49 protein-coding genes are annotated in these 57,671 nt (G+C 70.8%); 45 read left to right on the top strand and 4 right to left on the bottom strand.

What is annotated here, in order from left to right; translation table 11 throughout:
• Positions 1-382, bottom strand: a 382-nt coding sequence (locus ABZ842_RS27070; protein WP_361541910.1) for an MvdC/MvdD family ATP grasp protein, incomplete at its 3' end; no start/stop codon positions are given.
• Positions 383-384: 2 nt separating this feature from the next.
• Positions 385-654 carry a putative ATP-grasp-modified RiPP gene (tgmA, locus tag ABZ842_RS27075; protein WP_361541913.1) on the bottom strand — a complete coding sequence of 90 codons (270 nt, stop codon included), beginning with the start codon at positions 652-654 and terminating at the stop codon, positions 385-387.
• A 335-nt stretch (positions 655-989) separates the two neighbouring features.
• Between tgmA and ABZ842_RS27080 the strand changes: the two genes are divergently transcribed.
• The 3 genes from ABZ842_RS27080 (at position 990) to ABZ842_RS27090 (ending at position 4,191) form a co-directional block, all read left to right on the top strand.
• Positions 990-1,976 carry a helix-turn-helix domain-containing protein gene (locus ABZ842_RS27080; RefSeq protein ID WP_361541916.1) on the top strand — a complete coding sequence of 329 codons (987 nt, stop codon included), beginning with the start codon at positions 990-992 and terminating at the stop codon, positions 1,974-1,976.
• On the top strand, positions 1,973-2,656 hold the full coding sequence (locus ABZ842_RS27085) for a hypothetical protein (RefSeq protein WP_361541919.1): 684 nt from the start codon (positions 1,973-1,975) through the stop codon (positions 2,654-2,656). Before ABZ842_RS27080 ends, ABZ842_RS27085 begins: the two co-directional genes overlap by 4 nt.
• 290 nt (positions 2,657-2,946) lie before the next feature.
• Positions 2,947-4,191 carry a helix-turn-helix domain-containing protein gene (locus tag ABZ842_RS27090; RefSeq protein ID WP_361541922.1) on the top strand — a complete coding sequence of 415 codons (1,245 nt, stop codon included), beginning with the start codon at positions 2,947-2,949 and terminating at the stop codon, positions 4,189-4,191.
• Positions 4,192-4,442: 251 nt separating this feature from the next.
• Here the strand turns inward: ABZ842_RS27090 and ABZ842_RS27095 are convergent, their stop codons facing one another.
• On the bottom strand, positions 4,443-5,108 hold the full coding sequence (locus tag ABZ842_RS27095) for a YdcF family protein (protein ID WP_361541925.1): 666 nt from the start codon (positions 5,106-5,108) through the stop codon (positions 4,443-4,445).
• Positions 5,109-5,129: 21 nt separating this feature from the next.
• A complete protein-coding gene (locus tag ABZ842_RS27100) occupies positions 5,130-6,209 on the bottom strand; it encodes a hypothetical protein (RefSeq protein ID WP_361541928.1) in 1,080 nt (359 codons plus the stop codon).
• Positions 6,210-6,365: 156 nt separating this feature from the next.
• On the opposite strand from ABZ842_RS27100, the gene ABZ842_RS27105 reads away from it, so the two are divergent.
• The 42 genes from ABZ842_RS27105 (at position 6,366) to ABZ842_RS27310 (ending at position 57,118) form a co-directional block, all read left to right on the top strand.
• A complete protein-coding gene (locus ABZ842_RS27105; protein ID WP_361541931.1) occupies positions 6,366-7,178 on the top strand; it encodes an ATP-binding protein in 813 nt (270 codons plus the stop codon).
• On the top strand, positions 7,175-7,789 hold the full coding sequence (locus ABZ842_RS27110) for a hypothetical protein (protein ID WP_361541934.1): 615 nt from the start codon (positions 7,175-7,177) through the stop codon (positions 7,787-7,789). Before ABZ842_RS27105 ends, ABZ842_RS27110 begins: the two co-directional genes overlap by 4 nt.
• A gap of 461 nt (positions 7,790-8,250) precedes the next feature.
• Complete coding sequence (locus ABZ842_RS27115) at positions 8,251-8,691, top strand: hypothetical protein (RefSeq protein WP_361541937.1); 441 nt, start codon at positions 8,251-8,253, stop codon at positions 8,689-8,691.
• Positions 8,688-9,506 carry an SAM-dependent methyltransferase gene (locus ABZ842_RS27120; RefSeq protein WP_361541940.1) on the top strand — a complete coding sequence of 273 codons (819 nt, stop codon included), beginning with the start codon at positions 8,688-8,690 and terminating at the stop codon, positions 9,504-9,506. Before ABZ842_RS27115 ends, ABZ842_RS27120 begins: the two co-directional genes overlap by 4 nt.
• Positions 9,507-9,606: 100 nt before the next feature.
• Positions 9,607-10,212 carry a nucleoside monophosphate kinase gene (locus ABZ842_RS27125; protein ID WP_361541942.1) on the top strand — a complete coding sequence of 202 codons (606 nt, stop codon included), beginning with the start codon at positions 9,607-9,609 and terminating at the stop codon, positions 10,210-10,212.
• 48 nt (positions 10,213-10,260) lie between these two features.
• A complete protein-coding gene (locus ABZ842_RS27130) occupies positions 10,261-10,983 on the top strand; it encodes a phosphotransferase (RefSeq protein WP_361542299.1) in 723 nt (240 codons plus the stop codon).
• Positions 10,984-11,086: 103 nt separating this feature from the next.
• Positions 11,087-12,196: a hypothetical protein gene (locus tag ABZ842_RS27135; protein ID WP_361541944.1), complete on the top strand. Its 1,110-nt coding sequence runs from the start codon at positions 11,087-11,089 to the stop codon at positions 12,194-12,196.
• Between the two features lie 217 nt (positions 12,197-12,413).
• Complete coding sequence (locus ABZ842_RS27140; RefSeq protein WP_361541946.1) at positions 12,414-12,761, top strand: hypothetical protein; 348 nt, start codon at positions 12,414-12,416, stop codon at positions 12,759-12,761.
• 148 nt (positions 12,762-12,909) lie between these two features.
• On the top strand, positions 12,910-13,542 hold the full coding sequence (locus ABZ842_RS27145) for a cupin domain-containing protein (RefSeq protein WP_361541949.1): 633 nt from the start codon (positions 12,910-12,912) through the stop codon (positions 13,540-13,542).
• Positions 13,543-13,573: 31 nt separating this feature from the next.
• Positions 13,574-14,473, top strand: coding sequence for an endonuclease/exonuclease/phosphatase family protein (locus ABZ842_RS27150; RefSeq protein ID WP_361541952.1), 900 nt, complete (start codon positions 13,574-13,576; stop codon positions 14,471-14,473).
• Between the two features lie 111 nt (positions 14,474-14,584).
• Entirely contained in the window at positions 14,585-14,881 is a 297-nt protein-coding gene (locus ABZ842_RS27155; RefSeq protein WP_361541955.1) for a hypothetical protein, read from the top strand.
• 93 nt (positions 14,882-14,974) lie between these two features.
• Complete coding sequence (locus ABZ842_RS27160) at positions 14,975-15,412, top strand: hypothetical protein (protein ID WP_361541958.1); 438 nt, start codon at positions 14,975-14,977, stop codon at positions 15,410-15,412.
• Between the two features lie 41 nt (positions 15,413-15,453).
• Positions 15,454-15,840, top strand: a complete 387-nt coding sequence (locus ABZ842_RS27165; RefSeq protein ID WP_361541961.1) for a hypothetical protein — start codon at positions 15,454-15,456, stop codon at positions 15,838-15,840.
• The gene (locus ABZ842_RS27170; RefSeq protein ID WP_361541964.1) at positions 15,840-18,338 is read left to right on the top strand and encodes a phage portal protein; all 2,499 of its coding nucleotides are present in this window, start codon (positions 15,840-15,842) and stop codon (positions 18,336-18,338) included. Before ABZ842_RS27165 ends, ABZ842_RS27170 begins: the two co-directional genes overlap by 1 nt.
• A 6-nt stretch (positions 18,339-18,344) precedes the next feature.
• Entirely contained in the window at positions 18,345-18,557 is a 213-nt protein-coding gene (locus ABZ842_RS27175; protein ID WP_361541967.1) for a hypothetical protein, read from the top strand.
• Positions 18,558-18,662: 105 nt separating this feature from the next.
• Positions 18,663-32,240 (top strand): UvrD-helicase domain-containing protein, encoded by a 13,578-nt coding sequence (locus ABZ842_RS27180; RefSeq protein WP_361541970.1) that lies wholly within the window; start codon positions 18,663-18,665, stop codon positions 32,238-32,240.
• 10 nt (positions 32,241-32,250) lie between these two features.
• Positions 32,251-32,520 carry a hypothetical protein gene (locus ABZ842_RS27185; RefSeq protein WP_361541973.1) on the top strand — a complete coding sequence of 90 codons (270 nt, stop codon included), beginning with the start codon at positions 32,251-32,253 and terminating at the stop codon, positions 32,518-32,520.
• A 96-nt stretch (positions 32,521-32,616) separates the two neighbouring features.
• Complete coding sequence (locus tag ABZ842_RS27190; protein WP_361541975.1) at positions 32,617-33,219, top strand: hypothetical protein; 603 nt, start codon at positions 32,617-32,619, stop codon at positions 33,217-33,219.
• A 10-nt stretch (positions 33,220-33,229) separates the two neighbouring features.
• Entirely contained in the window at positions 33,230-33,439 is a 210-nt protein-coding gene (locus ABZ842_RS27195; RefSeq protein ID WP_361541978.1) for a hypothetical protein, read from the top strand.
• Between the two features lie 134 nt (positions 33,440-33,573).
• The gene (locus tag ABZ842_RS27200) at positions 33,574-35,382 is read left to right on the top strand and encodes an NUDIX domain-containing protein (RefSeq protein WP_361541981.1); all 1,809 of its coding nucleotides are present in this window, start codon (positions 33,574-33,576) and stop codon (positions 35,380-35,382) included.
• Positions 35,383-35,606: 224 nt separating this feature from the next.
• The gene (locus ABZ842_RS27205) at positions 35,607-36,899 is read left to right on the top strand and encodes a phage major capsid protein (protein ID WP_361541984.1); all 1,293 of its coding nucleotides are present in this window, start codon (positions 35,607-35,609) and stop codon (positions 36,897-36,899) included.
• Positions 36,900-36,979: 80 nt separating this feature from the next.
• Positions 36,980-37,252 carry a hypothetical protein gene (locus tag ABZ842_RS27210; protein ID WP_361541987.1) on the top strand — a complete coding sequence of 91 codons (273 nt, stop codon included), beginning with the start codon at positions 36,980-36,982 and terminating at the stop codon, positions 37,250-37,252.
• The gene (locus ABZ842_RS27215; protein WP_361541990.1) at positions 37,249-38,496 is read left to right on the top strand and encodes a hypothetical protein; all 1,248 of its coding nucleotides are present in this window, start codon (positions 37,249-37,251) and stop codon (positions 38,494-38,496) included. The genes ABZ842_RS27210 and ABZ842_RS27215 overlap by 4 nt, the downstream gene beginning before the upstream one ends.
• 38 nt (positions 38,497-38,534) lie before the next feature.
• Positions 38,535-39,272 carry a hypothetical protein gene (locus ABZ842_RS27220; protein ID WP_361541993.1) on the top strand — a complete coding sequence of 246 codons (738 nt, stop codon included), beginning with the start codon at positions 38,535-38,537 and terminating at the stop codon, positions 39,270-39,272.
• Positions 39,273-39,359: 87 nt separating this feature from the next.
• Positions 39,360-39,824, top strand: a complete 465-nt coding sequence (locus ABZ842_RS27225; RefSeq protein WP_361541995.1) for an IPT/TIG domain-containing protein — start codon at positions 39,360-39,362, stop codon at positions 39,822-39,824.
• Positions 39,825-39,950: 126 nt separating this feature from the next.
• Positions 39,951-40,469: a hypothetical protein gene (locus ABZ842_RS27230; protein WP_361541998.1), complete on the top strand. Its 519-nt coding sequence runs from the start codon at positions 39,951-39,953 to the stop codon at positions 40,467-40,469.
• A gap of 9 nt (positions 40,470-40,478) precedes the next feature.
• Positions 40,479-41,336, top strand: a complete 858-nt coding sequence (locus tag ABZ842_RS27235) for a hypothetical protein (protein ID WP_361542001.1) — start codon at positions 40,479-40,481, stop codon at positions 41,334-41,336.
• A gap of 18 nt (positions 41,337-41,354) precedes the next feature.
• Positions 41,355-41,687 carry a hypothetical protein gene (locus ABZ842_RS27240; protein ID WP_361542003.1) on the top strand — a complete coding sequence of 111 codons (333 nt, stop codon included), beginning with the start codon at positions 41,355-41,357 and terminating at the stop codon, positions 41,685-41,687.
• On the top strand, positions 41,688-42,224 hold the full coding sequence (locus ABZ842_RS27245; protein WP_361542006.1) for a hypothetical protein: 537 nt from the start codon (positions 41,688-41,690) through the stop codon (positions 42,222-42,224). It abuts the gene before it with no gap.
• A gap of 40 nt (positions 42,225-42,264) precedes the next feature.
• Positions 42,265-42,525 (top strand): hypothetical protein, encoded by a 261-nt coding sequence (locus tag ABZ842_RS27250; protein ID WP_361542009.1) that lies wholly within the window; start codon positions 42,265-42,267, stop codon positions 42,523-42,525.
• A complete protein-coding gene (locus ABZ842_RS27255) occupies positions 42,525-42,950 on the top strand; it encodes a hypothetical protein (protein ID WP_361542012.1) in 426 nt (141 codons plus the stop codon). Before ABZ842_RS27250 ends, ABZ842_RS27255 begins: the two co-directional genes overlap by 1 nt.
• Positions 42,951-43,023: 73 nt before the next feature.
• Positions 43,024-43,854, top strand: a complete 831-nt coding sequence (locus ABZ842_RS27260) for an IPT/TIG domain-containing protein (RefSeq protein WP_361542015.1) — start codon at positions 43,024-43,026, stop codon at positions 43,852-43,854.
• Positions 43,855-43,975: 121 nt separating this feature from the next.
• Entirely contained in the window at positions 43,976-44,527 is a 552-nt protein-coding gene (locus ABZ842_RS27265; RefSeq protein WP_361542017.1) for a hypothetical protein, read from the top strand.
• 252 nt (positions 44,528-44,779) lie between these two features.
• Positions 44,780-48,844, top strand: coding sequence for a hypothetical protein (locus ABZ842_RS27270; protein ID WP_361542020.1), 4,065 nt, complete (start codon positions 44,780-44,782; stop codon positions 48,842-48,844).
• Positions 48,831-49,769 (top strand): hypothetical protein, encoded by a 939-nt coding sequence (locus tag ABZ842_RS27275; RefSeq protein ID WP_361542023.1) that lies wholly within the window; start codon positions 48,831-48,833, stop codon positions 49,767-49,769. The genes ABZ842_RS27270 and ABZ842_RS27275 overlap by 14 nt, the downstream gene beginning before the upstream one ends.
• Before the next feature lie 78 nt (positions 49,770-49,847).
• Entirely contained in the window at positions 49,848-50,834 is a 987-nt protein-coding gene (locus tag ABZ842_RS27280; protein WP_361542026.1) for a hypothetical protein, read from the top strand.
• Complete coding sequence (locus tag ABZ842_RS27285; protein WP_361542029.1) at positions 50,834-52,036, top strand: hypothetical protein; 1,203 nt, start codon at positions 50,834-50,836, stop codon at positions 52,034-52,036. Before ABZ842_RS27280 ends, ABZ842_RS27285 begins: the two co-directional genes overlap by 1 nt.
• 66 nt (positions 52,037-52,102) lie before the next feature.
• Positions 52,103-54,655, top strand: coding sequence for a hypothetical protein (locus tag ABZ842_RS27290; protein WP_361542032.1), 2,553 nt, complete (start codon positions 52,103-52,105; stop codon positions 54,653-54,655).
• 8 nt (positions 54,656-54,663) lie between these two features.
• A complete protein-coding gene (locus tag ABZ842_RS27295) occupies positions 54,664-55,047 on the top strand; it encodes a hypothetical protein (protein WP_361542035.1) in 384 nt (127 codons plus the stop codon).
• A gap of 116 nt (positions 55,048-55,163) precedes the next feature.
• Positions 55,164-55,571 carry a hypothetical protein gene (locus tag ABZ842_RS27300; RefSeq protein ID WP_361542038.1) on the top strand — a complete coding sequence of 136 codons (408 nt, stop codon included), beginning with the start codon at positions 55,164-55,166 and terminating at the stop codon, positions 55,569-55,571.
• 74 nt (positions 55,572-55,645) lie between these two features.
• Complete coding sequence (locus ABZ842_RS27305) at positions 55,646-55,969, top strand: hypothetical protein (RefSeq protein WP_361542041.1); 324 nt, start codon at positions 55,646-55,648, stop codon at positions 55,967-55,969.
• Positions 55,970-56,296: 327 nt separating this feature from the next.
• Complete coding sequence (locus ABZ842_RS27310; RefSeq protein ID WP_361542044.1) at positions 56,297-57,118, top strand: hypothetical protein; 822 nt, start codon at positions 56,297-56,299, stop codon at positions 57,116-57,118.
• Positions 57,119-57,671 lie beyond the last annotated feature (553 nt).

The raw sequence follows: 57,671 nt of genomic DNA on the forward strand, positions 1-57,671 counted from the left end.
GTTTGAACTCCGCTGCTGCGTTCCGTTGCGGATGGTTCACGTACAGGCAGTCGAGGGCTCCCAGGACGCCGCCGAGCCCGTGCCGGGCGTGCTCGATGACGAAGGCCCGCTCCTGGGCGTCCAGATGGTCCGCTGCGCGGTACGGAGAGGGGCGTCGGTGGTAGACCGCCCGTACGTCGCCGAGGTCAAGGGCGCGGCCGTTGACCGCCAGGCGTCCCCTCCACTCGTGCCCCATTGCTGCACGTGCCGAGAACGTCACGGAATCCGCGCCCGGGTCGAACCGCACGACGGGGACCCGTCGCTCGTTCAACTCGCGGATCACGTAGTCGGAGGTGGGGTCGGCGGGCTCTGTGAGGACCAGGACGGGGTGGAGGGAGATCACGTTCAGTTCTGTGCCTGGTCCGCTTCTGAGCGCTGATCGTGGTCCTGATCCTGCGTGTTCGGGCTGGCGCCATCACCGGGGTTGGTTCGGGTTCCGGTCTCCACGGCCTTGTGGGTGGAGTGCTTCCCCATCTCCACAGGACGCCCCAATGCGTCTTGGTAGATCGCGACCTGAGTTCTCGGGTCGAGACCCACGAACTCCGCCGCCTCCGTGCCCACGTTCGGATAAGGCTCCATACGAGTCAAACCCCATGGAATCATGCGATTAATCATCTATACCCTTCCGTTCTTGGGAGGCACAGTGTCCCGCCTCACCCCGCATACCGGACAGTGAGCAACCAGCCAGATGCGTACGCCCCCCAGCTCGCGAGCTGGGGGGCGTACGCGCGGATGGCGTCGCGCGGTCCGCCGTCGCGGCCGGGCCGGGCGGGCGCCGGGAGCCTCCAGGGAATGCCGGAGGCGAGTCGTATCCCGAGCGCGTGAGGAGGAACCCAACCCGCCGGGCGGGTAACGATGTCTTACCCATGCGGGTAAACGGCTGTTACCTTTCGGTCGTTGGGGGCGACGCCGTCCCCGGACGCCCCTTTCTCCTGCCCAGGGAGCAGCACGTGCCACAGCGCCCCGCCCCGCTCGACCACGCAGCCCGAGTCCTCGCTGAGACCGATCCGGTCCGGCGCTTCCATGCGGCCGAGGCCGCCGCCGAGGCCGCCGCCGCCCCCTACAAGCAAGCGGCGGCCCAGGCGATCGAGGACCTGATCGCCCAGCACGACGGGAACGTCGCCGCCGCCGCTCGCGAACTCGGCTTTGAGAGGCAGACCCTCTACGCGAGGCGCAAGCGCTCCACAGCCCAGGGAGGCGACAGCGCCCGCCCGCGCGTCGCCCAGGCGCAGCCCGCTCTGAACTTCGACAGCCCGGAGGCGGCCCGAAACGCGCTGCTGGACTGGGAGCTGCGCCAGCGGGATGTCACCGACCAACTCGACGTGCTCCTCCTCGGCGCGCTCGCCGCCGGCGTCGAACCCGTCGACATCTCCGCGGACAGCGGTGTCGGGCTCGACACGCTTCGCCGGATCCGGCCCGGCGGAAACATCACCATCTCCAAACTCGACCAGTTCGGGGAGGAGGTGGAGGACTTCGCCCGAGCGATCGCCGCGCGGTCCTTTGCCCTGAACGCTACGGCCACCACGTCCACGGAGCGTGCAGCCGCCAGGATCTGGGGGCTGGCGCGCGAGCACATCGTGACCAACGTCGCTCCCCTGGCCCTCGTACCGGCCCTCGGCATCCGCAGGGAGGACTTCGCCAACGAAGAGGACTACGTCGACGCCGTCTTCAACCGCGAGCCGACCGAGGAGGAGAAGGCCGCAGAGCAACGCGAACCGACCGAACTGGCCGCGATCGCGGGTGCGGACGCCTGGCTCGCCGCCACCTACCTCCTTTACCGCCGCTTCGCTGACGGGCCGCCCCGCACCGGCCAGGACCCCGACGAAGCCGCCGTCGGCGTCGCGGTGCGCGGAGCGTACGGCGAGCTGGCCGACGCGATCCTCCACCTGCGCACCACCGGCCAGGTCCCGCCCACGCTCACCGCGGCGGCATCATGACCTCCACCACCGGCGCGGCCATCGTCACCGGCTCCGACATCAACGCCGTGGCGAAGCTGGATCCCCGCAGGGCCATGTACAGGCTCTTCGAGGCCCCCGACTCCCGCCTGATCGCACACATGAACTCCAGGGACCACGCTGCGGTCTGCGCGGTCCTCACCTGGAGCCGGAACTGGGACTCGGGCGAGGAGCGGCTCCTCCGCGTCCTGCACGCGGTCGGCCGCGGCTCCCTGCGGCTCGGCGCGGTGCACCTCGCCGGCGAGGTGGCCTCCCGCTGTCTGCACCGCCACCTCGTCCGCCAGCACGGCCCCTACGGACTCGAACCGCTCACGGCCGCCATCACCACCCTGTGGCCCCTGCCCGGAGAGCGAAGCCCCCACGTCGACAGGCACCCGGCCGGGGCGCTCCACCGCCTGACGTCCGGCCCGCTCAAGGACCTCCTCAAGCCCTCCGACATCCAGGCCCTGCTGCTCCTCGCCCGTGCCCTGCCCGACGGCGGGGGCGATAAGGAGCGGAAGCTCACGGCCCTCGCCCGGATGTGTGAAGTCCTCGCCCGCACAGGCAGGCTCGACCGCGACGACCTGACCGCCGTACGGGACCAGATCTTGGACGCCCGCACATCCGCCCAGCGCCGCCCCGACGTCGAGCAGGGCCCGCACGACGACCAGTTGCCGCCCTGAGCGCCCGCGAACACCACCGCCGTACAGGGCACATGCGTGCGCCCCCAGCTCTTGAGTTGGGGGCGCACGGCGAGGGCAGTCAAGGGGATGAGGGGGTCGTCCCCACCGCGTGAGGCTCGAACCGTGGCGGTGGGGACCGAACCTCTGGAGGTTCGACGGTATCACCTGAGAGCCGCGTGCTGGGAACCCGCTGCGTGCGCCCCCAGCCGCGGCTGGGGGCGCACTCGCTGTACCGCTCTTCGTAGCGGCAGGTACCGTTCTGAGTGTCGAGGTCAGAACGGAGCCTAAGTATGCCCTTTCCTGCCACTGATCACATTGGTTCTCGGGTAAGGATCGCTCGAAACGCCGCAGGACTGTCCCAGGTCGAACTCGCTGACTTCCTTGACCGCTCGGAATCTTGGATGGCCAGCATCGAGGCTGGTCGTCTGCAACTCGACCGCTACTCGATCATCCACGCCATCGCGGAGCAGTGTGACGTGGATGTCGTCTGGCTGTTGGGCCAGCCCTACCGCCTCCGGCGTGGAGGGGGTGCCCTCGCTCACGCCCATGTTCCCGCCATCCGCACAGGACTGCGCCGCTCCTCGCTCATCCTGTCCGGCCATCCAGGACTGGCTCCGCACAGTGCGCCGCCCAACATGCAGATGATGCGCGGGAACTCGACGGAGGCAAACAGGGAGCGCCAGGCCGCCGACCTCCCCGGGCTAGCCACCCGACTGCCTGCCATGGTGGAGGACCTGAACGCCGCGCTCCTTACCACCGACGGGCCGCAGCGCGACGAGGTGCTTCGGCTGCTGGTCGATGCCACCCGGACAGCCCGAATGTGCCTCAACCAACTCGGATATCCAGACCTCGCATGGGCATCAGCGGAGGTCGCCGCAGGCGCCGCAACGCTGCTCGACGACCCCCTCCTGAAGGCCGAGGTCGCGTGGGATCGCTGCGGCGCGATGCTCCACCAGTCCTCCCTGCTGGACGCCGTCGTGGTCGCTGATGCAGCACTCCGCGACTTGGAGCCGATCGCCGCGTCCCCTCAGGCGCCGGAGAAAGCACTCTCTCTACGGGGCGCACTTCATCTACGGTGTGCAGTCGCCTTCGCCCGCGGCACGCGGAGCGATGACGCGTGGGCTCGTATCGGCGCGGCCTTGGAGGACACAGACCGGCTAGGGCCCGGCTTCTACGACGTGGACTCGCACACAGTCTTCGGACGGGGCACCGTGGCAGTACATGCCGCTGAGGTTGGCGTCGAGGTTGGGCAGCCCGATGCTGGTCTGAACAAGGTGCCGGACGCTGACTGGCGAGACGTCCCGAGCAAGGAACGCCGCGTGCACTACCAGATCGACGAAGCACGTGCGCTTCACCGGATGGGCCAAAGTGGCTCGGCCGTGGTGAAGCTCCGTGCAGCCGCCAGTTCGGCCCCTGCGTACGTCTTTGGCGATCCCATGGCTCGTGCTGCCGTGGCGGACATGGCGGTCAAGGGGGTTCCCTCGCAGGCATCTCAGCTCGCGTTCCTGGTGCGCAACATGGAACTCGTGCACTAAAGCCGCAGGTCATCGCCGTCACTCGAAAGAGCCCCTAGAAAAACTAGGGGTTGCCTCGCCGCTCCTCGGTCACTCTCGATGCGTCACCCTCCGCATCTGATTGATCATCAAGAGGAGCGGCCATGGGGCCGATCGACTTCATCACGCGGGCGAACGCCGCGCGCTCTTACAGCACTCGGCGGCACCGTCGCGGAGCCGTACTCCGCGATACCCCAATCACTCCGTTCCTGGTGTTCCCGCGTGGCGGGCCCTCACGTCATGAGGCGGCTGGTGAAGCCGGCGTCGACGAGGGCTTCGTAGGCGGAGTAGACGTCGTCGGGGACGTCCTGCTCGATGGCGAAGCCGGCCCCTGGGTACTCGATCACGCGCTGGAGATCGCCCACAAGCATGTCCACCACCAGCTTCCCGTCGCCGATCGCTTCGACGTAGTCCTCCAAGGCCAGGGACTCCGAGGCACAGACCGCCTCCACCTCCGGCCACACCTTCCGGACGGTCGCGTACGCGCGGCGCTCCATGTACGGCTTCGTCACCAGCAGCACGGTGGCGGGGTGGATGCCGGCCTGGTCCAGCAGGGCGCGGCTGAAGGCCACGTTCTCCCCCGTGTTCGTCGCGTTCGGTTCGACGAGGACGGCATGGTCGGGGACACCGAGGCTCAGGGCGTGCTCGCGGTAGTGGACGGCTTCCCCGCGTGGGAACCGTTGCGCTGTGGTGGGGCTGTTGCCGCCGGTGAACACCAGGAGCTTGGTGAGGCCCTGGTGGTAGAGGTCGGCGGCGGTGGTGGCAACGCCGAGGTCGTGGGAGCCCAGCCCGATCGCGACGTCCGCGGGGCGGAGCTGGTGGCCTATCTGGTGGTAGTCCCAGATCAGGCGGGCCTGCTTCCGTTGGGCGTCGGTGATCGTCTCGGTGCTGCTGGCCACGGGGGTCCTTCGTCAGGGCGGTTAGGGTCGGGGGCCGCTGAGGGCTCCGATGCGGATGCTATCGATGGCCACGAGTTGGTGCCGCAGCCCGACGCGGGCGGCGGTGTGGGCGGCGGAGTCCAGGACGCGCAGGCCCTCGTCGCGGGTGGCTGGGTCGCTCGTGAGGATGTGTCCGTAGGCGGTGTCGAGCCGGACCTGCGGCAGGGGCGCGTCGGGGCGGGCGGTCGATCGGGCGATGCCGATGCAGTGCAGGGCGGCGGTCAGATCGCCGGCGCCGCGGTGGGCGAGGGCGAGTTTTTGGTGAGCGACCGTCCAGTCCTCCGGCTCGTCCAGGGCGTCGAACGCGCGCGCGGCGTCGCTCATGACGTGGACGGCATGAGCGTTCTCGCCGGCTTTGCTGAGCGCGGTGCCCACCCACAACTGGGCGCGGGCCTGGTCGCGGGGCGAGAGGCGGGCGTCGGCGGCCAGGCCCTCGTACTGGCGGGCTGCCGCGGTGAGCTGGCCGGACATCTCCACGGTGACGGCGAGGGACAGATCGATCTGCGCGACCCGGCGGGGGATGTCGAGTTGCCCGTAGAGGGATCGGGCGGTGGTGTAGTCGGCCGCGGCGGAGAGCGGGCCGAGCACGGCGCCCTGATCGCGCTTCAGGTCGCCCAGCAGGGTGGTGGAGCGGGCCAGCAGGTACAGGCCGCGGTCGTCCAGCGTGCTGGCGGGAAAGCGGTGGGTCCACCGGCGGATCAGGCTGTCGGCGAAGGTGAAGTCCTGCCGGGCCAAGGCGATGGCGGTGCGGTCGAGATCGTCACTCCACGATTCCAGCTCCGCGCCGGATGCCTTGCTCAACGCCACGCGCCCGCCGGCGGGCGTCTCGCGAGCGAGTATCGCTTCGAACAGCTCGTGGGTGGCGGCATCCGCGCGAGCCAGCGCCGTGTCCAGGATCGCCTGCGTGTCAGGGCGGGGCACGACGTCGCCTCGGAGCTTTTCCCACTTGGAGACCGTCCGGGGCGCGACCCCCAGGTAGGGGGCGAAGTCGCGCAGGCTCATACGCAGGGCACGTCGCAGTGCGCGTGCTTCCGCTCCAGTCCACTCGTGCACGGTCGCCATGTCACGCTCTCTCGCCTCGATTCCGGCCATGGAACCACGCGCTCCAGCGCGACGGTCCGCAAAGTACAGCAGGAGTGCAGCAGCAGTTCATTGGCCGCCCGGCCGCCCAAGTCCACGCTGGGTCACCTCTCCTTCAGCCGGCGTGAGGTGGTCACCGTGGAAGCGCTCACCGAACAGCGCATCGTCCCTCGGCCGGTCGTCTACGGATTCCTCCGGCTGCCCGCCGGCGCCCTGCCGCGCGCTGACGCCCTGCGCCACGCCCTGACGGCGTACTGCGCACGTCACGAGCTGGCCCTGAGCGGCGTCTTCACCGAGCACACGACGTCGGACGCCGGCCCTGCGGCATTCACGGCCCTCCTGGACGCTTTGACGGTCCCCGGCGGGTACGGCGTCGTCATCCCCTCGCCCGCGCATCTCGGCCCGCGCCAGCAGGCCAGTGCCCGAGCCGACGAGATCCGTCGGACAGGCGCGGTGGTCATATCCCTGCGCGACAGCGCACAGTCCCCTCCCCCTCCCCTGCCGCGACCCGCCCGGAGGTACGCGATGCCCGCCGTTCAGTCCCCGCCGCTGCACGAACTCCATGCCCAATTCCCCGCCGCCCGCGTCGAAGTCCGGCGGATGCGTGTGATCGCCAAAGAGCGTGCGCGCGAGTGGGGCTTGGACAGCGAAGCCGTCGACGACATCGTGCTCGCCGTGTCCGAGCTGGTGACGAACGCGATCCAGCATGTGGGGCTGCCCGGTCACCTCCACATCACGCACTACGCCGTAAAGGTGCGGGTCGAGGTCGAGGACGGCAGTCCGGCGACGCCCCCGCTCGCGGCCAGGACCGTCAGTACCAGTCAGGAGCGGGGGCGTGGTCTCCCGATCATCGACAAGCTCTCGGAGAAGAACTGGGGCGTCAGGCCCGGCCGAAACGGGAAGACGACCTGGTGCGAGATCGAGCTCCTTGCGGGCGGTGTCACCCGGTGACGGTAATGACCCTCAACGCCGCGTTAGGGCCCGTGGCAGCGGAGAAGAACCTAGCCAGCCGAGCCCTGCCGTACGTGCTCCGACACCACGCCGACAAGGCGCTCCGCTCGGTCTACCTGGAGCTTTGTGAGGACTTGGAGCGCGTCCTCGCCCCCAACGCGGAGTTGGACTCAGAGCAGGTCGAGGCCCTCACCGACCGGTTCCACCGGGTGGACAGGATGCTGCTGTGCGCCGCCTCGCACACCGTCGTCCACGAGGTGGGAACGCTGCTCCTCCTGCGGAGCCAGCGCCCGCGGCCGGAGGAACCCCTCACGCGTCGACTCGGGCACCTACGGCGGCTCGCGCTCGCCGTGCTCGGCGTCCTCGACGGCACTCCGCCGCCGCCCGACACCTGCGTGGTTCCCGAAGCCGGCGGTGAGCAGCCCCACCACGAGTACGAGGTGCCGCAGGAGAACCGTCCTGAGCGCGCCCCTCGCCACGACGATCGCGTCCACGGACACTGCCTGCGTCTACGGGCCGGGCGACCGCGAGGCGACGAGCCGCCGCGCAGCGATCCGGTGCCGCTCCAGCGTGCGCAGCCGCCCGACGTCATCGAGTTGCTGCTCCTCTGACTTTCCCTGACCGGTCACGCCGCGAGTCCCCTAGGGAACTCGCGCCCCTGGGCGTGGCCTTGGGGGATGCCGCGCGCCTTTGCTGAGGGTCGAAGGCGTGCGGCGTCGCTCCCGTTCCCGCACGGGCGGGAGCCCCCGGCCGCCGTGTGCCGCGAAGGCGCGGCGGTCGGGGCGCCCCAGATTTCCGTTGTCGACTGCACGACCTGGAAGGTTTCTCGTTGAACGCCCGATCGCGCCTTTCCCGCCGCCTGCCGCGGCCTACCCGGTTTCCGTGGGTGGCCGCGGGGAGTCAAGAACGGCTGCTGACGCCCCGTCTACGTTTGGCCCCCGGCCGGCGCCCGGGGATCGCGTATGACGTCGAGGCCGCCGGAGATCGGGACGAGTGGGGGGCGCTCCTGCACCCTGGACGCCTCGCTGCGCGGGGGGAGCGCGGGGAACCGCTGTACAGCACGATGAACTTGGTGCGGCAGCGGCGGGCGATGGTGGACGAACTCTGCCAGGTCTGCGGGGGCCCGGCCGGCGCCAACGAGTTGGGGGTGCTGTGGCTGCTGGACGACACGGTCGACGGCCGTAAGCCCGGCTGGCCGGAGGGCGAGGTCACCATGCACCCCCCGGTGTGCTTGCCGTGCGCGCCGGTCGCGGCCCGGGAGTGTCACGGCATGCTCGACGGGTACACCGCGGTCCGCGTGCGTGAGCCCCAGTTGTACGGCTACTACGGGGACCTCCACCGTGCGGGTATGGGCCTGGCGGGGCCGGTGCCGGTGGTCGCGGAACGCGGGGTGGTGGTGGCGTTCACGGATCAGCGGTTGCCGTGGCTGCTGTGCGCGCAGTTGGCGGTCCGGCTGACCGGGTGCACGGTCGTCTCCCTTGACGAGGAACTCGCCGCGGGAGTGGGCCAGTGAACGCCCTCGTTCTTCAACCGTCTGTGCTGGAACTGCGCCCCCGGGTTGCGCGGGTCTACGAGCACCTGCTCGGCGGCACAGAGGCGTACGAGTGTGACCGGGAGGTGGCCCGGGAGCTGCGCGCGGTCGCGCCGTGGGTCCGTGACGCGGCGCGGATCAACCGCGCGCACCTGCCGTTCGCGGTGCGGACGGCGGTCGAACTGGGGGTTCGGCAGGTGCTCGACCTGGGCTGCGGTCTGCCCCACACGGTCGGCAACGTGCACGAGATCACCGGCGACCTCGTCCCCGCGTCCCGGGTGGTGTACGTGGACCACGACCCGGACACCTGGCCGCAGGCCCGCACGCAACTGGACGACGGGCCGCCGCACTACGCCACCCCGCTCCAGGCCGACGTCCTGGCCATGGGCCGGCTCCTGGACCAGGTCGCGGAGCTGGACCAGGTCGACCTGGCCGAGCCGACCGCGGTGATCGCTCACGACGTGCTGCCGTGGAACGGAGACGACGACGCGGTCTGGGCTGCGATGGCGGCGCTGCGGGAGCGACTGCCCGTCGGCAGCGTGCTGTCGATCACCCACGCGTCGTCCGGCCGCTGGCACCCGAGCACCATGCCCCGGGTCGTCGAGGTCTACGAGCGGCACGGCATCGTCTTTCGGCCGCGAGCCCGGCAGGAGATCGCCGACCTGTTCGGGACCTGGATCCACCTCGGGCCCGGGCTGACGGCGACGGCGCGCTGGCACGCCGACCACCCGTGGTCCGCCCGGCACCCGAGGCTGTCGGCCGCATACGCCGGCATCGCCATCAAGGCACGGCCGTAGTCCGTAGTCCCCTGCCCTCCGCTTCTTCCTTCCTCCTCGTTGTCCTGATCTGTTGGGAGTCATTGTGGCCAAACTCTGGTCCCACTCGCGGGCCCCTGTCGTGCCTGACCTCGTGGTGTCGATCCTCGGTCCGCCGGGCATCGGGAAGCGTGCCCTCGCCTCCACCCTGGCCGACCAGTGCCAAGCGCCGGTGTTCCGTCTGGACGAGGCCGCCAGCCGCGATGCGAGGTCATTCCCCACGCTGGCCCGCGAGCTGGACGAGGCGCAGAAGTCGGGAGCTGGTGTTCCCAACCCGCTGGCCTGCGCCTTAGCGGCCAACGCGATCGACGCTGCTCGCGACCGGATGGTGCTCCTGGACGACTACCCCAGGTGCCTGTCGCAGGCGCGCAACCTGCGCCGGAGCGTGAGGCGGGCGAACCGTTCGCTGATGGTCGTCCAGTTGACCGCGACGCCGGCAACGCTCGCCGACCGGAGGCAGCGTCAGCAGGAGAACGCCGGCTCGACAACGGCGACCGGCCGCAGGAGCGCTGGCTGGAGTCGAGCCGATGAGATCCGCGCGGGGCGGTACAAGCAGCACACAACGGAAATGCGCGTGGCCCTCAGCGCCAGCGAGGGAGGCTGGTACGAGGTCGCAACCGATCCCGGAACTCCCAAGCTGGACGCCGTGGTGCTGGCGCTGATCGCGTTCGGGAGCCGCTGCTCATGACCACAGCCCCGCACCACGTCCCCCGAACGAAAGCTGCTGGACGACCTCCTGCTACGGCACCCGGGCCGGGCGGGCGACCTGCTGACGGCCGTCGTCAACGAGCTGGCGGCGCTGAACGATCTACCGGAGGCGAAGCCGCTCATCCGAGAAGCGGGGACGCCCAAGTACCTGGTGACGAACGCCTTCGCCCGCAGCTTCCCGCAGGACGCGATGGAGGGGGCGCCGGCGCCGCTCGGGGATCTCCTCGAGGTAGTCGGCCGGCTGCGCCCTCTCGTGCAGGGGCACACGCCCGCCGGCGACGACGTCGTGGTGTACGGGGATCTGACGCCGGAGCACATCGTCGCCACCGGGAGCGCCGGCCGGCCCACGTTCCTCGACCCCGCGCTGTCGATCGGCCCCGTGGTGCTCGACGTCGCCCGCCTGGTCTCCCGCCTCGCCCTCCAGGTGATGGCGGTGCGGCACCGCCACGCGCGGCGCATCTTCACCAGCGTGCACCAGGCCGCCGTCCTGCTGGCCCGCCGCCACGAGCACCCGACGGACTGGCTGCGCTCCCTCGCCCTGCTGTGGGCCGCGGACACCGTCACCTACCTCCACACCTGCCGCACCACGCCGATGGTGCTGCCGCAGCCGTACCAGGCCGAGGCGATCCTCAGCATCGAGCCAGCCGTCCTGGCGATGCTCGACCGCTCCGTCAGGGCCCTGGCCGTGTCCGACGGCGCCAAGGTCTGGAACCTGACGGTGGACTCCGCCATCCGGGCAGCGGGCCAGTGAGCCCACCGCGGCGCTCGGCGGGCCGATCACTCCCACCGCCTGCGGCCCCGACGAGGAACACCCACTCGCGCCAGGACCCAGCACCACCCCCATGGAGAAACCCGTGAACACCCTCATCCTGTCCCCCGCCGGCCCCATGGCGACCATCACCAGCCGCTCCCCAGCCATCGGCCAGTGGGCGGCGCGGCACGTCAGCCCCTGGTGGACCGTCGCACAGCACCGCGCGATCGACCCCGCCGGCGGGCCGCAGTTGGAGGCCGTCGTCGTCACCCGAGACGCCGTCGCCCCCGTCATAGAGAACGTCCTCAGCCACCCGAACCGCAGCACCGAGTACGCCGGCGACCTCCTTTACTACCGGCGCGACGACCACGAGGGAACGGTCACCGCGGCCCAGCCCAAACGCGGCCTGGTCTACCGCTACGAACAACACGCCCGCTGCATGACCATCGTCGGCTCGGACACGGTCACCGTCGCCAACGCCAGCGCCCGCCTCGCACGCGAACTCGTCCGCGCCCAGCTCCACAGCGCCGGCTGGCACCTCCTCCGCGCCTCCGCCGCGGTCGGCGACAAGGACCAGGCCATCCTCGCCCTCGGCCCCGCGGAAGTCGGCAAGACCACCACCAGCCTGCTGCTCGCCCGCGCCGGAAGGCAGCTCCTCGCCCCCAACCGCGTGTTCGCGCGGGTCCAAGACGGCCTGGTACGGCTGGTCCCGTGGCCGTCGACCGCCGCCATCGGCCTCGGCCTCCTCGCCTCCCTCGGGGCGTACGACACCGTCCGCGAACGCGTCCTGGACGGCGCCCAACTCCCCACCGCCCAGCCCCCCGCCGTCACCGCCGCCCTCACCTCAGGGTCCCGAGCCGCCTTGTGGACCGAGACCGGCACGGAGCTGAAGATGCGGCTCTTCCCCGACCAGATCATCTCCTGGCTCGGGTGCCACTTGGCGCGCGAAGGCTACGCCGCCCAAATCGTCTTCCCCAGCATCTGGCCGAACGCCCAGCAGCCCACGCTCGGCCCCGCCCCCCACGTCGAAGACCGTGACTTCCACACCCCCGGCGCCGACCGGTACCCCGACGTCTTCGGTCTCCTCCACCTCCCGGCCACCGCCGCGGCCGAACGCGAAGACCTCTGCGCCACCCTCAACACCCTGCCGCGCCACTCGGCCATCCTCACCCACGACTCCGCAGCGAACACCGCGGCCCTGGCGCAGCTCTGAGTCGACGACCGGCAACGGCAGGCCCCCGATAGGCCGCCACGATCACCCTCGCGGAACCGCACCAGTACAGAAACGCGCGCCGCCCCTGCCCCCGCCGAGAGCCACCGCGGCGCTCACAACCCACCGGACTCCCATGCCCAGAGCCCCACCGCACGCCTACGCCCCGTCCGGAAGCAGCAACCCCAATCGCAATGACTATCGAGAGGAACACCCGACCATGACCGCTCTCATCGAAACTCCGACGAGCCCTCAGCGACAGGCTGATCTCCTCCGCGACCTCGCCGGAGTTCTCGACCGCCACCCCCTCGGCCGTCACGTGCGCCTGGTCTTCGCCCACGAGGTTCCGTTTCTCGCGGACGACGAGATCCTGGTCCAGCAGGTGAACCCCGAGGCCCGGATCCTGGAACTTCACCCCGTCAAGAAGAGCGACGTCAGCCCTGACGACCACCTCTTCGCCCCCTTGGACCCTGCCGACACCGCCTGGGCCGAGTACGCCCTTGCCCCTCAGGCCACGAAGTACTTCCTCGTGGGCAAGGACCACCTGATGCACCCCGACGCCGCCTGACCGCTGCACCCGTCACCGGCCGACGCGACTACTCGGCCGAGTCCGCATAGAGCGCCGGCCACCTCCATAGGGGTGTAGCGATCTCGCGCGGATTCAACTACCGGGCCGGCCTCCACGATTCGGGGGCCGGCCCATCCAGGGAGACACCGTGAACACCCCCCGCTTGGCGTCCGACGTCGTCGCCCGCCTCGCAGCAGCCTGGATACCGAACGAAGGGACCCAGACGCCCGTCCACATCCCCAACCGTTTCGCCCCGTCGCACCTGGACCGCTTGTCGCTGCCCGTAGGAGCCGATCGCCCCCCGCATCAGCCGGTGGCCTTCATCGACAGCAACGCCCCCCAGGGCTTCCACCGCGAGATCACCCCCGACGCGATCGAGACCGCGGACCAAAACCGCGGGCACACCCGCGTGTACGAGAGCGTGGACGTGAGATCGGACGGGTGGCACAGCCAGGTCTCCACACACCTCGCCCGGATACTAAGGCGCCGAATCGCCGTTGCAGTTTACGAATCCCAAACAGGCGACCAGTCCCTGGGAAAACACCGCGACGCATGGGACGGGATCATCCTCCAACTACGCGGTGCCAAACGCTGGACGCTGTGGCCGGAACTGCAAGGCACCCCGAAGGAACTTTCCACCCACACCGGGGACATCCTCATCATCCCTCAGGGAATGCAGCACGACGTCACGACGCCACCTCACCCTGGCCATTCCCTTCATATCACCTTCGCTGTCACCCCCACCCCTCTCAACACCGCATCACATAACGCAACCCCGTAACCGCGCATGTGACCCGCCATTAGGAGAGTAGATGCCCAAGAAGAGCGATGAATTTACCATTATCACCTTCAACCTCGAACACGACGGCGGCCCCGACCAGGAGAACGGCGACTTCCCTCAGGCGTGGCACGACGCCCACAACGCCATGGCCGCACACAATCCTGACATCCTGCTGCGGCAAGAGACCACCTACAGTCGTGAAAACGATTGCCGGCGACTCAAGGCCGCAGGAGACGCTCTCGACATGAGGGGCTTCCTCGGGCAGAAAGGGTCGGGCCGGAACCCCACCGGACTCTTCATACAGAAATCCGGCGTCGTCATTGACGTCCCGGCGGAAGCATTTGAGGCGCCCTGTCACCACCCCTGGCGCACTCCTCCCACTCGGGCCCGAGTCCATCTCCCCGAAGTGCCGGAAACTCCCATCGACATCATGAGCTGGCACTTCGCCTTCACCGGGCCGGTGGGGCGTTCCCTGGAGATAGAGCAAGTCGTCGGCGTGGTCGACAAGGTAAAGAAGGGGCACTTCTTTATCGGTGGCGGCGACTGCAACGACTCCGCCCTGGACGACTCACCCATTCATTGGGACACCACCACAGACGGTCCCCACGTAGTCCACCGCACCCTCCTGCTCCCCGACGGCAGCCGAGTCACCAGCAACATCATCGACCGGCAGCTCACCACCGCGGGCCTCGTCGACCCGGCGCGCTACATCGGAACGCCCGCAGCACTCGCCCCCACCGGGGGCCGCTCCAAGGCCGCCCGCGGGCAAGGCGGCCACCAAAGGATCGACCGCATCTACATCACCCAGGCCCTCGCCACCGTGATCGAGGACTTCACCGTCATCGACACCACCGGCTACTCCGACCACAACGCGGTGAAGCTCGTCCTGTCCCGGAAGGGCATGGTCGAAGTACTCAAGCGCGCCGCCTGACCCACTACCACGAGACCTAGTCGGGCCCAGCTCCCGCCTCCCGCCTCCCGGCCCGTACCGCTGAAGCAGCGGGGCCGGGAGGCCACCTCTACGACCTCCCGGGACCAGAACATGCTGTTGCTGTGGCCAGGCATCTTGCTCCTGGCCAACCTGCTCGTCGCCTACATGGCCTGGGCCATCTACGCGATCCACCCCCAGGGCCGCTGGGACGAGTCCACCCTCACCGGCATCGAAGCCGGCTCCGCAATGGCCCTCGCCCTCGCCGTCCTCGTCCTGCTCCTCACCCTGATCCCCGTACGCCGGGGCCGCCTACGGCGCTGGTGGTACGCGCCGCCGCTGGCGTTCGCCGGGCTGGCGATCGCGCGCTGGACGTACATCGTGCAGACGTATCCCCGGCCGGGGCAGTGAGGGGCGGGGTGGGTGTAACAGAACGCGGCCGTTGACGTTTGGGCTGCAAGGGGGTTGGCGCGTTACGTCAACCCGCAGCACTTCGGAGGAACGGTGACGACCGCGACAGCTCCCATCTCGTCCAAGGCCGGCAGGTCGCATTTGCAGGAGACCCTGTTCTCTTGGCTCGCCCCGGCGCAGGAGGACAAGCAAGATCTCTCCCATGTCTGGGTCGTGGCTGCGGAGATCGTGGTCCAGCCGAAGATCGCGAAGGTGGCCGACTACCGCGGCAGCTTCAAAGCAGCCGAGGGACTGCGCATCGACGCGCTTGAGGTCTACTGCAAGGGGTGCCGGCGCCCGTACGACGAGGTGACCGGCCGGGACTGCACAGCGAAGATCGACAACCGGCACCTGATCGGTGGGGACCGGAGCACCCGCGCCAAGAGGAAGATCCCCGTCCCGCCCACGAACGCTCGGCTCGTGCCCGGCGGCCGTATCCAGCGCCGCGGTATCGACGCCTACGTGGGAGGGGTTTCCCGGCCTCCGCGCTGACCACGCGACACTAGCGGCGCCCGCTGTCCACTGTGCGCAGCGTGACTACTCAGCGAACTCAGCCGCCGGACGGCGACTCCGCCGCCGGCACCACGGAGTCGGAGTGTCCCGGCACGAAGATCGGCCGGGAGGCTCTCGGTCTTCTCCTGCTCTCGTTCGGTGCGCTCGGCGGACTCGGTGCGCTGGGCGCCCTGCACTGGACGGCCGGCCTGTCCGCCGCTCTCGTCGGCCTGTGCGTCGGCGGCGTTCTCGCCCGCCGCAGCGCCCAGCGGCGATGGCAGCAGGACTCGGGCGCCATCGCCGCGTTCTGCGGCTACGCGGGGCAGACCGCCGTCCTGTTCCACCTGGCGCCCCCTCTGGGGTGGCTGGCTGTCAGCGTGCTCGCGGTCGCCGTCGGCTTCTGGCTGTCCAGTGCTGAGGGGGCTTAATGTCTCGTCAGCTCTTCCCCGCACTCCGCGGCCTCCTCGTTCCCCGAGGCGCCGCCGCCCCAGCGGCCCCAGTCACCGAGGTGAAGGACCTCCTGGCCGGCGGCGTCTACACGTCGATGACGCTCGCCGGCGTGACGAACGTGTGGGGCACCCCGGGCCACGCGGACGGCTGGGACCTCGAGCGCGTCATCGTCGAGGGGTACGAGCGCAGCGTCTGGACTTTCAAGAGCGTCGAGGCCATCAGCAAGCACGTCTCCACCCTCCCGGTGCAGATCGGCCGCGGCGGGGACGAGCGGGAGTTCGAGGAGACCCTCGAGGACCACCCGATCCTGCGGCTGCTGAACAAGCAGGCCAACCCGCTCGAGACCGGCGACGTCTTCAAGAAGCGCCTCAGTGCCCAGTTGCTCCTCAGTAAGAAGGGCGTCTTCATCGAGAAGACCAAGAGTCGTGGCGGGGTCCTCGTCCGGCTCGACCTGCTTCCGCCGGACCGCGTCGAGGTCATTCCGGACGACGAGAACGCCTCGTACGTGAAGCACTTCCAGTTCACGGACTACCGCGGGCACATCCGCGAGCTCAAGCCGGAGAACGTCATCTGGATCCGGGACCCGCACCCCAACGACCCCTTCTGCGGTGTGACCCCGCTGGAGGCCGCCGGCCTGTCGATCGACCTGGACGTCAAGGCGCGCACCTACAACATCTCGTTCATCGACAACGACGGCCGCCCCGGCGGGATCGTCGGCATCGACCTGGACGGCGTCGACTCCAAGGAGGTCGAGCGGATCCAGAGGCGGCTTGCCCCGGGCGCGCACAACGCGGGACAGCTCACCCTCGTCGGCACCGGCCCCGGCGGTGTCAGCTACGTCGACACCTCGGCTCGCCCGCGGGAGATGGCGTACGAGACGCTGGCCAGCACCGCGAAGAACGAGATCCTCTCCGCGTTCGGCGTGTACGAGAGCGTGATCGGGAACGCCTCGGAGCGGACGTTCAACAACGCGGACCGGGAGGAGTGGAACTTCTGGGCCCACACGGAGCTCCCCCACCTCAAGCTGATCGCGTCAGCCTTCGACCCCGATCTCTCGGACGACTGGATCATCCGGTTCGACACCTCCGGGGTCCAGGCGCTGGAGTTCCCCCGCCGCCAGGCCCGCGAGGAAGCTCGTAAGGAGTTCGAGGCGGGCCTGCTGACCATCGACGAGTACCGGGAAGTCGCAGGGCGACGCCCGTTCAACACCCCGCAGTCCCGCGCGTTGTGGATCTCGCCGCAGAAGGCACCAGTTCCCGCGAACGACGAAGACGCGACGGCGTTGGGCCTCGCCCCGGCGCCCATGAACGACCCCGCCGCACTGCCACCCGCGCTCGACGGCTCCGCCGCCGCAGCAGTTGCTGAGGCACGCTCCCTCTCCCCGGCACCGACCGCCGCGGGCGATGTCGCTCTCGCCTCCGGGCAGGCGCCCCTGGCCCTTCCCGCGGGTGGGGCGTCGACCGCGGCCGACGACGTCGCCCGAGCCCGCGCCGAGACCGGCGGGCCCGTCGCTTCCGGGGGCGCCGCTGAGGACGTCGCCGCGGCGCGCGCCCAGATCACCGAGGACGCCCCAGGAACTGCGGCCGACGATGTCGTACGCGCCCGCGCTGCGGTCGCGCCGTCAGGAGACGGGCCCGCCGCGGAGGACGTCGCCGCCGCGCGCGCCCAGTTGGAGAACAAGGCCCTGCCCGGCGAAGGGTTCGAGGTCACCGACACCGACTTCGACGCCTTGGCCATGGCCATTCAGGCGGCCCTCACCGCGCTTCTGGCGCGCCAGCAGGGCGTCATCGTGGCCCGGCTGCGCGCCCCGAAGATCCGCAAGCACACGCGGTTCTGGGAGTCGGAGAACGAGCACGACACTCGTGGTGGTGACGCGGACATCGACGGCGAGCGCGTTGTCAGCGCGGCCCGTTGGGAAGAGGAGACGACGAGCACCCTCGCCCCGATCCTGCAACAGGCCGCGGCCACCACTGCCCGCAGGCTCAGTCAGGCCATCGCCGGTACCCCCGCGGTGCCGCCGGCTGCCGTGGCCGCCGCTGTCGTCACGGCGATGTACGGCGGGCAGGCCGTGGCAGCGCTGCTCGGTGATCTGGCCGAGGAGCTGCACAGTCTTCAGGATCTCTCCGCGGAGCTCACGCTCGATGACCTGGAGCGGGCCGTCGCCGCGTTCTACGAGCGGGCCGGCGCCGGGTGGGTTGCGCGGGTCGCGGAGACGTGCGCCGTGTCGACCATCAACGGTGCCGCGGACGCCGCGGCGGAGAGCGCCGGGCCCGGCGTCGTGCGGACGTGGATCACGCGCCAGGACGACCGCGTACGACCCGCTCACAAGGCGCTGCACGGCACGACGCTGCCCGTCGGTACGCCGTACGCGATCGACGGCGCGCAGCTTCGGTATCCCGGGGATCCGTTCGCCCCGATCCGGTTGACCGTGAACTGCCGCTGCCGCCTCCACTACAACACCGACTCCGAGGAGTGACCCGTCATGTGGCCTGCCGTCTGGATCATCTGGAGCCTGATCTTCGCTGTCGCCGAAGGCGTCGCGCTCGCCAACCGGCGGGACGGCGACACCCTCTCCGAGAACGTCCGGCGCCTGTTTCGCACGCGCACCAGCAAGGCCGGTAGAGCCGTCTTCGCTGTCGGCTGGTTCGGGTTCAGCGGCTGGTTCGCCCTTCACATCCTGACCGAGACCATGTGACGCAAGGGTCCGGCCGGGCTTGCACAATTGTGCAAGAACGATCTTGAAGGGGCGCTGGGGCTCAGGGCGCGACGCTAAGGACCTGCGGTGTGCATGGTCCGCGGCATGCTGAATCGTCCCGCCGCTGCCCGAGCTGAGTCGCAGGTCCAGGGTGCCCTTGAGGCCAAGGCCGCACGCCGCAAGTGGAACCCTGCCCTGCACCCGCGCGACAGCAAGGGCCGATTCATCGAGACCGGCGGAACCGTCAGGCTCTGGGGCGGCAAGCACGCGCGCGTCGTACGGGCCCTGCCCAACAACCGGATCCTCGTCCAGGACCAGACCGGCCCGAACGAGTTCAACGGCCAACGGCACACCGTCAGCGCCCAGTGGGTGTCCATGGTCGCGCGGCCCGACGGCACCGCGCCCACCGACAGCCAGGAGAAGGTCCAGGAGGAGGACGAGAAGCGGAGACGCGACCCACGCCGCGGCAACGGGGTGGCCCGTGACGACGACGGCGACCCCGCCACCCCCAACGACCCCCACGACACCGACGACCGCGGCCGGCCCATCGGCACCGACGACGACTCCGACGGCCCGGGGGACGATGACCAAGACGAACCTGCTGACGGCCGGCATCCCATCAACGTCAGCGCGTTGCCCAATCAGCGTCACCAGGCCGGCCGCTTCCGCGACACCGCGGCCCTGCGTCAGCACTTCCTCGACCTCGCGGAACGCACCGGGCAGAAGCCGGCGATGGCCCAGTTCCTCCGCTCCGTCGCGGGCGACGACGACATCCTCCAGGCCACCCGGAACGGCGATCTCATCGCCCTCCGCGACGACTCCACCGGCCGCTGGTACCTGACGGCCACCGGCACCGGCGAACGCATGGACGGCGCCGGTGACTTCGCCACCCCGCGGGAAGCCCTCAGCTTCGGAGAGCACCTCAACCGCAGCACCCGGCCACCCGCGAACGGCGCGCCACGCCGCGGTTTCGACTTCTCCGCCCCCAACCTCAACGAACTCGCCCAGACGTGGAGATCGAGCACGGGCGAGAACATCCAGGCCGCCATCCAGCGGGCCCGCCAGGAGTTCGACGACTCCGCCGCCCCGGCCGGCAACGACAACACCCCAAGCGGGGTGAGCCCTGGCGACCTCACCCCGGGCGACCGCATCAAGGTCACCGTGAACGGCAGCGACATCGAGTGGCCCGCCAGCACCCGGGACCAGACCATGCCGGACACGGTCACCGTCGAGGGCACCCTTGCCCCCACCTACGACAGAACCAAGTGGGCGCCCCTGCTTGACGCCACCCTGACCGCCCCGGACGGCACGGTGCTGGCCTCCGGGGACAGCGTGCGCATCATGCGGATGCCGCGCCAAATCGCGGTAACCGGTCACACCGACGGTCACACCCCCGAGAAGGTCCGTGCCGACCGCGTCCGTGTCGGCGACGTCGTCGCGGGCGGCGAGTTCGGCCACGTCATCACCGCAGTCCGCCGGTACCCGGGGGGCCGTATCTTCACCACGCGTAGCCTCGGTGGCCGCCACGAACCCCACCAGTTCGGGGCGGACACCGGCGACACGATGAACGTCATCCCCAGGGCCCGCCGCAGCCCTGAAGACGTGCTGCGCGACACCCCGACCCACGCACAGCAGCACCCCAACAGCAGCGACGCTAAGCGCGCGGCGGCGGCCATCCTCAGGGACTGGGCCACCATCAACGAACGCGCCGAGGAGCAGTGGCCGGACGGGGCCCCGGAACAGTTCCGTGCCCTGGCCCAGCACATGCAGAACGTCACGGACACGCCCAAGGGCGCCGACGGCTACCAACAGAACGCCGAGGCCATGCGCAGCGCCCTCGCCGCTCTCGACGAGCTGGACACCGACGGCTTGGACGATGACATGCTCCAGTCCCTCCACCAGCTGGAGGAGGGCCTGGACGCCAACGCCGATCGGTTCGCAGCCGACTCCCGCGCGATCACGGACACCAAGCGGAAACGCGCCGCCGCGGCGGCGCCCCCCAACGCTGCGCCGGCCGCCGGTGGCGACGGTCCTCAGAGACAGCGCCGAGGCGAACAGGAAGCTCCCGCGGCCCCGCCCGGCGCTCCTGCGGGCGCGACGCCGGCGCCGGACGCCGGGAGCACCGCCGCGGAGGGCCAGGAGGGCAACGGCGCCGTCCCCCTCACTCCTGACGAGGTGAACGCGCCGGCTGCTGCTGCTCGCGCGGCGAAGGCGCCGTCCGCCATGCAGGACGCAGAGATCCGCGACGAGATCGTCTCCCTGATGGAGCAGGAGATGGTCGGGGAGCTGTCGGGGAGCGACCGCACCCGCATGCAGGTCCTTGAGGCCGAGGAAGCCCGGCGCGCCGGCCGGAAGCCGAAGGAGCAGCCGAAGCCGAAGCGGTCGAAGCCCGCTGACGCCCCTGCGGGCCTGTTCGCCGCCGGCCAGGACGAGCGGCAGCCGACGGCAGCCGACCCGAGGAACCCGTTCGACCGGCCAGACGACGAGTTCGGCACCCCGGACATGTTCGCCGCCGCCGAGGGCCGCGACACGAGCAGGCTCCGCCCCGTCCAGACCCGCGCCCCACAGGACTTCCAGCCAGGAGACCGGTTCGTCGACGCCGAAGGCCGCACGCACACCGTGGCGCAGGACCCGGTGCGTACCAGCCAGGGTCGCATGCGCGTCGTCACCGAAGACGGCCGCGAGCACTTCCTCACCCCTGACGCCGCGCTGCGCGTGTTGGCCCCGGACGAGGATCCGCCGAAGCTGCCGGAAGGCGACACGCCAGAAGCCGGGCCGGGTAACGGCGACGCCTCGCGCACGTCCTCCACGGGCCAGGAGCCGCAGGCGGCCAACCCCGCGAAGGGTGACACCCCTGCGCCGGCTGGGGGTCCTGCCCCAGAGGGCGTCGGCGCTCCGACCAACGGACAAGCCGCGTCCCTCGAACCACAGCCGGAGGGCACCAGCACTGTTGGTGATCGAGACCCCACCTCGATGGAGGCTGAGGAACTAGCCGCCGAGATCGAGGCCCTTGAGGAGGTCACCCCTGCCCTGGCGGACTCCACTGACCCGCTGGAACTCGCGTACCGGCTGCGCGCGGAACGTCGGCTGTGGGCGCTCCAGCGGGAGGAGGCTGACCGCTGGGAACGGGAACCGAAGCGCGATGCCCAGGGGAACCTGGTTGAGCCGTCCCGCGGCAGCATCCTCCGTGATCGGGTGACAGGTCACGGCCTGAAGCGGGACGAGGCGCGCGGTGTGGTCGCCGCTGTGGACGAACTGCCGTCCGCGAAGCAGGGCGGCTTCACGGATGCGGAGTGGGAGGAGATCGAGGCCGAAGCATCCGCCGAGGAGGAGTATCCGCCCACAGAAGAACAGCGGGTGATCATCGAGGGCGCCGCACGGCGTGGCCTGGACATGCGGGTCATGGCGCTGGCTGGTACCGGCAAGTCGACGACGCTCAAGATGTTGTCGCGGCGGATGCCGGGGAAGCGGATCCTCTACCTGGCCTTCAACCGGTCGGTTGCCGACGAGGCGATCGAGGCGCAGCAGCGCGGTGAGTACGCAAGGAACCTCACCCCGACCACGGCCAACGCCTACGCGAACAGCATGGTGGACCGGGATCTGCTGGACCGGCTGAAGTGGCCGCGTCTCAACGACCAGCAGATCGCCGACCGGATGAGATGGCGCGGGCTCGTTCCGGCCGGTGGCGAATCGCTGTCCCCGCGCCGCGCCGCGCACTACGCCAACAAGTTGCTCGCCGAGTGGGTCAAGTCCGACGACACCGACTTCGCTGTGCACCACCTTCCCGAGGAACTCCACGACCGGGAAGCGGTGTTCGCTGCGGTAAGACCCTTGGCTGAACGGATGTGGGCCAACCTCACCGATCCGAAGGCGAAGGACAAGGAACGCGATCTTCCCCTGTCGTTCGATCACACGGTGAAGATGTGGGCTCTCTCGGGCAGGGTGCCGGATACGGACGTGCTGTTCTGGGACGAAGCGCAGGACGTGAACCCCGTCATGGAGGGCATCGTCCGCAACATCCGTGCCGCTGGCGTCCAGATCGTTGCAGTCGGCGACTCCAACCAGGCCATCTACGGGTTCCGCGGTGCGACCGATGCTCTGGGGCGGCTGCCTGCGGACGCCACAGCCACCCTCACCCAGACGTTCCGCTTCGGTGACGCGGTCGCCGACGCCGGCAACCGCTTCCTGCGACTCGTCGGCAGCCGGATGCGTCTGAAGGGCTGGAACCGAAAGGACTCACGCACCGGGGAAATCACCCCGGGCGACGAGACCATGCTCATCGCCCGGACGAACGCCGGCGTCGTTCTCGGCGCTGTCGAAGGGCTCCAGGCCGGACGGAAGATCGCAGTCTCCGGCGGGCTCAACGACCTGCGGAAGTTCCTGGAAGCGGCCGAGGCGCTACGCAGCGGCAAGCGCACCACCCACCAGGAACTCGCCCAGTTCAACGGGATGGACTGGGACACCATCCGAGAAGAGGTCTCTGGGGACAAGGACCTCAAGCAACTCGACAGCATGTTCAAGCTGATGGATCGCCACAGCGACAGCCTTGACGCGTTGCTGGCCGCCGTGCGTCTGCCGCGCCCGCTGGTGCAGGACGATGGCGAGCACCTGTGGGTGAAGCTCTCCTTCAGCGACCGCAACTTTGAGAGCACGAAGGGCTGGCTCAAGCGCCAAGGGTTCGGCTATGACGATGTCGGCAAGCGGTGGGGCTACCCGCCGCCGAAGAAGGGCGGTCATGCTTCCGCGCAGGAGCGCGCCAAGGTCCTGCAAAAGGTCGAGCAGTACATCGCCGACCGGTACACGGCACCCGCCACCGGTAACGGCGGGCAGGTCGTCGATCAATCGGCCCCACACGACCTTCTCGTCTCCACCGCTCACAAGGCGAAGGGGCTGGAGTCGGAACGCGTCCGGATCGCCGACGACTTCTTCACCCCGAAACAGACCCCGGAAGGCGGCATCGACTGGGACACCATTCCCAGTGACGAGGAGCTGCGCCTGGCCTACGTCGCGGTCACCCGCGCGACCGACGTCCTCGACACGGGCTCGCTGGGGTGGGTCTTCGACGCCACCGCCGACGAGGACCCCCTGAAGGAACCCGATGGCGACTACACCAGGGACTGGGAGATCGGCGACTTCCGAGCCGGGAGGAACCTGACCTTCTGGTCCGAGGATGGTGAAAGCCTGAACGAGGGCACGGTCACCGCGATCGACGGCGCCGGAATGACGGTACGTAGGCCCGATGGCCGCACCGAGGACATCACTCCCCACCAAGTCGCGCGCCTTGAGGGCGAGGGGAAGCCACGCCTGCCTGTGGCCAGCCCTGAGGAACTCGATACGGCTCTGCGCAACGGCCAGTTCGTTCCGCCGCGTGGCGGCACCGTCCGCCTCTCACAGGACGAAGTCCGCGAGACCCTCGACCGTATCCGTCCCAAGCGTGTCGGTGAGGGAGGAGACGGCGGCCTCACCGGTGACGACAAGGACGAGGCCAGCGGCGAGAGCGCCTCCGGCGCCGTGAACGCTGCGGCCGATGAGACCGGGGTCGCTCGCGCGCTCCGCGACCGGCTGCCCGACCTCCCGAGCCTGCCGAAGCTCTCCGGCCTGTCCCGGCAGGATAAGGACGACGTCCGCCGTATCCGCGGGGACTACGCCCAGGTGCTGGAATCCCTCAACGGCATCCTCGCCGGCGAGCCGCCGACCGGCGACGACCGCGAGGACCTCCGGCGCGTACGAGAGAACCTCGGCTACATCGCCCAGCGGCTGGACCGGGACCTCCTGCCCGACTCTGACCAAGCGCAGACCGTACGCGGGGCGCTGTACGACCTTGGTCAGGATCTCGACGGGATGCTGGCGGCGCTGCCCGACCGGGTCCCTGAGCCGCAGGGCGCCGGCCCCAACGGCGGCACCCTGTTCCATCCGTGGGACCTTCAGTACGACGACCTGGTGCGGTTCGACGCAGAGAACCCCGCCGACCGCGCCCGTGGGCTCGCCCCCTACTTCGGCTTCTTCCGCCAGGCGGCGTCGGCATCCGGCGACCTCGGCCGCACCCTGGTCACCTACCAGGGCCGCAGGTGGAACGACGACCGGCAGCAGTGGGAACCCGAGCCCATGCAGCACACCGTCACCATGCCGCCCCGCGGGCTCATCGAGCGGTTCACCGAGGAGCAGTGGGACGCCTGGCGGCGCCCCGAGGCCCAGGAACCCGACGTTCCTGAGAGCCCGAAAGCACCGGCCCCGCCGATCCGCGACGCGTCGCCGCGATCGATGAGCGACGAGGACATCACCGCCGAGCTTGAGGAACTACTGGCGTGGCAGCGACGGCACGTCAGCTCTGGGGGAGAGGGCCCGCGCGTTGAGGGAAACCTCATGCTCGCGATCATGCCGGTGGCCAACCGGCGGACAAACCTGCACGAGGAGCAGCGCCTACGCGAGGTCGCCCGAGGAGATCGGGAGAGGGAGGAGCGGGCGAAACAGGAACGGGCCGCGGCGCTGGCGCGCGTCGAGTTCGGCCGGCGGAACGCGGACGGTGCCTATCCGGTCGTCGTCGACGGCGCCGACGCCGGCACCGTACGCCAGCTCGCCCGACAGTGGGATTGGACCAGCACCGACGGCGACACGTCTCCGGACCTCCACAGCAGCCGTGCCAACGCTGCGGCTGCCCTGGTCGCCAACATCGACATCCGCCGGGAGAACGCGGCGAACCGGGAACGGCAGGAGCAGGCGCGCCGCGAGACGCCCGACGGCTGGGTCCTCGGTGACCGCGCGGACGTCGCCGAGAACGACATCATCCGCCTGCCCATCACCCAGAACGACCGCGACGGCCGCCCGTACCCCGTGGGCTGGAGGCAGCCGGTCCGCGTGGACAGCGTCCGCCGGGACGACGACGGGTCGGTGAGCCTGTCCGTCTCCAACCTCGACGGCTCCCGCTCGGACAACAGCTACGTCTCCCTGAGCCGTCCCGACGACACCTTCGCCTGGGCCAGCGACCGGACCCGGCCGGAGCCGACCCCTGCGTGGCGGTACGAACTCCGCGCGCGGATGGCCGACATCGGCGACGACATTGCGACCCTGCGCAATCACGCGGAAGGGATCGACGACCACGACCGCATGCGGCGCCTTCAGGACCTGATCCAGCGCCTTGAGGAGGGCAGGAGCGACAACTTGCAGGCGGACCTGGGCACCGTCCGCGACGAGACCGCGTGGCTTGAGGAGCAATTCTCGAACCCGGATCTCCCCTACGAGACGCGGAGCTACAAGTCGTGGGCTACCGCCGCACACCGCAAGGCACAGCGGGCGCTCGACTACCCGGACTTTCAGCAGGGCCGCAGCAGCAACCCGGCGGACGCCGGCTCGGGCCGGGACGGTGATGCTCAACCGGATCGTGGCGCGGCGCGTACCGCAGGGGCTCAAGGAGGTCAGGACGAACGCCGCGACGACGACGGTCAGGCGGGCAAAGACGACGAAGAGCAGACCGGCGTCCCGGGGGGCGACGACGAGCAGCCGGCAGACGACCAGCGGGACGAGGAGAGCCGCCGCCGGCGTCGGGGCCGCGGCGGGGAGCCGGGCGGTGAAGGCCCCGGTGCGCCCGAAGGCCCTGACAACGGCGACGACGGGCCCCTCGACGACGACCAGGACGAAGAGGAAGGCGATGACGACGAGAGGCGGCGCAGGCGCCGGCGTCGGCGTCGGGATCGCGGCGGCAACGGTGGGCCCGGTGGAGGCGACCCCGGCCTGCCGCACCTGAACCTGCCGAACGCCGGCGCCCCGGACTCGACCGGCGGCGGCGACGGGAGTGGTGACGAGGGCGGTGACGGCGATGGTGCGGGCCTTGGCGCCGGCGGCCGGCGCCCCAGCGACACGGACTCCCTGCGCAACGCCTGGCGGAACGGCGAAGGTCTCACTCCAGCCGAGGACAGCCCCGAGCGGCGCGCTGTTCTCGCTGGGCTCGCGGACCGGGAGGGCCTCGCTCTGTCCCCTCAGGGCGGCCTGGCCACCTACCCGCAGACGCAGCCCGACGGTACGACGCTGTGGCGATTCGTCCAGGCCCGCAACGGCAGCGGTCTGCCCGGCATCACCCTGACGTCCGACAACGCCGACGACGCGCTCACCCTCGCCGGCCGGTTCGAGGATCTCGCCGACGAAGCCGGCGACCCGTTCGACTGGCACCAGGTATGGGACCCGGCGAGCGTTGCCGCGTGGCGCGACGGGGAAGGCCGCAACCTGCCCGAAGCGCTCCGCGCGGTGCGGGACGACTTCGTGCAGGAGCGCGCCGGCGCGTTCACGCTGCCCGCCGACCTCACCACCCTCAGCGATCCCGAACTTGAGGCCGCGTTCCTCCACGGCCTGGGACCGGAGGACGAGCAGCGGGTGATTGCCGAGATGGACCGTCGGGACGGCTACGTCGACACGCGTGCCCGCGGTGCCGTCCCGAACACGCCGCCGGCGAACGCGGCGGAGGCGCAAGCCCGAGGCCGCGCCTTGGACGAGGCGCTCCGCTTCGGCGGCACCGACGTCACGCGGCCCGTGCCGGCCGCACCTGGGCGGCTGCGCCGGGAGTTCGACGCGCTCGACGAGGAGAGGTTCCAGGCCGCGACGGACGCCACCGGCGGGCGCCTGCTCAGCCCTGAGGCGGAGGCCCAAGGCGTCGACCCGCGGGAGGTGTTCTCCGGCCGCAGGTACACCAACCGGCAGGCCGCGGCGCTGGCGTCGCCCGAACTGCGCCGCTGGATGGAGGGCGACGGCCAGACGCCGGGCAACGGCCGGCTCACGTACCAGCAGTACCGGCAGCGGGAAGCCGATCGTGTCCTGCGCGACGAGTTCGCCGACTGGGACGAGGCGCGCTACCAGCAGGCCCTTGCCGCCACGAACGGCTACTTCTTCCGGCGCGAGTACAAGCACGGGTTCACCGACTTCACCGAGCGGGAGCTGTTCTCCGGCGGCAACCTGTCCGCGCGCGACCGGTGGCGGCAGTATGCGAGTGACGAGCTTCAGGAGTGGTTCGACCTCAACGGTGGCCGCCAGACGTTCAGCCAGTTCAAGCAGGCCCGCCGCGACGGCGACCGCGCCGAACGGCACCAGCACGAGGACGAGCAGAACCGCACCCCCGAGAGCACCGGCACCGACGCTGCGGCGTGGGCTGCTGACGTTCCCCCGCCGACCGTCTCCCTCGACGGCGAACCCGAAGAGGACGCAGCCTTCCGCTTCGGAGGCCGCGACCGGATGCAGGACTTCGCGGGCCGCGCCGAACTGCGTCCCGCGGGCGACACCGAGACCGTGTGGCTCGGCGGCCGGCAGATCGGGGCCATCGCGAACATCTACCAGGCCACCCCGGACCGGGAACCGCGCTGGGACGCCCGGCCGATCTTCGGCACGGAGCAGGATCGGAGCAGCCGCTCGTACAGCAGGGACACGGCCATCGCGAACCTGGTCGTCCAGGCCCTGAACGACGGCCCCGCCGACCCGGCGAACCCCAGCGACCGCGTGTGGGACACCGTGACGGCACACCTGGCCAGCCAGGCACGCGAACTCCCGGGCCTTCCGCCCTCCCTGCGGGACGACCCGGAAGCCCGCGCCCGACACGACCGGCTCGCGGCCCTGATCGACGCCTTCCGAGCCGGGCAGTCCCCCAGCGGAGACCTGCGCCACGACCTGGCGCAGGCCCGAGACGACCTGGCGTGGCTACGCGACACCCTCGACAGCGAGGCGGGCGGCGAACAGGACGCTGTACGAGATCTCGACAGCCGCGCCCTGTGGGCGGGCCGCCTGCGTGACGGACTCGCCCCAGAATCCGACCTCGAACGGTCCCGCGGCAACGACCCGAAGAACGAGGACGACGCGCCGGCACCCGGCGCGCCGGCGCCGGACGAGTCCGTGAAGCCTCCGGAGCCCGCGCCACCCGCGGCATCCACGCCCGAGCCGGAACCGGACCCGGAACCAGTCGGCGGCCTGCCCGCCCACTGGGCCCGTGTCGCGGACCTCGTCCCCGGCGACATGGTCCGCATGACCGGCACCACGAAGAAGGGCAAGGCAGTCCAGCGCGCCGGGTACGTCGCCGGCACCGGCCCTCAGCTCGTCGACGTCACCCGCCGCCACCGCACCGAGCAGATGTGGCGCACCTGGGTCACAGAGCACCCCGACGGCACCGGCGCGGCCGGGAACATCTACACGTCCGCGAACGCCACGGCAGCTCGTGCTGAGGCGCCGGAAAGCACCGCGCCCGGATCACCGGCCAGCGGCGCGCAGACCTCGCTCCGCTCAGGCGACCTGCCCAACCGGATCCCCACGGACCGCGACGGCCGCGGCCTGTTCCCGGGCAGCACCGTCACCGGCGGCGGAGGCAGGGAGGGCACCGTCACCGGCGCCACCGACACCACCGTGGCGGTGCGCTGGACCGACGGCGACGAGGACACCGGCCTCTCCCCGACCACCCTCACCGTCACCGACGGGCAGCGCCCGGACGGCTGGACCCCCGACGGGCAGCGGGTGACTGCGTCGCACGTCGTCAGCGACCCCGACGGCACGCTCCTTGGCCCCGTCGACGACGTCGACGGAGACAACGTCACCATCACCACCGCCGGGGGGACCATCACCCGCAGCGCCGGCGAACTCCGCGTCACCGGCGAAGTCCGCGACGCCGCACCGGATGCGGAGCCCGTGGCCGGCATCGACGAGCCCGTGGCCGGAGACCTCAAGGACGGCGACGTCGTCCTCCTGGACCTCGACGGCACGCCGACCACCGTGGCGATCACCAGCCCGCCCAGCCGGAACGGAGACCGCGTCACCTTCTCCTACACCGACACCAGCACGGGCGAGATGGGAGAGATCGACGTCGACGCCCGGGCCGTCATCCCGCGCGCACAGGGACCCGACGGCAACGCGCCGAACCTCGGGCCGGACGACGCCCCAGGGGCCAACGATGACCTGGTCGTCCACCCGCCGCCACGCACCGTGAACCCGGTCACCGGCCCGCCCCTCGACCCAGAGCTCACCCCGCGCAGCCGAGACGTCATCGGCGACCACGCCGACGGCCCGGACAATGACCCGGCCGCCCACCAGGCCGCCGTACGGATCACCGGCGACCTGCCCATCACCTCGGAGCAGGCCACCGCACTCGCCGCGCAACTGCGGGCGTCCGCCGACCCGTCGACACCCGAAGGCCGTGCCGCCCTGCGGGCCGCAAACCAGCTCGAACGCGCGGCCGGCCGCACCCCGCCGCCCGACCTCAACCGGCCAACCCCGGCGACCGTGGCCACCCTCACCGACGGCGACCTGGTTGCGCTCCCCGACGGGCGCGATGGAGAGCTGAAGGTCTACCGCGTCGTGGACGTCATCGACGCGCCCGGCGGTATCCGCAGCCTGCACCTGGAGGACGAGGAAGGACGGCGTCACCACCGCATCGAGCACGGCGCGTTGCCCGTGTGGCTACTCCCCGAGGCTGCTCCTCCACCGGCTACCCCGCCGGCCCCCGACGACACCAACACCCCGGACCCCGCCGACACCCAGGCCCCTTCGAGCGGCCCCGAACTCCCCGTCGCCCGGCTCCTTCCGGGGCAACTGCGCGCCGGCGACGTCATCGACGCGCCCGTGAGCCGGACCGGATACCAGTTCAACGGACACCGCAGGCTGACGATCATCAGCGAGCCGCAGCACAACGGCTGGTGGATGCAGCTCACCGGCATGGACGACAACGGCAACGTGCACGACTTCGGGCTGCACAGCGGGCGCGCCGTGAGCGTCTACGACCGCAACCGGCCCACCCCGGCCCTCCCGCCCATCGGCACACCTCGCGACCCCAACCAGACCCCGCAGCAGGCCGACGTCGACCGCATCGTCCACGACCACGCCCGCAGCTTCGCCGCCCGCATCATTGAGGAGGCCATCGCGGGCACGGAGCCGGCCGGCGACATTCACGCCCTGCGCGAGCAGATCGCCCAGCGCCTCACCGCCGAAGCGCTGCGGGAAGCCCGCCAGACCGTACGCCGGGACGGGAACGCCACGCTCGACGCCGCAGGGCTCACCGGACGTGAACGCGCCGCCGCCCAGCGCCGGCTCCTCGAGGCCCGCAACCAGGCGCACACGGACACGGTGCGGGCAGCCCTGCGCACCATCAACGACCTCGAGCCGCTGCCGGACGAGAGCCGTGAGGACCTCGCAGCCCGCGCCCGTGATCTCCTGCGCCTCATCCCCGAGCAGACCGCGGCCCGAAGCCAGAGGACGGCCCCCGACGCTGACCGGGCCGTCACCCGGGCCGTCACCCGACACACGAACGACGCGGTGAACACGCTCCTGGCGCAGCTCCAGGCCGGGGGCGTGAACCCGGGGGACGCCGAGCGGATCGCCCGCATCCTTACCCAGCAGATGGCGGGGTCCCGGCAGGCCACCGCCCGCCGGATCGCGGCCCGCGTCGCCGCGGCGAACCCCACCGCCGGGCGGCAGCCCGGCCTCCTCGCCCGGATCGTCGCCCTCCTCGTCCGGATGGCCAAGCGCTTTGCGCTGCTCGTTCAGGCCGCCGCCCGGAAGATCGCCGAGAAGTACCGCAGCGCCCGCGAGCGCCTGCGGCGCCTCCGCGCGTTCCTGGGCCGCATGGCCCGCCGCGTCCGGCAGTGGCCGGAGTCTCGCCGACTGGCACGCCTGCACCGGGCGGTGAACCTGCCCGACGCGGACGGCGATTCGCTGGCCGGGCGGATCTCGCACTGGGCCGGGCTCATGCCGGAGCCGGGCCGGTTCGGTCAGTCGCAGCGCCGTGTCACCTTCTGGCGGCCGACGACGTGGGCACGGCTCGCCGCGGGCCGGCTCCCGGACCGCTCGGACCGGATCCGGTGGACCCCGGACCGGGCGGCCGACGGCGGCCCCGGCCTCACCGGGCTCCGCCATCTGGCGGCGCTGCGGGCGGCCGGCAGCGACGTCGACCAGGACGTGACCCGCCGTCTGGCCGCCGCTCTCGGAGACGACTTCGACGACGACCCGCACGGCACGTTGCAGCACGCCGACGACTACGTTGCCGCCAGCGAACGGCGCGTCGTCAACCTGCAAGCCGCCCGTAGCAGCGGGACCATCCCGGATGACGCCGACCTCGAGATCGAGATCACGGCGGCCCGCGCCGAGCTGGCGTCCGCGCGCCGGGAGTACGAGGACCTGCGGGCCCGGTACGCCGCCGCGGTGCCAAACGCTGTGGCCGCGGCCCTGGCCGACATCCGCGACATGGGCCCGGCGGGCACCTCCGCACTCGTCTTCGGCCCCGACACCGACCCGGACGCCGAGCGGGCCGTACGGGGAGTGCAGCAGCTCATTCCGCGATCGTGGCTCAACACGCCCGAGGCGCGCCGCCTGACGGCCGTGAGCGGCTCCCAGGGCCGCTACGAACCGGGCGGGCAGCGGGTCACCGTCGCGGACCTCGCCGACGATGGGCTGGGCACCGCCGGGTACGCCCTGGCGCAGCACTTCGCCCGGCACCTGGGCGACTTGGACGCGGCACAGCGCGCGTTCTGGTTCACCCAGACACACACCGGCCGGCCGGGCGCCCGCCGTATGCGTAGGAGTGCGCTCTACTGGCTCCTGCGGCGGCAGCAGACGCAACCGGAGACCGGTGACACGCTCGCCCGATCCATCCAGGCAATGTTCAGCGGCGACTGGTACCAGGACGACGACCTGCGGGCGTTCCTCCTGGGCCTGATGGCCACGCGATAGGGAGGCAGCAGTGCTCACCGTCACCGGCGCGTTCGACGACGGCGCGACCTACACCGTCAAGGTCACCGGTCAGGCCGATCGACCGGTGATCGGGTCGTACCGGGCCGCGGCCCTCGTCGCACTCCACCTGAGCGGAAGCGTCGCCCTGTCGCCCACCGGCCCCACCGTCACGGTCGCCGGGGACGACGACGCCTCCGTCCTCGCGGTGCTGCGGCAGTACACCACCGTCGTGGAGGAGACCGGGCCCGTGCCGAAACTCACCCGCCCGGTAGAGCGGTAATCGCCGGCTTGCACAATTGTGCAAGAACGATCTTGATCAGGGGTGGGGCGTCGGCGGCGGGCGACACAAGCCGCGCCGGCGCCCATCCTCCGCCCCGTGACCAGATACGGATTCGCCATCAAGGCCCTCCCTCAGGGCGGCAAGCCCTTCGTGGAGGAAGACGACGACAACGACGAGACCGACGAGGCCGCGGGCGCCGAAGGCGCGCCCTTCACTGACGGGCCCGGAGACGACCTGCCCGAGGACCCGAGCGCCGCACCAGCCGCCTCCGCGAACGAAACCACGACCGAGGAACCGGCGGCGCCACCGACCCCGGACGCTGCGCCAGAAGAAGACGGGCAAGACCCGGATGCCGCACCAGCGCCCGACGACTCCCGCCCCTGGGCCGGGGACATGTACAGCGAGGGTGACGAGACCGCGCCCGACGACGCCTTCTCCGCGTACGCCGGTGTCGACGGGGAACAGGCTTGGCTCGACCGGGCCCCCGACGGCACACTGACCGGGTGGGTCCGGGACTCCACGGACCAGGTGTGGCGGTATACGGACCCCGAAGCGTGGGCGGCCGACGTGGACGGGGCGCAGATGACTCGGACGCACGGCCCCGAGGGCAGCGACGCCCAGACGGCACCGAAGAGCGGAAGCGATCCGGGCCCGGGCGATGAGCGCGGCGTCCAGAACTCCATGTTCGCGAGCCAGTAGGAGGACGGAAGTGCAGTTCGATCGCCAAACTGCCCTGAACCGAATCGGCGAGGGCAAGGCCGCGTTCCGTGAGGGTGATCCCTTCAACGCCTGCCCGTACAACATGTACGGCGACCGCGAAGAGCTGTTCGGGTACCACTACTGGACCAGGGGATGGGGGACGGCGCGGGCCGAAGCCGAGGCACGGCCCCGGCCAGAGCAGCCCAGCGCAGGACAGTAGCCCCGCGCTGACGGCACGGTGCCCGGCGGCCCACTGTCCACCGCCGGAGGTTCCCCGCCGTGCCGAGCGCTGCTCCACCCACCAGATCGTCCCGTCCCCTCACCCAGCGAGGCACCAGCCGGGCAATCTACGCCGTGACCGGCGTCGTCGACGACGTAGACGACCTGATCATGCCGGGCGCCTTCGCCCGTACCCTCGCCACCCGACCCGTCAAAACCGTGTGGCACCACGGCTGGAAGGAGCCCGTCGGCGTCGTCCTCGACAGCGAGGAATGGCTCCCCGGGGACCCCCGCTTCGCGGGCATCCCCGACTGGCCCGCCGAGGCCGGCGCCTTCGTCGCCACCGTGCTCTACAACCTGCGCACCAGCCGGGGCCGCGATGCCTACGAGCAGGTCAAGCAGTGGCACGAGCACGAGCAGGCCGCGTTCTCCATCGGCTACCGCGTGCCCGACACGGCCGCCAGCAAGCGCGGCGACGGCGTCCGCGTTATCCACCACCTGGACCTCTTCGAGGTCTCGCCCGTCCTCCACGGCGCGCACCCTCTCACCCGCGCCCTGGAGGTCAAGTCCGCCACCGGCGGTGGCGAGGGCCTTGAGTACAAGACCACGCCGTCCCCCGTCGGGATCGACATCGTCGCCTTGGCGGAAGACGCGGACGTCAAGGTCGCCGGGTTGGCGGTCAAGGCCGCCGACACCGGCCGCGTCTTGATGCTCCAGCGCGCCCTCGACGACGAAGATCCCGCCGCCGGTACCTGGGAGATCCCCGGCGGGCACCTGGAGAAGGGCGAGGACGCCTTGAGCGCCGCGGTTCGCGAGTGGTCCGAGGAGACCGGGGCAACCCTGCCCCCTGCTGCCAGCGTCGTCGGCTCCTGGACCGCCCCGAACGGCATCTACCGCGGATACGTCGCCGTCACCCCCACCGAGGCAGACGTGCCGATCAACACCCCCCACGGCAGCCGCAGCATGCCCAACCCCGACGACCCCCGCGGCGACGCCACGGAAGTCACCGCCTGGTGGCCGATCGCGGTGCTCCCCACCATGCCCCTGCTGCGGCCGGAGTGCCGCGACACCCCGTGGGATCTCCTGGCCGGTGCGTCCCTCCCGCAGGGCCCGGCAACCGTGCAGACCAGCCCCGCCGTTCCCCGGCCGGATGCCGCCGGCACCGGCACGCCTGAGGAGAAGTCGGCCCACGCCGCCGTTCAGGCCGCCCGCGCGTTGCCCCGCGTCGAGCACAAGTCCGCCCGGTCCATGGTCGCCGAGGCCAAGAGCCGGCTCCCCGCCCCCCTGGAGGCCCCCGCCATGTCCAAGCCCCTACCGGAGTCGCAAGAGCAGTTCCGCGCCCGCCTCTCCGACAGCGTCCGAGAACTCCTCAGCCAGGACGGCAACGCCTGGACGTGCATCGAAGGCACCTACCCGAAGCACGTCATCGTCTCCGTGCACACGGAAGAGGACCGGCGCAGCAGCAACTACTCCATCCCGTACGCGGTCACGGCCGACGGGAGCATCACGCTGGACACGCCGCAGCCCGTCGAGCTGGCCACCATCGTCGTCCCCGAAGGAACCACCGGCCACAGGGAGGCCACCGTCGACGAGGACGTTGACGCCCGCGTCGTTCAGCCCACCGTCGGCGCGTTGGACGACGCCACCGCCCGGGTCACCCACTCCACCGCGGCCCCAGAACAGCTTGAGGGTGTCCGCGACAAGGTCCGCAGCCTGATCGCAGCCCTCTCCGCCAAGGGGCTCGACGTCGACGAGGACGAACCCCCGCCCGTCGGCTCCACGCTCGGGCTGGACCTGTGGGACGACACCGACGACGACGCGAGCGAGGACGACGGGGAAGCGGACGGGGACGCTGACACCGCGCCGGCACCGGAGCGGGAAGAGGACACGGTCCGCCTCGACCCCGACGAGGTGAAGACCCTCCTGGCCGGAATACGGAGCTGAGTCGCACCCCCGAGACTTCTCGACCACACCCACAACGACCACTCGAGAAACGGAAAACAGCAGGTCAAACCCTGCGCACTGCCCTGGTTGCCCGTACGGGACAGGCAGCGCGCGACGTTAACCCCCCTCTCCTCCTTCCATACGCCTCGCGTTGAGGCGTCCCGGTGCTGGCCGGGCGAGCGACGCACGTCAACCGCCCCCAGCACCCAGGGAGAAGACCCCCAATGCCCAACAGCCGCATCAAGGAGCTGCAAACCGCGCTCCAGGCGAAGTCCGCCGAGGCCGAGCGCATCAGCCAGACCTTCAAGGTCGAGGACGGCGGCCAGTTCGTCGTCTCCCCCGAGCAGGCCAAGGAGTTCCGGAAGGTCTCCGGCGAGGCGCAGGAGATCAAGGCCCTCCTCGACGCCGAGCAGGGCATGGCCGAGATCAAGCAGTACCTCTCCGAGCCGGAGACCCCGCCCGCCGCAGCCGTGCACCACGGACAGCGCCCCCCGGGCATCGAGGAGAAGTCCCTCGGTGACCTCTTCGTCGAGTCCTCGTCCTTCCAGCAGGCCACGGAAGCCGGGTTCCGCGACAGGCCCTACATCCGGGCCGACATCGAGGGGAAGTCGATCTTCAGCCTGTCCGCCGGCACCGTGACCCACCAGGTCCTCGGCTCCGCGCAGAACCTCGGCATCGCCGAGCGCCCGTTCCGCAAGTTCCACATCCGGGACCTCTTCCCGAAGTCCAGGACCAAGCACGCGGTGCTCTACGGCGCCCGCGAGACCGGCTGGACCAACAACGCCCGCCAGGTCAAGGAAAGGTACGCCGCGGACGGCACCTCCCCGCCCACCGGCGCCGACACCGACACCTGGGGCCGCGCCCCGCGGTCGAAGCTCACGCTGACGCCCGTGATGTATCCGGTCGCAGAGGTAGCCCACCTCCTGGACGCGCACAAGAACATCCTCGCCGACGAACCGCGCCTCAAGACCTTCATCAACACTCGAATGGTGGAAGGCGTCAAGTACGCGGAGGACTGGGACCTCCTGCACTCCGTCGGCGACGGACAGTCCCTCACCGGCATCTACAACACCCCGGGCGTCCAGCAGTACACCGGCCTCGCGACCGACCAGTACAGCGTCCAGATCAGGCGCAGCATCACCAAGGCCCTGCTCGCCGAGTACGACCCGACCGGCATTGTCCTCAGCCCGACGATGTGGGAGCACGTCGAGGTCGAGGAGGACAAGAACGGCGCTTTCCGTGTCGCTATCGCCGTTGCCATCGGTGCCGAGAAGAAGGTGTGGCGGCTCAACGTCGTCGAGACGACCGCGATGTCCGACAACGACTTCCTCATCGGAGCGTTCGGTCTCGGTGCGCAGCTCCACGACCGCGAGTCCGTCTCCGTCACGGTCTCCTCGGAGAACGGGACCAATTACGAGCAGGGTTTGGTCACATTCCGCGCGGACGAGCGTCTAGCTCTCGAAATACCGCGACCGGAGAGCTTCGTCATCGGCAAGTGGACCACCCCGGCCCCCTGATCGGAGCCGGAGCGAACAGGGGTGCACCCGTGGGCTCGGGCGCACCCCTCCCACGCACCATCACGACGACGGAGGACCCGGTGATCGAGAAACTCACAGGTCTCGCGGCGGAGTTGGACGCCCTCACCAGCGTCCCCGCCGCCCCCCGAGGCCCCCGCTGTAGCGTCGGCGCCTTCCTGGACACGGCGGACGCCGACGTTGCCGCCTCCCTCAGTGCGGTACTGGACGCGGCCAGCGTGTCCGCTACCGCGATCGCGGAGGCTCTCAGCCGCTACGGCGGCCCGATGACGGCCTCCACCGTCAGCCGGCACCGGCGCCGCGGGAACCCCAACGGATGCCGGTGCGAGCGATGACCCTGCACAGCGACCTGGCGGCGCTCCTCGAGCCCGCTTCCCGCGGCCAGAGCGAAGCCACCCAGGCGGAACGCGCCTACCCGGCCGCGCCCCGCGGCTGGGAGTCCGGCGTGCGCTACGAGCCCGGCGGCACCATGGTGGTCACGGCCCCGCCCACGACCACGCCGCCCGCGGGGGAAGCCGACTGGCGCGCCCGCGTCGAGGAGATGGGCCTCGCCATCCCCGACGGCTTCCATGTCCGCCTCGTCGAGGCCAAGCACGACCCGGCCGCCTGGCACCGCGACCATCAAGGCGAAGACGCCGTCACCCGCCCGGTGTGGCGCTGCCGGTACGTCATCGAACCGGCAGCCCCCGCCTGGCTGTCCGCCGGCGACGTCGACGCCCTCGTACGCGACGCGATGCGCCGCCGCCGCAAGGCCCGCACGGTTGTCGACGCCGCGGAGCGGGCCCTGGTCGTGGTGTACGCCGACGCCCAGGCCGGGAAGGTGGGTCGCGACGGCGGCACCCCCGAGCTCATCGCCCGGATCGCTGACCGGTTCGACCGGCTCGACGACCACGTCCGGGACCTGAAGGCCGTCGGCCGGGCCCCGACCGTCGCCTACTGGGCCGACGCCGGCGACTGCGTGGAGGGCTTCGAGAACACGACGCAGCAGGCGTTCACCAACGACCTGACCCTGACCGAGATGGTCCGCGTCCACCGCCGCGTCACCTTCGAGGGCCTGGACCGCCTCGCCGGGAAGTTCGGCCGCGTCGTCGCCGCGACCTGCGGCTCCAACCACGGCCGCGTGCGCCGCGGCAAGGACGCTGTTGGGCCGCCCGTCGACGACTGGGGCATCGAAGTCATGTCCCAGATCGCCGACGCCTACGCCCACAACCAGGACGCCTACGGGCACGTGTCGTTCGTGATGCCGGAACGATGGCGGGACACCGTGAGCCTGGACGTCGCCGGGCGCATCGTGGGCCTGGCCCACGGCCACCAGTACCCGCGGCCGGACAAGGCCGGGGAATGGTGGCGCGGACAGACCTTCGGCCGCCAGCCCGTTGCCGACGCGGACATCCTGATCAGCGGCCACTTCCACCACTTCCGCGCCCAGCAGATGGGCAACGGCCGGCTCTGGATCCAGGCACCGACCCTCGACAACGGAAGCGACTGGTACGCCGCCCGCTCCGGCGAGGTCTCGACGTCGGGCCTGCTGGTGTTCAGCATCGGCCCGGACGGCTGGGACGACCTGCGGATCCTGTGAACGCGACGTAAGCAGACCCGGCCCCCCACGGTCCGAGCATGACGAAGACACGGTGGCTACTCACCCAAAACAGCGACATGCGAAGACAGGGCATCTGGAACTGGTCGATCCCCGCGTGGGCCGGCACCTTGCCCGACGGCCGGAACTACAACACCTGTCCCTCGGCCGGCATCTGCGCCCCCCTCTGCTACGCCCGGCAGGGCGCCTACCGGTTTCCCGGCGTCAAGGCGCGGCACGAGGCGAACCTGATGATGGTGCTCGACGACCTGCCCGGCTGGGAAGCCCAGATGACCGCCGAGCTCCAGCACAAGCGGTACCAGGACCGCTGGGTCCGCTGCCACGACTCCGGGGACTTCTTCTCGCGGGAGTACACCGAGGCGTGGATGCGGATCATGCGGTCTGCGCCGGGCTCCCGCTTCTATGCGTACACCAAGAGCGTGTCCTTGTTCCGGGAGGCCGTCGAACCGGACCCGCCCAAGAACTTCAAGTGGGTGTACTCCCTCGGGGGTAGGGAAGACCACCTGGTCGACGTGGCTATCGAGCGGCACGTCGACATCTTCCCCGACGAGGAGTCCTTGGCGGAGGCCGGCTACACGTCCCGAGGCGTGGAGGGGTGCCTGGTATCCGTGCTCGGCCCGCAGAAGGTCGGCATCGCAGCGAACAACATCCCGCATCTGAAGAAGAAGCAAGGGCCCCACCGCTGGAGCGAGTTGCAGGCCGCACAGGGCAAGCGACGCCGTGGCCCCGGCAAGCAGTTCAACAGCAGCCGCCCGTAGCCGCCGCAGCAGGAGCGCGCGACCCAAGCCCCCGCGGCTCCCCAAGCTGCTGCTGCAACCGACTCTTCGAGGAAGGACCACCACAACATGGGCATCTACACGGCAGACGGCACCCGAGTCACCAAGTCCGCCTTCCCGACGACCAGCGTCTCCGACCCGGAGCGGATCGTCACCCAGGACCTCTACAGCACCCGCCCGTACACCACCGAAGGAGACCGAAGGCCCGAAGGGTCGATCAAGACCCTCGCCTACAAGGCCGGCGCCGTTGTCCGCCAGTCCGAGATCGACAAGCTGTTCCCGCCCGCGACCATCGCCGCGGTGAGCCCGGTCACGGGGCCGGCGGCCGGCGGCACGGTCGTCACCATCACCGGCACCAACCTGGACGGAGTGTCCGCGGTGAACTTCGGCGCGACGCCGGGCACAGCCCTGACCATCCTTTCCGCCAAGAAGCTGACCGTCACCGCGCCGGCCGGCGCTGCCGGAGCGAAGGACGTCGTCCTCGTCGACGACGCCGGCAACGTCACGAAGACCGGCGGCTTCACCTACGCCTGATCCACACGGCGCGGCGGGCCCTCCCCGCGGAGGGCCCGCCCCTGCTCGTGGCAGGAGGCGACACAAGCACCGCCCGGCGTACAGGCTGCGCGCTGACCGGACCAACACCCCGACAGGGAGCCACCCATGGCAGGCACCACCCGCACCCGCAAGACGGCAGCCTCCAAGGCCGCTGACGCCACCACCGACGCCACCACAACCGCCCCCGAGAGCCACAGCGCCACAGCCGGCACCGGCGAGGAGCCGATGCCCGCCGCCGACACCACCTCGCCCCCGGCACCCGACGCCGCCCCGCTTGAGCCGCCGGCCGTGGAAGAACCGCCGGCACCGCCCGCGCCCGCACCGTACGCGACACCGACCGAGGTCATCCCCGACGACGAGAACCTCGCCGAGGTCATCATCGACGACGAGACCAACAAGCCCCCGACCGACGCGGAATCCGTCTTCGCCCCGCTCACCGAGTACGGATCCCTCCTCGTGTGCGGCGTGCGCCTGGTCGAGCGGACGTTCCTCGGACCGCACCGCAACCCCGTCCACCGACTCCTGCAACCCAAGGGCGCCCACGTGTCCGAAGGCGTCGCCCAACGGATCCTGGAGCGGCTGCGGGCGCAGCAGGCCAAGGCGACCACGGAAGCCGATCAGTAGGGGGCCGGGGTGTACGACTACAAGCCCATGTACGGCGGGGCGTTCTACGACCCCGCGCCGGCAGGGGGACAGGTGACCAGCCTGTCCCTCTACTCGGATCCGGGGCGCACCACCCTGGTGACAGCGGCTGGCCCGGCCACGCGGCAGCGCGCCGGGGTGTACCGGTTCACGCTGCCCGACGTGCCGCCCGGCCGCTACTGGGCCACGGTCCTCTCCACCCCCAGCCAGGGAGCCCAGCCCGTTCAGGACAAGTCCGTACGCCTGGACCTGCCCCTCGGGCTTGGGCTCGTCACCTCCCCCGAGGCGGTCGCCAAGGAACTCGGCGTCCCGCTCCCCCTCACCGCCGAGCAGCGCGACGACCTGCTCACCGCCATCCGCACGGCACAGGCCGACGTCGTGGCCTACCTCGGACAGCCCGTGGTCCCCCAACTCGTCACCCGAACCGCTCTCACCCCCCGCTGGGGCCGCGGTGAGCAGCTTGAGGACGTCGACGCGTGGCCGTTCGAGACGGACGACCTGGTCCAGGTCGCCGCCTACCGGGCCCGGCCAGATGGCACCTACGACGTCGACTTCCTCATCGGTCTCGACGGAGCAGCCATCGAGCCCGTGGTCCGGTACGTCACCACCCACGCTGCGGAGTCCGAGCGGAACCGGCCCGGTGGCGTGGGCGCCCAGGGCCGCCGCGTGTCTTCCGTCAGCGCGGAGGGGCAGTCGATCTCCTATGAGTCCGAGCCGACCGCCGGCCAAGCGGGAGCGCTGCCCGCCCTGGACGGCCTGTCCCGCTGGAAGCGGCGCCTCTTCCAGCCTCTGACCCGGCCCGCCCGCCCGCCGTGGCCGTACTCCTCCAGCCGTAGCCGGCGCCGTTGACGAAAGGGGCCGCTCGCTGTGGCTGTTGTGCTGCCGAACGCCATGCTCACCGTGTACGTGCTCGCCCACCCCTGGGCGCGCGACGCGAACGGCGTTCCCGTACCACCGAACCCGGGCCAGAAGCCGACCCCGCGCGGGACCTGGCCCGGGGCCGTCCTGGAGCAGCCCGACGGGTCATGGACCGTGCGGCTCGACCCGCAGGCATGGCCGGTCAAGGAAGGCGACACCGTCTCCGACGGCGCCGGCCGGTCCTGGACGCTCACCAGCAGCCGCTTGCACGCCGTGCCCGGCTGCCCGGACGTCGACTACGTCCAGGGCGCCGCCACCCTCAACCCTCCCGAGGTCCCGTAGATGGCGAAGGCCAAGTTCACTCCGGCGCGCGGCCTTGAGGAGCAGCTCGCGCGCATGCTGGCGCCCGCCGTGCAGCGCATCGCGCGCCAAGTCGAGATCGAGGCCAAGCGCTTCGCCCCGCCCACCAAGCGGTGGGTGACCGTCGGCGACGACCGTGTCCGGCCCACCCACGTGGAGGCCAACGGACAGGAAATCCCGGAGAACCTGCGCTTCAAGCTCGACTCCATGCAGTGGGACATCGAGCACCGCGGCGTCGGCGCCCACACCTACATGCTGAAGCCGGGCGACAGATCCTCCCGCGCTGTCGCCAACCTCAAGAACTGCCGCTGCTCCGCGCACAAGGACCCGCAGGGCATCGCCCGGCACATCAACACCGGGCCGCCGGTCGTCGCCGGGAAGCGGGTGACGGTCACCGTCTCCGTGCAGGCGCCGCTGGTCGTCGAAGCCGAAGTCGGCACTGTCTACCCCGGCAACCTCCGCGCCGACGGCACCTTCTTCATGTCCCGCGCTGCCGCCGCAGTCGCGGCCCGCCGCTGACGACGCGACACAAGCCGCCGCGCCCCCCACAGTGCCGGTCATGGCTACCAACACCACCAAGAAGACCAGCACCCCCGCGGCGGAAGAGCCGACCGACTCCGGCCCCGTGACCTTCCCCGCCCCGGCGGAGCGCTCCGCGGCGCAGCCGGTGGGCCCCGCGCTCCGCCCCCACATCGCCCCGGTGACCGTACGACTCGCTCACCACCTGACGATCGACGGCACCAACTACGCGCCGGGGACCGAGCTCCTGGTCTCCCAGGACTACGCCGACAGCCTGCGCATCCAGGGCTACACCACCTGATGAGCGAACCGACGCTGGCGGACGCGGATCCGGTCTCCGTACTCCTCGCCTGGCTGCAACAGCACCTGGTGGTCGCCGACGCACTCGGCGGCCCCGGCCGAGTGTCCGGGATCTTGGAGGCGCCCTGGCCTCACCTCCGCATCGACCACGGACCCGGCGGCGACCTGCGGGACCTGCGCTGGGCCATCGCGCCGGAGGTGACGCTGGAGGCGTACGGCGACCCGGGCGGCTGGCCGGGCAAAGCGGAACTCCGACGGATCCTGCTGCGCTGCGCCCTGGCCGCCCAGGAACTTGTGGAGGCGCCCCACGTCCCCGGGCGACCGGTCGTCAGCGGCATCATGCCGTCCGGCCTGCTGCTGTGGAGTCCCCTCGTCGACGGCCAGCCCCGGTGGGTCATGAACCTGTCCGTCACCCTCCACCCGTGACGACGCGACGCTAACCGTCCCTGTCCTCCACGGTGTCCGCGCCCCAGTACCGGACATCAAGGAGAGGCCCGCCATGGCCGGCGAGAACAACAGCAATCAGATCCTCATCCCTCAGCTCACCCGCGCGTGGCTGGCCCCCGTCGGAACCGTGGCTCCCGCAGACGCCACCACGCCCATGCCTGAGGGCTGGTACACGGTCGGCTTGTTCACCGATGACAGCTTGAAGTTCAACTCGGAACCCAACTTCGAGGAAGTCCGTTCCGCGCAGTCCTACCACCCGACCCGCATCTTCCAGACGTCCGACGCCTCGACCATCGAGGTCGACCTACAGCAGTGGTCCGGCCGGAACTTCAAGGCCGTGTACGGCGGCGGCAGCATCACCACCGTCACGGCGCCCGGCGGCGGCGCGCAGCAGTACCGGTTTGCCCCGCCCCGTATCGGTGGCCGCTCGGAGATCGCCGCGTGCCTGGAGGTCATCGACGGGGGCAAGCACTACCGCTACGTCATCCCCCGCGCCATGCAGATGGAGGGCGTCTCCAAGGACCTTGCCAAGACCCAGTCGAGCTTGCTGCCGCTGCGTCTGGCCGTCCAGGGAGGCGACGACACAGACGCTTGGTACGTCCTCACCGACGACCCGGCGTTCCAGCCTCCGGCCCCGACGATCACCACGGTGACGCCGTCGACCGGGCCGGCCGCGGGCGGCACCGCCGTGACGATCGCCGGTACCAACCTGCTCGGCGTCACCGCCGTGAACTTCGGCAGCACACCGGGCACCGGCCTGACCCTCATGACCGACACCGGACTGTCGGTCATCACCCCGGCCGGGACGACCGGAGCCAAGGACGTCGTGCTCGTCTCCGCGGGCGGCAACGTCACCAAGACCGGCGGCTTCACCTACGCCTGATCGGGCCCGTGGGCCGCCCCAGCGGACGGGCGGCCCACGCCACGCGACACAAGCTCCGCAGCTCTGCCACCTTCCCCCTCCGCCACACCAGGCACCCAGCTACCCGAGAGGCACACCCACCATGTCCACCTACGCCATCGACCTGACGGAGACGGACCCCGCTGCCCGCGAGGTGCAGTACCCGCACGGCATCGCCGTACGGGTCTCCGCCGACCTCGACCTGTACTTCCCGGCGGAGCTCCCGGCCGACGCCCTCCGCCCCCTCCTCGCTCCGGAACTCGGCCTGGTGGCGCTGCTCGGCGACATCCTCGACGCGGCCAACGCCAGCGACAGCGACGCCGGGATCAACGACATCATCAAGGCCATCTTCCGACGGCCCACGCTGCCGCTCCAGTTCATGGACGCCGTCGAGGAGACCTACTCCAAGCTGCTCGACGAGGACAACTTCGCGGCCTTCATCGCCTCCCGGCCCTCCGTCCCCCTGTACATCAGGCTGACGACCAGCCTCGCCAAGATTTACGGGGTTGAGCTGGGAAAGCTCTTTCGGTCGGACGACTCCTCCACGAACGCTGGGGCGACGTCGAATCCGACCTCTCCCGCTTCCACCACATCGACGCCCGGCGTGCCTGGCTTCGTCCCGGACAACCCGGATTCCTCGGACTTCGACGGCTGATCTCCCTGATCGACGGCCTACCCGACGACTCCCGGGTCCGCTCCGCCCCCCTCGGGGGCTGGACCAGGGCCTGCGAGCTCATGGCGCTGGCCGTCGAGGAGATCGGGCTCCTCGCCGCCGATCGGCGACGTGAAGAGCCAACGACCATCGTCCGCCCGACGCGCTCCGGCACCGCGCCGCAACCGCGGACACCCCGCACAGGCGGCCACCGCCAGATGCTCAACGCCGCCATGCAGAGAGGAATGATCCGCAGTGGGTGAGGGCCTGCAAGCCGGCCGACTTGATGTGCCGGTCATCGCCGACCTTGCAGGCTTCGCCGCGAAGCTCCGCACGGAAGTCGAGACGGCCGCAGAGGGCCTGGCCGCCAAGATCAAGGTGGAAATCGACGCCAAGGGCCTGCGGCGGCGGCTGAAGAACGTCGTCAAGGAGGCGTCCAAGGGCGTCTCCGCAAAGATCAAAGTCGAGATCGACGACGAGCGGTTCCGCAGCGGACTCGCTGCTCTTCAGCGTCGTGTCGATGCTGCCAACCTCCGGCTTCCTGTCCGCGCGGACGGCGACGGCAACCGCAGCAGTCTCCTCGGCAGTCTTCAGGGCCTGATCGCCGGCGCCCAGGGCGAGGCCAACCGGAACCCGGTCAACGTCCCGGTGCAACTCCGGTTGCCCGGCCGCGGACGTGGCCTGCGGATGCTCGGCATCGGCGCGATCGTCGCCCTCGCACAGCCCGCGGTCGCCCTCATCGGCCAGTACGCCGCCGGCTTGACCGCCCTCGTCTCCGCAGCAGCGCCCGCCGTCGGTGTCCTGGGCGCGATCCCCGGGCTGATCGCCGCGGGAGGCACCGCGGCGATCGGGACGCGGGTCGCGTTCAGCGGCTTCGGCGAGGCGCTGAAGCAGTCCGCCGCAGCGCAGCAGATGCTCGCCACGGAAGGGAAGCTGACCGAGGCGCAGCAGAAGAAGCTGAAGGAGGCGTTGGACAAGCTGTCGCCGTCGGCCCGCAAGGTGGTCGAGTCGGTGACGTCGCTGGACGGGGCGTGGAGCAAGGTCCGCAAGTCGGTCAGCGAAAGGTTCTTCTCCAAGGTCGCTGACGACGTCAAGCCACTGGCGAAGTCCGTTCTCCCGCTCCTGGAGAGCGCTCTCGGGGACTCCGCCGCCCAGATGGGCAGCCTCGCGGAGCGCGGCGCCAAGGCGATGCAGACCGGCCCGTTCCGTAAGGACTTCAAGACGGTCGCGTCGACGAACTCGCGCGTCGTCGGGCACATGGCGGACGGTCTGGCCAACCTCGGCGCGGCGACGGGCGACTTCCTCGTGGCCAGCGGCCCGTTCGTCGAGCGCGTCGCCCGCGGCGGGGAACGGCTGACGCAGTGGGTGCGGGCCTCCGTGAAGGCCGGTCGGGAGACAGGGAGCCTCGCCAGGTTCCTTGAACACGCCGGCGACAAAGCAGCCCAGCTCGGACGGGCCAGCGGCAGCGCCATCCGTGGTCTCGGCGGCATCGGCCGCGCCGCGATGGACACCGGGAACGCCCTCCTCAACGGCCTCGAGGGCAGCATGCTGCGGTTCGAGCGCTGGGCGAACTCCGGCCGCGGGCAGAAGGCGATGAAGCAGTTCTTCTCCGACGCCGCGCCCGCGTTCCACGAGGTCAACCTCCTTTTCGGGGACCTGATGCGGGGGCTTGGGCGGGCGATGAAGGACGGCGGGATCACCGATCTGGTCCGGCAGATCAGGGTCGAGCTGATGCCCGCCCTCGGCACGTTCTTCAACGCGCTCGGGCAATCCGTCGGTCCCGCAGTTATCTCCGTGATCTCGAACATCGCTACGGCGATCGGGAGCGTGGCGGAGGCCGGCTCCGGGCTCGCCGTGGTCATGATGGCTTTCAACGGCTTCTTGCACGCCTTCAACGCGATCATGTCCGTGGTGCCCGGGGCGAACATGGCCCTGGCCACCTTCCTCGGAGTGCTGCTCGCCCTCAAGGTCATCGGTGCCGTCGCCGGCTTGGTCCGCGGGTTCGGCACCTCGGTCGCTGCTGCTGGCACGTCGGCGCGCAACCTGGGCTCCACGATGACGGGCTCGCTCGGGCCCGGGGTGCTGGGGCCGCAGGCGACGCTGTGGCAGCGGATGGGGGGCGCGTACCGTACCGCGGCGCAGGAGGGGAACCGGTTCACGGGCGCCATGCGTGGGATGGGCGCCGCGAACCGGACCGCGATGACCGCGATCGGCGGCATCACCTCCGCGCTCGGCGGGCCCCTCGGCGTCGCCCTCATCGGCGTCACGATCGGGCTCGGCCTACTCGCCTCGCGGCAGGAGAAGGCCGCCCGTGCCACCCAGGCGCATCAGCAGCGCGTGCGGTCCCTCACCGACGCGCTCACCGCGTCGGGCGGCGCGATCGACGCCAACGTTCGGGCGCAGGCCGCGCAGCTCCTCCAGGACACGAAGCTGGCGGACGGCAAGGGGAAGCTCGTCGACGCGGTCCGTGCTGCCGGTATCGGGCTCGGCGACCTCACGAACTCCTACCTCGGGCAGGGCAAGTCCCTTGAACAGCTGCAGCAGGAACTCCAGGAGACCGCCGACGCGCACCAGGTGTGGCTCACCACCGGCAAGGGCGCGGTGCAGACGTGGGACGAGGAAGGCCGCGCCGCGATCCGCGCCAAGGAAGCCATCAGCACGGTCAGAGGCGAACTGGAGAAGAGCCAGAAGAAGCACAAGGAACTCTCCGACGCCATCAACAACTCCGGTACCACCGGCACCACCGCGTACGACCGGCTCCAGTCCGCCGTGCAGGGCTTCAGCGACAAGACGAAGTCCGCGGACGAGCGGGTCGACTCCCTCAAGCGGGCGCTGGACGCCCTGCACGGCAACACCCAGAGCCTTCACGCCGCCCAGTCCCAGCTCAACGCGGTGATGCTCCAGATCGACGACACCATGAAGTCGAACACCGACAAGGCCAACGGGTGGGGTGAGGCCCTGGTCGCGTCCAACGGGCTCGTGGACACGTCCACCCGGAACGGGCAGGCGCTGAACAGCCAGCTCATGGAGCTACGGGACTCCATGTTGGCGGTCGCCACGCGCGCCCAGGAGTCCGCGGAGCAGAACCTCATGCCCATGTCCGAGGCGCTGAAGACGAGCGAGACGGCCATGGAGCAGGCGCGGGCGAAGGCGATCGCGCTCGCCAGGGACCTCGGGATCCCCGCGCCCGCGGCGAAGGCCCTGGCGGATCAGATGGGGCTCATCCCGAGCACCGTCACCACCCTCATCACCGCGCAGGGCATCCCCGCGGCCACGGCCGAGATCCTCGGCCTCCAGGGCAAGCTCGCCGGCATCCAGCCGGGCAAGAAGATCACGATCACGGCGCCCACCGCGGACGCGCGGCAGCAGATCGAAGCGCTCGGGTTCAAGGTCCAGACCATCCCCGGTAGCAAGAACGTCACGATCACCGCGCCCACGAGCGGCGCCCGGGTCAACATCGCCGCGCTGGCCACCGACATCGCCAACGCGCCGAACAAAAAGAACGTCACCGTGCAGGCGATCATCAAGCAGGCCGCGGGCGACCTCCAGAGCGTGCAGAACCAGGTCGTGGGCCTGCCGAAGGGCAAGTCGATCGACATCAAGGCCCCGACCGCGACCGCGCAGGCCGCCCTGAAGGACCTCGGGTACAAGATCGAGACCGTGGACGGGAAGGGCGGCAAGACGGTCCGGATCACCGCCCCGAATCGCGAACCCATCGCCCAGGTACAGGCGATCCAAGGGGAGATCAACCGTCTCACCGGCAAGACCGTCACCGTCACCGTCCGATACACAACGACGGGAAGGCCGTACGTCGAGCCGAAGGCCAACGGCGGCGTCGTGAAGTTCGCCGACGGCGGTGTCATGAAGTTCGCCGACGGCGGCATCCACCGCATGGCCGGCCGCGTGAAGGCGTTCGCCAACGGCGCGGAGCAGCACATCGCACAGGTGGCCAAGGCGGGCGAGATGCGACTGTGGGCCGAGCCGGAAACCGCGCCCGGAGAGGCGTACATCCCGCTCGCGCCGAAGAAGCGGAAGCGGTCGGCGGCGATCCTCGACTGGGTGGCCCGCTACTTCGGCGGGACCGTCGTGTACCCGGAGCGGGCCCTGGGCCAGTTCACGAACGGCGCCGGGTCCCTCAGCCGCGGCGCCGCCGGCGCCCGCACGCGGCCGGCCGCCCCATCGGCGGCCCGTACGGCGCTCGTCGGCGGGGACCTGAACCTGACCATGACCGCCGCGCCCATGCGGCCGGCGGAGGCGCTCGGCGAGACCCTGTTCGAGCTGCGCCGGATCAACCAAGGAGGCGCACATGCCGGTGGGTGAGGGCGAGTGGAACCTGTCGTACTCGGCCAACGGGATCCACCCGGGCGCGGACTTCACGTTCGGCAGCATCCGGAGCGGCTACTACCTGCTGGAGCCGCCCGACATCGTCTACGGCGACACCGACACCGGGGACGTGGCCATGCCCCGGGAGGACGGCACCCGGTTCGGGCAGGACTGGAAGGGCGGGGCGGGCATCACGTTCGAAGTCGGCGTCGACGCTGTCGATGCCGCGCCGACCGCTGCTGGCCGCCACGACGCGAACCTCGACGCGGTCTCGGCGATGGTGCAGGCGTGGGACGCCGAAGCCGTCCGCCGCCGCTTCGGCACCCCGGCCGTCCTGCGCACCGTGCAGGGAGGTCGGGCCCGCCGCTTCTACGGCCGGCCCCGCAAGTGCGCGCCGGCGGCCAGCGTGTTGACCCGGCAGGGTTACACCCCGGTCGTGGCGAGCTTCGCGTGCGTGGACGACACCGCGTACGACGACGTCGAGCAGGCTCTGCGGGTCGACATGGTCCCCGCGCCGCGGCGGGGGCTCGTCGGGCCGCTGACGAGCCCGCTGACGATGGTCGGCGCCGGGGCCAGCAAGGTGCCCGGGGACGTGATCGTGCGCGGGACGAAGCCGACGTGGCCGGTGATCACGTTCCACGGTCCGGTCGTCAGGCCGGCGTGCGAGGTCATCGGGAAGTGGCGGCTCACCCTGGATGTCACGCTCGCCCCCGGAGAGCGGCTCGTCGTCGACCCCCGCCCGTGGGCGCGGACCGTGCTCCGCGGCGGCGCGAGCGTGGCCGGGAAGATCACCCGGGACTCGCCCCTGCTGGAGGGCCTGCGGCTCCCCGTCGGTCCGCAGAGCTTCGTGTTCCGCGGGACGGACCCGACGGGCAGCGCGTACATGACCGTCGCCTGGCGCGACGCCTACGCGTACCTGTAGGGCCGGGGGCGACGTAAGGCGCGCCCGCGGGGCACAGTCCGCCGCTGAACGCCAATCAGCTCAGCGGAGGGACAAGCTATGCCGTGGGATTCCGTGCCGTGGTTCACCGAGGGCGGCGCCGAGCACAGCTCGGAACTGGCGCGTGTGCTCGCCTACTCGGCGTTCGGCGGCCATGAGGGCACCATCGGGTCCGCCGATCTTCAGGTGCAGGCGCTCGCCTCGCCGGCCGCGTCCATCCAGGTCATGCCGGGGGCCTGCGCGATCCTCAACCGGGCCCCGGGCGCCACCTACCAGGCGTACACCGCACGCCTTCCCACCCTGGACACGATCGCGATCCCCGGCACCAGCACGAGCGCGCGCAGCGACCTGATCGTGGCCCGGATCGAGAACCCTTACTCGTACGGGGAGACGTGGCCGACCCCCTCGGATCCGAAGACCGGACCGTACATCTACACGCGGGTGATCTCCGGGGTTCCGGCCACCACCACCAGCGTCCGCCAGATCAACCCGAGCCAGTCGGCGATCACGCTCGCCCGCATCGACATCCCGGCGAACACCTCCTCGATCACGCAGGGCATGATCAAAGACCTCCGGGAGATGGCGAACCCCCGCCGGCAGCGCCAGGTCCGGTACATGCACGGCCTGCGCACCGGCGGCGACCAGGTCGGCGACATCAAGCACCCGACGTGGGAAGAATTCCCGCAGGGCTGCAACTGGCCGATCGAGATCCCGCCGTGGGCCACGCACGCCACGATCATCGCCCACTGGGCCGGCCTCGCCCAGGTGAACCCCGCGAACTCCTACGGCTTCCTGCGCGCCCGCCTCGGGGCCCAGGCGACGCCGCTCACCAACTTCGACTGCGACTGGGCCGGGACGGCGCAGCGCTTCACTTTCATCGGCGGAGGCGCGATCAGCATCCCGGAGCAGATCCGCGGCACGGTGCAGAACGGGGTGCTGGAGGGCAGCGGCCGGCCCGGCTACACGGGGACCCTGCTCGCGGACGCCGGCTCCACCATGTTCTTCGACGTCGAGTTCGTCGAGGCGCCCCGTGAGGACACGTTCTGATGGCGGTGGGTTGGCGCTTCATCGCGGTGGGCGCGCTGGACGGCGAGATCTTGGACTGGGAGGTGCCGCTCACGCTGTCGTCGAACCCGCGCCGGGACCTGTCCGGGCCCGGGGCGATGAACGGCACGATCGAGCCCGAGTACTCCCGCCTGCGCGGGCCGGATGGGCGGCCGATCATCCAGGAGTGGGGCACCAAGCTGTTCCTGGAGGTCGCCGGGCACCTGCGGTGGGGCGGCATCGTCACGAAGACGGCGTACGACGGGCCGAAGGCGTCCATCCAGTGCGAGGGGCTGAGCGCGTACGCGCACGGCACTCCGTACGACGGGCACATGATCTCCGGGGCGCTCATCACCCCGCCCGACCCGTACGCCGGCAAGGACAAGAACCACGACGGCTACATCGACGGCAGCAAGCCGAAGCAGAAGGTGCCGCCCCCACCGAAGCCGTACACCGGGCCCCGCATCGACACCTACGACGCGTTCCGCAACATCTGGGACCGCATTCAGAACCGGCCCTACGGCAACATCGGCCTGCGCATCGACAGCCACCACCTGGGCCACGTGCTCGGCGCGAAGAACGGCTCCGATCCGTGGGAGTTGGCCTGGTGGAACAACCCCGACTGCGGGCAGGCCATCGACCAACTCGCGCGGGACATCCCGTTCGACTGGATCGAGACCCACGCCTGGGCAGGGTCGGGCAACGCGATCGACAGCCGGATCGTCCTCGGGAAGCCGCGGATCGGCCGGAAGCGGGACGACCTGCGGTTCGCGGACGGCGAGAACATCTCCGCCATCGCCCGCCCGGAGGGCATGGGCGATGAGTACGCGAACGAGCTCCGGATCCTGGGCAAGGGCGAAGGCCGGAAGATGGCCCGCCACCAGGTCCACCGGTACGAGCGGGGGCGCCTGCGCCGCGTCGCGACGGTCACCGACAAGTCCCTGACGGGGGTCGTGGCGCTGAGGAGCCGCGCGACGAGGGAACTGCTGGGCCGCACCGGGGTCCTCCAGATCCCCCTGATCCAGGTCATCAACCACCCCAACGCCAAGTTCGGCTCCTGGCAGCTCGGCGACGACATCCGCGTCCAGGTGGACCTGCCGTGGGTGGGCAAGATCGACGTGTGGCACCGCATCGTCTCCGAGGAGATCTCCGCCGACGACACCTGCCTCCTCGGCCTGCGCCGGTCCGACAGCTTCGTGTACTGACGCCCCTGCGAAGGCCCGCGGGTAGCACGCGACGTTAGCGGGCCGCCGGGTTCACCATCCGCGGCCATGACGACCTTTCTCGATGACCGGCGCGAGCCGCGGAGGATCGCGGAGCTCCTGGCGGACTACGGCCGGCGCCTGAACGCGCTGGAACGCGAGACCCAGGCCGCGCACACGTCGATCGAGGGCGGGGCGCTGGACATCTACGACGAGGAGGGCAACCTCCGGGGCAGCGTCGGCGTGCAGCCGGACGGCGGTGTCGCCCTCGTCCCCGTCGGCACCGCGGCGCCCCCGACGCCGACGGCGCCCACGGTCGAACCGGTGCTCGCCGGGCTCCTCATCGGCTGGGACGGGCAGTGGGACGACTCGTACACCACCCCCAGCGACTTCTCCCTGATACAGGTCCACGTCGGCCCGAGCGTCGACTTCACCCCGACCGTGGCCACGCTCGCCGCCACGATCACCGCCCGGCTCGGCGGCACCGTCACCGTCGCCGTCGACGGCTACGCCGCGGTGTACGTGCGGCTGGTCGCGGCGAACACCGCGGCGATCGCCGGCCCGGCGTCGGCCGCGACTTCCGGCGTGCCGCGGCAGGCCGTCGGCCAGGACCTCATCGACGGCATCGTGACGGAGACGAAGCTCGCCGCGAGCGCCGTCACCGCCGCGAAGATCGCTCTCGGCGCCGTCGGGCCGACCGCGATCACGGACGGCGCGATCACCACGCCGAAGATCCTCGCCGGCGCGATCACCGCGGAGAAGATCGTCGGCCTGGCGGTCACCGCGGAGAAGATCGCGGCCCTGGCGGTCACCACGGACAAGCTGTCCGCGCTGTCGGTGACGGCGGACAAGCTGGCGGTCAACAGCGTGACCGCGTCCAAGATCGCCGCAGGGATCATCGACGCCACCCACATCAAGGCCGGCTCGCTCTCGGCCGATCGGCTCGCTCTCGGCACCGACGGCAACGTGATTGCCGACCCCTCCTTCGAGGGCGCCGGCTCCGATCAGCGCGTCGCCGGCAGCAGCTACTGGTCCATCGCCGCGCCGGGCAACGGCACCGCCCGCGCGCTCCAGGTCAACGCCGTGAACGGTACGGCCGTCACCCGGTCCATGACGCTGGCGACCCTGCCCGCGGTGCCCGGCCAGAAGGTGTGGCTGACCCTGGACTACCTCGCCTCCGCCGACTGGAACGGGGTCCGCATCAGCTTCTACGCCCAGTGGCTGGACGCGGCCGGCGCGATCCTCGGGTACAGCACGATCACCACCGGGGACAACCTGGCCGTGCGGGGGACGTGGACCACGCTCAGCGGCGCCCCCACCGCCGCGGCGCCCACCGGCACCGTGCAGCTCCGCGTCGCCTGCTCCACGGTCAACTCGTCCGCCGGCACTGTGCAGTACGACAACACCTCGTGCCGCATCGTCACCGCCTCCGGCATCGCCGGCGCCCGCGCCGAACTGTCGCCAGTGGGCCTCATGCTCTACGACGACGCCGGCGACGAAGCCGTGTCCCTCGTCACGGGCCGCCCCAACTACCTGACCCTGTCCACGGACGGCGTGCCCGTGGCCACCATCGACCAGGAGGGCGGCGCGCACTTCCAGACCCTGACCGTCGCCGACTCGCTCTCCGTCGGCGGGACGGCCCTGGCGGGGCACCTGAACGAACTGCCGCGCGGCCTGCTCGCCATCGGCTACCAGTCCAGCAGCGTCTCCAACGCTGCCGGCGCCGACATGGGCTTCGTCGAACTCGGCTTCGTCGCCGAGGTCGGCCGCATGTACCGCACCGTCTTCGACTGCTACGCGTCCCCGAGCCTGGCCGGCGGCGAAGTCCAGTTGACCCTGCGCGACGGCGGGGCGAGCGCCCCCCTGATCTCGTCCACCCAGGTCCAGTCGGCGATCTACCCCATGCCGGGCGCCGGGGCGCTGCGCGTCCGGCTTGAGGACGTCCGCAGCGGCGAGCGCTGGGGCGCGGGCCAGCACCGCATGCTCCTCACCTTCAAGAACGCCGGCGGGCCGTCCGGGCAGACCGTGCGCCTCTTCGGCGGCGCGAGCCACCGCGGAGCCCTGTACGTGGAGGACATCGGGCCCGTCGTCCCCGAGACCGGCGCGTACAACACCGGCGGCGGCGCGACCACGCCTCCGGTGCAGAAGTACACCCGCACGTACGCCGCCGCGTGGTCCGGCTCCTACGCCAACCGCGGCTCCTACAACAGCCACTTCGGCAACAGGTGCTTCCAGGGCTACTACAGCAGCACCAACGGCACGCAGGCCGCCATGATCGGCTTCCCCGCGGCGCTCGGCACTGACCTGTCCGGCGCCACCATCCTCAAGGCCGAGGTGTACCTGTACTTCGAGCACTGGCACGCGAATGCCGGCGGCCGGGCCGTCATCAAGGCGCACAGGGCCACCTCCCGCCCCGCCACGTTCGCCGCGGACTCCGAGTCGCAGTCGATCTCGTGGAAACGCAACGAGGGCAAATGGGTTGATATCACACCTGTTTTCGATTCCACGTCGTGGCGGGGGATCGCGCTCGACCCCAACAGCACCAGCTCCACGTACTACGGCATCGCCCGAGGCGTCGGACAGACCAACCCCCCGCAGCTCCGCGTCACCTACACCAAGTAAGGACCCTCATGCCCCTCGTGCCCGCCATCCCGCTCAGCTCCATGTACGCGCTCGCCGTTCACGGGCCGTTCGTCGCCCGCGTCCGGATCGCCTCGACCTGCGTTGCTCGGCAGGTCCTCATGGAGGACCCCTCCACTCCCGGCCACCCCCTGCGCGCCAGCCTCGCCCGCTCCGTACTCAACCCGGCAGACCTCACCGCCTCCGCCAGCGCGGGACTCACCCCGGTCATCGCCACCGCGGACACCATCGTCACGGCCGCCGCGGGTGCCGTCAGCCAGCAGCCCGAGGCCCTGAACGCGGCGGTCACCGACGCCCAGATCCTCACCGCCGTCCGGGACGCCTGGAACATCACCGCCGGCGTCCCGCGCGATCTGCTGCCCCCTCCGATCTGACCGAGACGCAAGCCGTGCGGCCGTGCACAGTACGGCCTGCGGGGAGCCGCAGGCCACAACTGTGCCTCGGCTCCCGCGCACCCCAACCTGAACGACCGACGACCAAGGAGACGCTCGTGCAGTGGCTCACCTCTCTGGCGCCCGTCCTCAGCCCGCTGTTCGGGATGACCGGCGTGCTGGGCGGGGCGTGGCTGGTGTACCGGGGGAACAAGCGCATGACCGACACCGACGCCCGGACCGCGGAGGCGAGCACGTTCGTGGCCTCCGTGCAGACGGTGACCGACGGGTTCGCGCAGCTCCTGGAGCAGTCCCGTGCGACGAACTCCCAGACCCTCGAGCGGGTCGCGACGCTGGAGAACAGGGTCGAGCGCCTCGAGGAGGAGCAGCGGCAGTGGCGCCGCTGGAAGGTGGCGGCGGTCGCCTACATCCACCAGCTCCGCGCCCTGGTCGCCAAGCTGTACGAGCGGCCCGTTCCGGCGCCGCCCCGGGAGATCGCGGAAGACCTCGACGACCCCACCCCCTGAACCCGCGACGCAAGGCCCCGCCACCCTCCACAGTCCTGCCCGTCGCACAACCTCCTACGAAGGGCAGGACCTCCGTGTCAGCAACCCTCGAATCCCTCTCGACCGGCGCCCAGGTGGGCGCCCTGCTGCCGCTCCTCACCGCGGTCGTGCAGAAGCCCGCGTGGTCGGCGAAGTACAAGAAGGGCGTGGCGGTCGTGGCCGCGCTCATCGCCGGCGTCGTCGCCGTAGCGGCCGACGGCGGCTGGACCCAGTTCCAGCACGGACAGCTCACGGCCGCGACCCTCCTCGGTGTCCTGGCGGCCTCGCAGACGAGCTACGACCTCCTCTGGAAGCCGAGCAAGCTCGCCCCGATGATCGAGTCCATGACGACCAGGACGAAGGCCCCGCGGACCGAGTAGGCGCCGCGGCGCCCGCTCGCCTCCGGGCGGCGGGTACCATCGGCATTCGAGGTGGCCGTACCGCTACCGCGACAACAGCGTTGAGATAGCCGTCAGGTGTTTGGGTTATTGGACCGCCATTGGTGTTCCCTTCCCCAGGGGTGCCTGACATCAGTGCATCGAGACCACCTGGTGCGTGTAGAGCACTGGGGGCCGGGGAGCGGTTGCTCTTGCGATGAACCGGCACACGCTATCGCGGAGGTGCGGCCACCTCTTGCTGTCCCAGCACGACACGGATCTTCGGCCCGAGAGCAGCGGGCCCCACCCGAAAGCGGAGGAGCAGACTGCATGGCGCAAGCGCAGGAGGTCGAGGCGGAGGTCGAGCGCCTGTTGGGTATGTCTGCCGACGGTCTGAAGAACGCGGTCGTCGAATACGTCACCGGCGGGTCCAAGACGGGCGCCCCGCGTGCCGTCCAAGGCGCGGCGCTGGCCTCGCCCCGTATGGCTCCGCGAACCCTCGACGCGCTGGAGCTGGCCATCAAGCACATTCGCAGCTTCATGCCTCTTCGCGGCGGCGAGACCAAGACCGAGCAGAATGCCCGCATCGCTCCGTTGCGGACCGCCCTCCAAGCGGCGATGCCCCCGTACCAGGATGTCGTCGACGACCTTGCCCATGAGGAAGCCAAGCTGCTCGCGGCGCTCGACAAGGAGGCGTTCACCCGCCGGTGGGCTGCGGTCGTCCTCGATGAGCCGGTCGTTGGGCCGGTGTCGCGACGGGTGGAGACTCTCGCCTTCCGGTCACCGAAAGTAGCGCGCCGGGCCAACGCGGTCTGTGCCTTGATGATGCAGGAGCCGGCCCGGTTCCTGCCGGCGCCCGCGGCCGGCGAGAGCCGCAAGGCCCATGATTCCCGGGTTGCCGGGTTCCTTGAACGGGTCCAGGCGGAAGCTGCTTTCCTGCGGTACGCCATCCAGTACGCCGATGCGCGCCTTGGGCGGATGCCGCTCGAGCCCAACGTCCGGCTGCGCGCGCTCAAGCTTCTCGGCGAGCAGCACCCCGAAGAGTTCTCCCGCCTCCGGAGCCAGGTCCGTGAGGAACTGGCAGAGAAGAAGAGGCAGGCGCGCCGGGAAGCGCGCGAGGCCGCCCGCGCCGCGCGGCAGAGCGCGCCGTAGGGGCGCGCGGTACGGGAGGAGGGCGCGCCTGCGGGCGCGCCCTTCGTCGTATCTGGGCGCGCCCCGGTCGGCGCGGTAGGTGTACCGAAGGCGCGCGCTCGACCGCGGCTCGTGCCGCGCCGCGCGCCCCTCGGCCGCATGGTCGAGAGCGCGCGGAACCCTCTGCGCTCCTTCCTCCTGGAGCTCGATTCGCCTTGAGCTGAGAGGCGCGCCCATGGGGCTTGACGGGGCGCGCCATGGCGAATTCGCAGGTCACAGGGCGCGCGCCAGTGGGGCGCGCCCGCCCGCAGTCTTGGGCGCGCGGCGCTTCGTAAGGGGAGCGCGCGGCGCGGGTGGGTTGGCGCGCCCGCGGGGAAGCGCGCCACCGTACGGGGCGCGCTCTTGTGAGGGGCGTGGGCGCGCCCGGGTTGCCGCGCCGCGCGCTTCCAGTCGGGCGCGCCTGGGTGGTGGAGCGCGCCGGTCGGGCGCGCGTCGGAAGCGATCTGGGCGCGCTTGAGAGGCGGTGGCGCGGCGCGCTCGCGCGCCTGAGGCGCGGCGGCGCTGGATGCGGGGC

It is taken from the genome of Streptomyces sp. NPDC047315, from assembly GCF_040643215.1.
Lineage (GTDB): Bacteria > Actinomycetota > Actinomycetes > Streptomycetales > Streptomycetaceae > Streptomyces.

Excerpts from the sequence above, each read along its gene's own strand:
- ABZ842_RS27290 (WP_361542032.1), top strand. The coding sequence starts at position 52,103 with ATGACGACCTTTCTCGATGACCGGCGCGAGCCGCGGAGGATCGCGGAG.
- ABZ842_RS27280 (WP_361542026.1), top strand. The coding sequence starts at position 49,848 with ATGCCGTGGGATTCCGTGCCGTGGTTCACCGAGGGCGGCGCCGAGCAC.
- ABZ842_RS27230 (WP_361541998.1), top strand. The coding sequence starts at position 39,951 with ATGGCAGGCACCACCCGCACCCGCAAGACGGCAGCCTCCAAGGCCGCT.
- ABZ842_RS27220 (WP_361541993.1), top strand. The coding sequence starts at position 38,535 with ATGACGAAGACACGGTGGCTACTCACCCAAAACAGCGACATGCGAAGA.
- ABZ842_RS27140 (WP_361541946.1), top strand. The coding sequence starts at position 12,414 with ATGACCGCTCTCATCGAAACTCCGACGAGCCCTCAGCGACAGGCTGAT.
- tgmA (WP_361541913.1), bottom strand. The coding sequence starts at position 654 with ATGATTAATCGCATGATTCCATGGGGTTTGACTCGTATGGAGCCTTAT.
- ABZ842_RS27100 (WP_361541928.1), bottom strand. The coding sequence starts at position 6,209 with ATGGCGACCGTGCACGAGTGGACTGGAGCGGAAGCACGCGCACTGCGA.
- ABZ842_RS27090 (WP_361541922.1), top strand. The coding sequence starts at position 2,947 with ATGCCCTTTCCTGCCACTGATCACATTGGTTCTCGGGTAAGGATCGCT.
- ABZ842_RS27275 (WP_361542023.1), top strand. The coding sequence starts at position 48,831 with ATGCCGGTGGGTGAGGGCGAGTGGAACCTGTCGTACTCGGCCAACGGG.
- ABZ842_RS27215 (WP_361541990.1), top strand. The coding sequence starts at position 37,249 with ATGACCCTGCACAGCGACCTGGCGGCGCTCCTCGAGCCCGCTTCCCGC.
- ABZ842_RS27245 (WP_361542006.1), top strand. The coding sequence starts at position 41,688 with ATGGCGAAGGCCAAGTTCACTCCGGCGCGCGGCCTTGAGGAGCAGCTC.
- ABZ842_RS27170 (WP_361541964.1), top strand. The coding sequence starts at position 15,840 with ATGTCTCGTCAGCTCTTCCCCGCACTCCGCGGCCTCCTCGTTCCCCGA.
- ABZ842_RS27180 (WP_361541970.1), top strand. The coding sequence starts at position 18,663 with ATGCTGAATCGTCCCGCCGCTGCCCGAGCTGAGTCGCAGGTCCAGGGT.
- ABZ842_RS27225 (WP_361541995.1), top strand. The coding sequence starts at position 39,360 with ATGGGCATCTACACGGCAGACGGCACCCGAGTCACCAAGTCCGCCTTC.
- ABZ842_RS27295 (WP_361542035.1), top strand. The coding sequence starts at position 54,664 with ATGCCCCTCGTGCCCGCCATCCCGCTCAGCTCCATGTACGCGCTCGCC.
- ABZ842_RS27310 (WP_361542044.1), top strand. The coding sequence starts at position 56,297 with ATGGCGCAAGCGCAGGAGGTCGAGGCGGAGGTCGAGCGCCTGTTGGGT.
- ABZ842_RS27250 (WP_361542009.1), top strand. The coding sequence starts at position 42,265 with ATGGCTACCAACACCACCAAGAAGACCAGCACCCCCGCGGCGGAAGAG.
- ABZ842_RS27175 (WP_361541967.1), top strand. The coding sequence starts at position 18,345 with ATGTGGCCTGCCGTCTGGATCATCTGGAGCCTGATCTTCGCTGTCGCC.
- ABZ842_RS27155 (WP_361541955.1), top strand. The coding sequence starts at position 14,585 with ATGCTGTTGCTGTGGCCAGGCATCTTGCTCCTGGCCAACCTGCTCGTC.
- ABZ842_RS27205 (WP_361541984.1), top strand. The coding sequence starts at position 35,607 with ATGCCCAACAGCCGCATCAAGGAGCTGCAAACCGCGCTCCAGGCGAAG.
- ABZ842_RS27260 (WP_361542015.1), top strand. The coding sequence starts at position 43,024 with ATGGCCGGCGAGAACAACAGCAATCAGATCCTCATCCCTCAGCTCACC.
- ABZ842_RS27255 (WP_361542012.1), top strand. The coding sequence starts at position 42,525 with ATGAGCGAACCGACGCTGGCGGACGCGGATCCGGTCTCCGTACTCCTC.
- ABZ842_RS27085 (WP_361541919.1), top strand. The coding sequence starts at position 1,973 with ATGACCTCCACCACCGGCGCGGCCATCGTCACCGGCTCCGACATCAAC.
- ABZ842_RS27285 (WP_361542029.1), top strand. The coding sequence starts at position 50,834 with ATGGCGGTGGGTTGGCGCTTCATCGCGGTGGGCGCGCTGGACGGCGAG.
- ABZ842_RS27265 (WP_361542017.1), top strand. The coding sequence starts at position 43,976 with ATGTCCACCTACGCCATCGACCTGACGGAGACGGACCCCGCTGCCCGC.
- ABZ842_RS27150 (WP_361541952.1), top strand. The coding sequence starts at position 13,574 with ATGCCCAAGAAGAGCGATGAATTTACCATTATCACCTTCAACCTCGAA.